42 protein-coding genes, 2 tRNA genes and 2 pseudogenes (1 of these 46 only partly in view) are annotated in these 51,125 nt (G+C 72.3%); 24 read left to right on the top strand and 22 right to left on the bottom strand.

Features of this window, described 5'->3' with window-relative positions:
* Positions 1-147, bottom strand: a pseudogene (locus ACZ5WK_RS28940) (DUF4097 family beta strand repeat-containing protein); the annotation flags it as partial.
* 574 nt (positions 148-721) lie between these two features.
* Here ACZ5WK_RS28940 and ACZ5WK_RS28935 point away from each other — a divergent pair.
* A complete protein-coding gene (locus ACZ5WK_RS28935; RefSeq protein WP_465551577.1) occupies positions 722-1,300 on the top strand; it encodes an LppU/SCO3897 family protein in 579 nt (192 codons plus the stop codon).
* 102 nt (positions 1,301-1,402) lie between these two features.
* On the opposite strand, the gene ACZ5WK_RS28930 is transcribed toward ACZ5WK_RS28935, so the two are convergent.
* The 3 genes from ACZ5WK_RS28930 to ACZ5WK_RS28920 all read right to left on the bottom strand — a co-directional run bounded on the left by ACZ5WK_RS28930 (position 1,403) and on the right by ACZ5WK_RS28920 (position 3,542).
* Complete coding sequence (locus tag ACZ5WK_RS28930; protein ID WP_465551575.1) at positions 1,403-2,173, bottom strand: CDP-alcohol phosphatidyltransferase family protein; 771 nt, start codon at positions 2,171-2,173, stop codon at positions 1,403-1,405.
* 264 nt (positions 2,174-2,437) lie between these two features.
* Positions 2,438-3,130: a YidC/Oxa1 family membrane protein insertase gene (locus ACZ5WK_RS28925; protein WP_465551573.1), complete on the bottom strand. Its 693-nt coding sequence runs from the start codon at positions 3,128-3,130 to the stop codon at positions 2,438-2,440.
* Between the two features lie 118 nt (positions 3,131-3,248).
* Positions 3,249-3,542 (bottom strand): DUF6412 domain-containing protein, encoded by a 294-nt coding sequence (locus ACZ5WK_RS28920; protein ID WP_396322685.1) that lies wholly within the window; start codon positions 3,540-3,542, stop codon positions 3,249-3,251.
* Between the two features lie 191 nt (positions 3,543-3,733).
* Here ACZ5WK_RS28920 and ACZ5WK_RS28915 point away from each other — a divergent pair, with 191 nt between their 5' ends.
* Both ACZ5WK_RS28915 and ACZ5WK_RS28910 read left to right on the top strand, forming a co-directional pair.
* Positions 3,734-4,018 carry a type II toxin-antitoxin system Phd/YefM family antitoxin gene (locus ACZ5WK_RS28915; protein WP_396322684.1) on the top strand — a complete coding sequence of 95 codons (285 nt, stop codon included), beginning with the start codon at positions 3,734-3,736 and terminating at the stop codon, positions 4,016-4,018.
* Positions 4,011-4,433: a PIN domain-containing protein gene (locus ACZ5WK_RS28910; protein WP_465551570.1), complete on the top strand. Its 423-nt coding sequence runs from the start codon at positions 4,011-4,013 to the stop codon at positions 4,431-4,433. Before ACZ5WK_RS28915 ends, ACZ5WK_RS28910 begins: the two co-directional genes overlap by 8 nt.
* A gap of 37 nt (positions 4,434-4,470) precedes the next feature.
* On the opposite strand, the gene ACZ5WK_RS28905 is transcribed toward ACZ5WK_RS28910, so the two are convergent.
* Positions 4,471-5,574: a Gfo/Idh/MocA family protein gene (locus ACZ5WK_RS28905; protein ID WP_465551568.1), complete on the bottom strand. Its 1,104-nt coding sequence runs from the start codon at positions 5,572-5,574 to the stop codon at positions 4,471-4,473.
* A 548-nt stretch (positions 5,575-6,122) separates the two neighbouring features.
* Between ACZ5WK_RS28905 and ACZ5WK_RS28900 the strand changes: the two genes are divergently transcribed.
* The 4 genes from ACZ5WK_RS28900 to ACZ5WK_RS28885 all read left to right on the top strand — a co-directional run bounded on the left by ACZ5WK_RS28900 (position 6,123) and on the right by ACZ5WK_RS28885 (position 10,431).
* Positions 6,123-6,902, top strand: coding sequence for an HAD-IIA family hydrolase (locus tag ACZ5WK_RS28900; RefSeq protein ID WP_465551566.1), 780 nt, complete (start codon positions 6,123-6,125; stop codon positions 6,900-6,902).
* Between the two features lie 97 nt (positions 6,903-6,999).
* Positions 7,000-8,295 (top strand): low temperature requirement protein A, encoded by a 1,296-nt coding sequence (locus ACZ5WK_RS28895; RefSeq protein ID WP_465551564.1) that lies wholly within the window; start codon positions 7,000-7,002, stop codon positions 8,293-8,295.
* Between the two features lie 186 nt (positions 8,296-8,481).
* Complete coding sequence (locus tag ACZ5WK_RS28890; RefSeq protein WP_465551589.1) at positions 8,482-9,159, top strand: uracil-DNA glycosylase; 678 nt, start codon at positions 8,482-8,484, stop codon at positions 9,157-9,159.
* A 201-nt stretch (positions 9,160-9,360) separates the two neighbouring features.
* A complete protein-coding gene (locus ACZ5WK_RS28885) occupies positions 9,361-10,431 on the top strand; it encodes a glycoside hydrolase family 6 protein (RefSeq protein WP_465551563.1) in 1,071 nt (356 codons plus the stop codon).
* Between the two features lie 39 nt (positions 10,432-10,470).
* On the opposite strand, the gene glxA is transcribed toward ACZ5WK_RS28885, so the two are convergent.
* The 4 genes from glxA to ACZ5WK_RS28865 form a co-directional block, all read right to left on the bottom strand.
* On the bottom strand, positions 10,471-12,402 hold the full coding sequence (gene glxA, locus ACZ5WK_RS28880) for a radical copper oxidase GlxA (RefSeq protein ID WP_465551561.1): 1,932 nt from the start codon (positions 12,400-12,402) through the stop codon (positions 10,471-10,473).
* A gap of 32 nt (positions 12,403-12,434) precedes the next feature.
* On the bottom strand, positions 12,435-14,558 hold the full coding sequence (locus ACZ5WK_RS28875; protein ID WP_465551559.1) for a glycosyltransferase family 2 protein: 2,124 nt from the start codon (positions 14,556-14,558) through the stop codon (positions 12,435-12,437).
* A gap of 648 nt (positions 14,559-15,206) precedes the next feature.
* On the bottom strand, positions 15,207-15,797 hold the full coding sequence (locus ACZ5WK_RS28870) for a 3-oxoacid CoA-transferase subunit B (RefSeq protein ID WP_465551587.1): 591 nt from the start codon (positions 15,795-15,797) through the stop codon (positions 15,207-15,209).
* A 227-nt stretch (positions 15,798-16,024) separates the two neighbouring features.
* Positions 16,025-16,786 carry a CoA transferase subunit A gene (locus tag ACZ5WK_RS28865; RefSeq protein WP_465551557.1) on the bottom strand — a complete coding sequence of 254 codons (762 nt, stop codon included), beginning with the start codon at positions 16,784-16,786 and terminating at the stop codon, positions 16,025-16,027.
* Between the two features lie 304 nt (positions 16,787-17,090).
* Here ACZ5WK_RS28865 and ACZ5WK_RS28860 point away from each other — a divergent pair, with 304 nt between their 5' ends.
* The 6 genes from ACZ5WK_RS28860 (at position 17,091) to ACZ5WK_RS28835 (ending at position 23,253) form a co-directional block, all read left to right on the top strand.
* On the top strand, positions 17,091-18,389 hold the full coding sequence (locus ACZ5WK_RS28860; RefSeq protein ID WP_465551555.1) for a substrate-binding domain-containing protein: 1,299 nt from the start codon (positions 17,091-17,093) through the stop codon (positions 18,387-18,389).
* A gap of 152 nt (positions 18,390-18,541) precedes the next feature.
* A complete protein-coding gene (locus ACZ5WK_RS28855) occupies positions 18,542-19,294 on the top strand; it encodes an ABC transporter ATP-binding protein (RefSeq protein WP_465551553.1) in 753 nt (250 codons plus the stop codon).
* A 125-nt stretch (positions 19,295-19,419) separates the two neighbouring features.
* Positions 19,420-20,223: an ABC transporter ATP-binding protein gene (locus tag ACZ5WK_RS28850; protein ID WP_465551551.1), complete on the top strand. Its 804-nt coding sequence runs from the start codon at positions 19,420-19,422 to the stop codon at positions 20,221-20,223.
* Positions 20,223-21,089: a branched-chain amino acid ABC transporter permease gene (locus tag ACZ5WK_RS28845; protein WP_465551549.1), complete on the top strand. Its 867-nt coding sequence runs from the start codon at positions 20,223-20,225 to the stop codon at positions 21,087-21,089. Before ACZ5WK_RS28850 ends, ACZ5WK_RS28845 begins: the two co-directional genes overlap by 1 nt.
* Before the next feature lie 167 nt (positions 21,090-21,256).
* A complete protein-coding gene (locus ACZ5WK_RS28840) occupies positions 21,257-22,348 on the top strand; it encodes a branched-chain amino acid ABC transporter permease (RefSeq protein ID WP_465551547.1) in 1,092 nt (363 codons plus the stop codon).
* Positions 22,345-23,253: an alpha/beta fold hydrolase gene (locus ACZ5WK_RS28835; RefSeq protein ID WP_465551545.1), complete on the top strand. Its 909-nt coding sequence runs from the start codon at positions 22,345-22,347 to the stop codon at positions 23,251-23,253. The genes ACZ5WK_RS28840 and ACZ5WK_RS28835 overlap by 4 nt, the downstream gene beginning before the upstream one ends.
* Positions 23,254-23,388: 135 nt before the next feature.
* On the opposite strand, the gene ACZ5WK_RS28830 is transcribed toward ACZ5WK_RS28835, so the two are convergent.
* Both ACZ5WK_RS28830 and ACZ5WK_RS28825 read right to left on the bottom strand, forming a co-directional pair.
* Positions 23,389-24,678: a polysaccharide deacetylase family protein gene (locus tag ACZ5WK_RS28830; RefSeq protein WP_465551543.1), complete on the bottom strand. Its 1,290-nt coding sequence runs from the start codon at positions 24,676-24,678 to the stop codon at positions 23,389-23,391.
* Positions 24,679-24,975: 297 nt separating this feature from the next.
* Complete coding sequence (locus tag ACZ5WK_RS28825; RefSeq protein ID WP_465551541.1) at positions 24,976-25,572, bottom strand: DedA family protein; 597 nt, start codon at positions 25,570-25,572, stop codon at positions 24,976-24,978.
* Between the two features lie 643 nt (positions 25,573-26,215).
* Between ACZ5WK_RS28825 and ACZ5WK_RS28820 the strand changes: the two genes are divergently transcribed.
* On the top strand, positions 26,216-27,304 hold the full coding sequence (locus ACZ5WK_RS28820; protein WP_465551539.1) for an LLM class flavin-dependent oxidoreductase: 1,089 nt from the start codon (positions 26,216-26,218) through the stop codon (positions 27,302-27,304).
* 143 nt (positions 27,305-27,447) lie between these two features.
* Here the strand turns inward: ACZ5WK_RS28820 and ACZ5WK_RS28815 are convergent, their stop codons facing one another.
* Together ACZ5WK_RS28815 and ACZ5WK_RS28810 are read right to left on the bottom strand one after the other, a co-directional pair.
* A complete protein-coding gene (locus ACZ5WK_RS28815) occupies positions 27,448-29,757 on the bottom strand; it encodes a putative bifunctional diguanylate cyclase/phosphodiesterase (protein ID WP_465551537.1) in 2,310 nt (769 codons plus the stop codon).
* 546 nt (positions 29,758-30,303) lie between these two features.
* Positions 30,304-30,729, bottom strand: a complete 426-nt coding sequence (locus ACZ5WK_RS28810; RefSeq protein ID WP_465551535.1) for an OsmC family protein — start codon at positions 30,727-30,729, stop codon at positions 30,304-30,306.
* A gap of 292 nt (positions 30,730-31,021) precedes the next feature.
* Between ACZ5WK_RS28810 and ACZ5WK_RS28805 the strand changes: the two genes are divergently transcribed.
* Both ACZ5WK_RS28805 and lepB read left to right on the top strand, forming a co-directional pair.
* Positions 31,022-31,384, top strand: a complete 363-nt coding sequence (locus ACZ5WK_RS28805; protein WP_465551533.1) for a chorismate mutase — start codon at positions 31,022-31,024, stop codon at positions 31,382-31,384.
* Between the two features lie 586 nt (positions 31,385-31,970).
* Complete coding sequence (lepB, locus tag ACZ5WK_RS28800) at positions 31,971-32,579, top strand: signal peptidase I (RefSeq protein ID WP_396322658.1); 609 nt, start codon at positions 31,971-31,973, stop codon at positions 32,577-32,579.
* Here lepB and ACZ5WK_RS28795 read toward each other — a convergent pair.
* The 3 genes from ACZ5WK_RS28795 to ACZ5WK_RS28785 form a co-directional block, all read right to left on the bottom strand.
* Entirely contained in the window at positions 32,542-33,714 is a 1,173-nt protein-coding gene (locus ACZ5WK_RS28795) for an EamA family transporter (protein WP_465551585.1), read from the bottom strand. The two genes, lepB and ACZ5WK_RS28795, sit on opposite strands and share 38 nt — an antisense overlap.
* Positions 33,715-33,921: 207 nt before the next feature.
* Positions 33,922-36,411, bottom strand: a complete 2,490-nt coding sequence (locus ACZ5WK_RS28790; protein ID WP_465551531.1) for a transglycosylase domain-containing protein — start codon at positions 36,409-36,411, stop codon at positions 33,922-33,924.
* A 254-nt stretch (positions 36,412-36,665) separates the two neighbouring features.
* A tRNA-Lys gene (locus ACZ5WK_RS28785) sits at positions 36,666-36,739 on the bottom strand.
* A 136-nt stretch (positions 36,740-36,875) separates the two neighbouring features.
* Between ACZ5WK_RS28785 and ACZ5WK_RS28780 the strand changes: the two genes are divergently transcribed.
* Positions 36,876-37,115, top strand: a complete 240-nt coding sequence (locus ACZ5WK_RS28780; RefSeq protein WP_465551529.1) for a hypothetical protein — start codon at positions 36,876-36,878, stop codon at positions 37,113-37,115.
* Positions 37,112-38,035 carry an alpha/beta fold hydrolase gene (locus tag ACZ5WK_RS28775; protein ID WP_465551527.1) on the top strand — a complete coding sequence of 308 codons (924 nt, stop codon included), beginning with the start codon at positions 37,112-37,114 and terminating at the stop codon, positions 38,033-38,035. Before ACZ5WK_RS28780 ends, ACZ5WK_RS28775 begins: the two co-directional genes overlap by 4 nt.
* Positions 38,036-38,205: 170 nt before the next feature.
* On the opposite strand, the gene ACZ5WK_RS28770 is transcribed toward ACZ5WK_RS28775, so the two are convergent.
* The 5 genes from ACZ5WK_RS28770 to ACZ5WK_RS28750 all read right to left on the bottom strand — a co-directional run bounded on the left by ACZ5WK_RS28770 (position 38,206) and on the right by ACZ5WK_RS28750 (position 43,443).
* Complete coding sequence (locus ACZ5WK_RS28770) at positions 38,206-38,862, bottom strand: GOLPH3/VPS74 family protein (protein ID WP_465551525.1); 657 nt, start codon at positions 38,860-38,862, stop codon at positions 38,206-38,208.
* Positions 38,863-38,976: 114 nt separating this feature from the next.
* Positions 38,977-39,050 (bottom strand) — tRNA-Lys (locus tag ACZ5WK_RS28765).
* Between the two features lie 247 nt (positions 39,051-39,297).
* Positions 39,298-41,478: a dipeptide ABC transporter ATP-binding protein gene (locus tag ACZ5WK_RS28760; protein ID WP_465551523.1), complete on the bottom strand. Its 2,181-nt coding sequence runs from the start codon at positions 41,476-41,478 to the stop codon at positions 39,298-39,300.
* Positions 41,475-42,443, bottom strand: coding sequence for an ABC transporter permease (locus ACZ5WK_RS28755; protein ID WP_465551521.1), 969 nt, complete (start codon positions 42,441-42,443; stop codon positions 41,475-41,477). The genes ACZ5WK_RS28760 and ACZ5WK_RS28755 overlap by 4 nt, the downstream gene beginning before the upstream one ends.
* 16 nt (positions 42,444-42,459) lie before the next feature.
* Positions 42,460-43,443, bottom strand: coding sequence for an ABC transporter permease (locus ACZ5WK_RS28750; protein ID WP_465551519.1), 984 nt, complete (start codon positions 43,441-43,443; stop codon positions 42,460-42,462).
* 314 nt (positions 43,444-43,757) lie between these two features.
* Here ACZ5WK_RS28750 and ACZ5WK_RS28745 point away from each other — a divergent pair, with 314 nt between their 5' ends.
* Together ACZ5WK_RS28745 and ACZ5WK_RS28740 are read left to right on the top strand one after the other, a co-directional pair.
* Positions 43,758-45,464: an ABC transporter family substrate-binding protein gene (locus ACZ5WK_RS28745; RefSeq protein ID WP_465551517.1), complete on the top strand. Its 1,707-nt coding sequence runs from the start codon at positions 43,758-43,760 to the stop codon at positions 45,462-45,464.
* A 528-nt stretch (positions 45,465-45,992) separates the two neighbouring features.
* The gene (locus ACZ5WK_RS28740) at positions 45,993-47,201 is read left to right on the top strand and encodes a low temperature requirement protein A (RefSeq protein WP_465551515.1); all 1,209 of its coding nucleotides are present in this window, start codon (positions 45,993-45,995) and stop codon (positions 47,199-47,201) included.
* Between the two features lie 239 nt (positions 47,202-47,440).
* Here the strand turns inward: ACZ5WK_RS28740 and ACZ5WK_RS28735 are convergent.
* A pseudogene (locus ACZ5WK_RS28735) lies at positions 47,441-48,313 on the bottom strand (LysR family transcriptional regulator); the annotation flags it as partial.
* A 189-nt stretch (positions 48,314-48,502) separates the two neighbouring features.
* Here ACZ5WK_RS28735 and snpA (ACZ5WK_RS28730) point away from each other — a divergent pair.
* From snpA (ACZ5WK_RS28730) to ACZ5WK_RS28715, 4 genes are all read left to right on the top strand, one after another.
* Complete coding sequence (gene snpA, locus ACZ5WK_RS28730) at positions 48,503-49,156, top strand: snapalysin (protein WP_465551513.1); 654 nt, start codon at positions 48,503-48,505, stop codon at positions 49,154-49,156.
* 235 nt (positions 49,157-49,391) lie between these two features.
* Positions 49,392-50,024: a snapalysin gene (gene snpA, locus ACZ5WK_RS28725; protein ID WP_465551583.1), complete on the top strand. Its 633-nt coding sequence runs from the start codon at positions 49,392-49,394 to the stop codon at positions 50,022-50,024.
* 116 nt (positions 50,025-50,140) lie between these two features.
* Positions 50,141-50,797: a pentapeptide repeat-containing protein gene (locus tag ACZ5WK_RS28720; RefSeq protein WP_396322644.1), complete on the top strand. Its 657-nt coding sequence runs from the start codon at positions 50,141-50,143 to the stop codon at positions 50,795-50,797.
* Positions 50,798-50,962: 165 nt separating this feature from the next.
* Positions 50,963-51,125: the beginning of a phosphocholine-specific phospholipase C gene (locus tag ACZ5WK_RS28715; RefSeq protein ID WP_465551510.1), read on the top strand. Its footprint extends 1,913 nt past the window's final position; the window shows 163 of its 2,076 coding nt (coding positions 1-163); the start codon lies at positions 50,963-50,965; the stop codon falls past the right edge of the window.

Raw genomic sequence — 51,125 nt, 5'->3', positions numbered from 1 at the left:
GGCGGCGTTGACGTCGCGGCTCTTGGCGGCGTTGGCGGGCAGGACCTCGATGGTGGTGTCGGCCCGGTCGGCGGCGATGAGGCGGATGTGTCCGGAGGGGATGTCCAGGACGGCGGCGATCGGGGCGGTGGTGGCGAACTTCTGCATGGTGTGCTCTCCTGCACTCGTTGTTTCTAACGAGGGAAAAGCTACGTTGCGTTCGCGAAGCTCGCAAGAGACTCGTTGCACGCAAACACCATAGGCGCAGGTGAAAGGCCTAATATCGTTGCAACGGTCCTGAATCTAACGCAATGACAGGCGCCGATTGCGTTGCATTGGACTGGAGGTGAATGCTATGCGGCGCCGGGCGGCGGGTCCGGCCCTTCGGCAGATTGCACTCGGGCTGACCGGCGGCCTCGCCTGTACGGAGATCGCCCGACGCCTCGGCTTGCCCCGTCCAGGCGGGCCGGGGTCATGGCCGCAGAGGGCGCGATGAACGCCACCGCGGGCGCTGCTCCTGTGCCGGTGCGAGTGTCAGGGAGATCCCGCGGGTGCGGAGTGAGAGATGCGTGTCTCTCGCAATGTCCTTACGTTGCAAGCGATATGACGCAGGTGTTGCCGTCGGCGGGTGTGACGCCACCACGGCCGGGCTGATGATCGTCGGGCTCCGGCAGGACGGTAGCCTGCATCGGTCAACAGCGTGTTGACCGTCCATCATGCAGTCGTCACGGGGATATCAGTCATGTCCGCACCGCCGCCCTACCAGAACCAGCCGCCTCAGCAGGGCTACGGTTACGCACCGCCGCCGCAGATGCCGTACGGGCAGCAACCTCCGTACGGCCAGCAGCCGCAGTACGGCCAGCCGTCCCAGTACGGTCAGCAGCCGTACGTCGCTCAGCAGCCGTATGCCGGCCAACAGCCGCCGGCGCCCCGGCCTCCCCAGGAGCCGCGGCGCAGGAGTCCGTTGCATTCACTGCTCTCGATCGCGATCGTCCTGGCGGTCTTCGGCGGCGGCGCCTGGTACGTGTGGAAGTACAACACGGATCCCAATGGCGGCAAGGCCAAGGCGGAGGCCACGCGCTCCGCGCAGGCGGAGGAGAACAAGAAGTACGAGCCGAAGGTCGGTGACTGCGTCAGGATCCAGGACCCCCAGGGCTCGCCTCTGCCGGTGATCGTGGACTGCAAGTCCGCCGAGGCCCAGTACAAGATGGCCGACACCCTCTACGGCCCCGACCGGAGTTGCGGGTCGGCGTACGACTACGGGATCAAGTACTCCAGCAGGCGGGCCGCCGACTACACCTTGTGCTTCAAGAAGGTCTGATCTTCGCCTCGCGCTCCGGCTGGGTTCGGGCCGCGCTCCGGCCGTGCGCCGGCTGGGTTCCGGCCGTGGTCCGCGGGCGCGGGCCTCGGCCGGAACCGGTGCTCAGCGCAGCCGGGACGAGGACAGGATCGACGCGAGGTGCGCGACCACCATGCCCCAGGTGATCACCGCGATCGCGGCGAGTGCCACCCGGGTCGGGCCGATGTCGCCGACCGCCGCGTCGGCCACCGCCGTCGCCAGCAGCACCAGCGAGGCCTCGATGCCGTTGGTCACCCGGTGGATCTTGAACACGGACGCCAGCCGGCGCGCGGCGGCGATGCCCTGGGAGCGCGGCTGGGTCGACTCCTCGTCGGCCGGCGCCAGCCCGCTCCGGGCCCGCGCCACGTCCACCAGGTCGGTCGAGGCCTTCAGCAGGACGACGCCCAGCGCCGTCGCCAGCCCGACCGACACCCACAGCTCCGACCCGCCCCGCGCGGCCCGCACACCGGCGCCGATCATCAGCGCCGCGTCGGCCAGGTACGCGCCGAGCCGGTCCACGTAGACGCCCGCCGTGCTGAACTGGCGCTTCCAGCGGGCCACCTCGCCGTCGACGCAGTCGAAGAGCAGGAAGCCCTGGAACAGCACCGCCGCCAGCACCGCGCCCGTCAGCCCCGGAATCAGCAGGGCCGCCCCGGCTCCGATGCCGCAGACCACCATCACCCAGGTCAGGGTGTTCGGCGAGACGGACGTGCGCACCAGCTGCCGCGTTGTCCGCAGCGAGATCGCCCGCATGTACAGGCGGCCCGCCCAGTGCTCGCCATTGCGGCTCTGCAGCTTGGCCTGCGGCTGGCAGACCTCCCGCAACTCGGCCAACGACGGGGCCGCGACCACCATGACTTCCTCCACCTGTCCCGCCGGACTTCGCAACGATCAGCACAGGCTACGACCTGCCTCGACCGGGACCCCGGCCGGGTCTTGGACGCGGGGACGGAGATCCGCCGCATCACGCGGGCCGCCGAGGTCATGGCCGCCGGGCACCTCTCCTGGCCCTGACGGCCGCACTCGCGGAACGGGCCCGCGAGCGCGGCTGGGCTCGGACCCATGGCTCGGACCCATGGCTCGGACCCATGGCTCGGACCCGTGCCTCGGGCCGGCGGCTCAGACCAGGGCCGGAACCGCCTCCGGCACCGGCGCGCCCCGGTGCAGCCAGGCGCGTTCGGCGGCGGACCAGGCGGTCGTCGTCACCAGGTAGATCCCGGCGGCCAACGGCACCAGCGCGGCGAAGAGCACCGTGCCGAACGACAGGTACGGCAGGAACGCCGTCCCCGGCTGCGGGGTCGCCTGGAGCGCCTGCGCCCGGCGGGCCCGCCGGAAGCCGACGTACGCGACCGCCGCCAGCGCGGCGTACAGCACCCCGAACACCGCCCACTGGGCCGGGCCCTGCGCACTGCCCACGTGCAGGCCGAGCGGGACGCCGAACAGGGTGTGGCCGAGCAGGTCGTTCGGGGTGGTGAAGAGCCGGTACATCACCGAGAAGAACGGGATCTGCACCAGCATCGGCAGGCACCCCGCGAACGGCGAGGCCTTCTCCTCCTTGTACAGCTCGGCCAGCGCGGCCTGGAGCTTCTCCGGCTTGCCCTTGTGCTTGCGGTTCAGCTCGGCGACCCTCGGCGCGAGCCGCGCCCGCGCCTTCTCCCCGCGCGCCGCGGCCCGCGCCAGCGGGTGCAGGGCGAGCCGGACGCAGACGGTGAACAGGACGATCGCCAGCGCGGTCGGCAGGACCTGGGCCAGGGCGGCGACGACATCGTGAGCCAGGCCGACGGCCGGGTCGAGGAGTGCGAAGACGGACATGGTGATGCGAGCCCTCCGGGGTCTCAACGTCTCAGGACATGAGTGATCTACGGAGGACGGCCGCGTTCGACGGCTCTCGGAAAGAGCTCTCGGAAGGAGCTCTCGTCATGAGGGAGGGTTACGCGGCCGCCGGGGCCGCACCCGGTGCCCTGGGGCGTCGCCTGCCCCGGGCGTCCGGATCGCGCTGCGGAAGAAAGGCGGTCCGGAACGCACGCCTGCGCAGTGTCCCGTCCCGTACGGTGGCCGGCGCCCGCGCGCCGAGCAGCCGTGCGGCGGCCAGCGTTCCCGCCACCGCACCGGCCACCAGGACCACGGCTGCGGCGGCCGCCACCGAGGTGAGCGTCCCACCCTCGGTGAGCACCTCCCCGGTCAGCACCCGGAGCATCCCGAGCAGCATCGCGACGAATCCCACGGCGTGCTCCTCTCTCGCGCTCCGGTCACCGGCTTCGGACGTTGACGACGATCGTACGGCCTGCGGAGTTCCCGTGCGTCGGGATCGTCAGGAACGATCATCGTCCGCGCTCGTACCACCCGTGCAGGAGGGGCGCTTTCGCGGGTCCGTGCGCCGTAGCCAGAGGGGCTACGCGGGGCTACCTTGGAGGGATGAAGACGATTTCCCAGCGGGAGTTCCGTAACAACTCCGCCGCGGTGATGGATGCCGTGGAGGCGGGGGAGACCTTCCACATCACCAGGAACGGGGTCGAGGTGGCGGAGCTGCGGCCGGTGGCGGGGCGGCGGCGGCTCACGGCGGAGGAGCTGGTGGCCCGCCACGTGAAACTGCCGCGGGTCGACTACCAGCAGATGCGCAAGGAGGCCGAGGAGTACTTCGGCCCCGAGGAGCTGGTGGGGGACGAGGGCGACGACCCGTTCGAGCGGCGGCGTGGCTGAGCGGCGCAGGGCGTCCCGGCGGCGGCCGGCCGGGGTGCTGGACACCTGCGTCTACATCGACCTGGCACTGCTCAACCCGGCCGAGCTGCCGGCCGTGCCCGAGCTGACCGCGATCACCTTCGCCGAGTTGCAGCAGGGCGTCTCGATGGCGCGCGACCCGGCCAGCCGGGCGGCGCGGCTGGAGGTGCTGGGGGCGGCGATGGCGGACTTCGACCCGCTGCCGTTCGACGCGGCGGCCGCCGCCCGGTACGGGACGCTGGTCACCCTCACCATCGCCGCCGGGCGCCAGCCGCGTCCGCGCCGGATCGATCTGATGATCGCCGCGGTCGCCTCCGCGCACGGGCTCCCGCTGTACACGCGCAACGTCGCGGACTTCCGGGGGCTGGGCTCGGCGGTGGAGATCATCGGGATCTGACCGGCCGGGCCCGGGCGCGGCCGCCGCGAAGGACGGGTCAGTCGAGCCGGACGGTCGTACCCGTGGCGGCCGAGGTGCGGGCGGCCTCCAGGACGGTGAGGGTGGCGGCGGCGTCGCGCGGGTCGACCGGGGGCGGGGTGCCGGGGGTGGCCAGGGCGGCGGCGATTCCCGCGTAGTAGGCGGGGTAGTCGCCCGGGTCGGTGGGGACGGGGGCGGCGGCCTCGTCGGTGCCCAGGGTGCCGTAGTGGGAGGGCTGGTCGGCTCCCCAGGGGACCCCGGCGCGGCCGGTGCCGTCCGGGCGGTGGCCGGCGCGCAGGTCGGCCTCCTGCGGGTCCATGCCCGACTTCACGTAGCCGGCGGTGTCGCCGAGCACCCGCAGCCGCGGGCCGCCCAGCGGGGTGATGGCACTGGTCCACAGGTGGGAGCGGGTGCCGGAGACGTGGGTGAGGGCGAGGAAGGAGTCGTCGTCCACGACCGCGCCGTCCCGGCGGACGTCGACCTCCGCGTACACCGTCTCGACCGGCCCGAACAGGGTGAGCGCCTGGTCGACCAGGTGGCTGCCCAGGTCGTACAGGGTGCCGCCGACCTCGGCCGGGTCGGCCAGCTCGCGCCAGCCCGCCTTGGGCTTGGGCCGGAACCGCTCGAACCGGGACTCGAAGCGGTGCACCCGGCCCAGCGCGCCCTCGCGGACCAGCCGGGCGGCGGTGAGGAAGTCGCCGTCCCACCGGCGGTTCTGGAAGACGGAGAGCAGGACGCCCTGGGATTCCGCCAGTTCGCAGAGCGCCAGCGCGTCGGCGGCGGTGGCGGCCAGCGGCTTGTCGACGACGGTGGCCAGCCCGGCGTTCAGCGCGGCCCGGGCGAGCGGGACGTGGGTGCGGTTGGGAGAGGCGATGACGACCAGGTCGAGCGCGTCCGGGGCGGCGAGCAGCTGCTCGGGGGTGTCGACGGCACGGGCGCCGGGGTGCTCCCGGTGCAGCTGGTCTCGGCGGTCGGGGTTGGCGGTGACCACCGCGTCCAGCCGGAGCCCGGGGGTGGTGGCGATCAGTGGGGCGTGGAAGGCGGAGCCGGCCAGGCCGTAGCCGATCAGGCCGACGCGGAAGGGGCCGTCGTGGTGAGGGGTGGGGCGCGAGGAGGGGCTCATGCGGCTTACTCAATCACGGTGCGCCCGGTTGGCCCTGGTTTCGGTGCGTTGCGCCCCGCGCTCGCCGGGAGGGCCCGAGGGCGCGGTCTCAGCATGCGCGCGTGCCGGGGGTGCGGCGGAGTCGGCGGCGGGGAGACGTCGGCGAACGGGCGGGGCGGGGGGACTCCTGCGAGGGAGCGCGGTGAGGGTGGTGTCGTTCACGCCGGCCGGGGGTGCGGGCGTGCTGAGGGGCGATCAGCGCGGTTGGGGGCGGCTCAAGGAGCCGCCGGGACGGGCGCGGGCCGGTCGGGTGCGAAGGGCCGCCGTCTCGGTGGGCGGCCGTTTCGAAGGGAGCCGTTTCGGTGGGCGGGACATGATGCCGTCGACCTGGTGTGCGGATTAGGCTGTGGCCCGTTGGGGCAGCCAGCAGGACCCCCGGCGGTCCGGCGTCCCGAGGAGGGCCCGGCTGGTGGGAGGCGCAACGGTGACGGCGGTGCGCCGCGGATTCGTACGACCATCGCTAGACGTTGCAAGAGCACGACCCTTGCAAGACTTCGGGAGACACGCACGTGGCAGACCGCAAGCCCATCGAGTCCTGGCTGACCGACATGGACGGGGTCCTCATCCACGAGGGCACGCCGATCCCCGGCGCGGAGGAGTTCCTGCGCCGGCTGCGGGAGTCCGGCAAGCCGTTCCTGGTGCTGACCAACAACTCCATCTACACCCCGCGCGACCTCAGCGCCCGTCTGGCCGGCATGGGCCTGGAGGTGCCCGAGGAGTGCATCTGGACCTCGGCCCTGGCCACCGCCAAGTTCCTCGAGGGCCAGCGCCCGGGCGGCACCGCGTACGTGATCGGCGAGGCGGGCCTCACCACCGCGCTCTACCAGGCCGGCTACGTGCTGACCGACAACAACCCGGACTACGTCGTCCTCGGTGAGACCCGCACCTACAGCTTCGAGGCGCTCACCAAGGCGATCCGCCTCATCAACCAGGGTGCCCGGTTCATCTGCACCAACCCGGACGAGACCGGCCCGTCGACCGAGGGCGTGCTGCCGGCCACCGGTTCGGTCGCGGCGCTGATCACCAAGGCGACCGGCGTGGAGCCGTACTTCGTCGGCAAGCCCAACCCGCTGATGATGCGCGAGGCGCTGAACACGGCGGGCGCCCACTCGGAGACCGCCGTCATGATCGGCGACCGGATGGACACCGACATCGTGGCGGGCATGGAGGCGGGCATGGAGACCATCCTGGTGCTCACCGGTCTGACCGCCGCCGCCGACGTGGAGCGCTTCCCGTACCGGCCGACCCGGGTGGTCAACTCGATCGCGGACCTGGTCGGCCTGGTCTAGCCTCACCACTGTTCGTTTCCGGGCCCTGCCCTGGCCGTCCGGCCGGGGTGGGGCCCGCGTGTTGTGCCCAGCTGTTGCGTGTGCGGAGGAGGGGCGGATGAGCACGACGAGGGAGTCCGGCGGGGGCTCCACGGGGGAGTTCGGCAGGCGGTCCACGGGGGAGTCCGGCGGTGACGTCGCCGGGCAGCGCACGAAGCCGGTGACCGGACCGGTGACCGAGCCGTTAACGGAGCCGGTCACCGAACCGAGGGCCGAGCCGAGGGCCGAAGCGAGGGCCGAGCAGTTCGCCGAGCCGTTCACCGATGAGAAGCGGGTGACCTGGGCGGAGCTCTACTTCGACCTGGTCTTCGTCTTCGCGATCACCCAGGTGTCCGGCCTGCTGCACCACCACCACGACTGGGCGGGCGTCGCGCAGGCCCTGGTGGTGTTCGTGCCGGTCTACTGGTGCTGGGTCGGCACCACGGTGCAGGCCAACATCCGGGACGTCGACACCCCGCGGGACCGGATCGGCATCCTCGGCGTCGGGCTGGCCGGCCTCTTCATGGCGCTGGCCGTGCCCGGCGCGTACGAGGGCCGGGGTGTGCTGTTGGGCGCCGGGTACTGGGCGGCCCGGGTGGTGCTGTTGGTGATGCTGATCCGCGTCCCGGGCGTCTGGCGTGGGCCGTACGGGGTGGGCGTGCTGGTCAGCGGACCGCTGCTGGTGGTGGGCGGGCTGCTGCCGGAGGGGCCGCGGATGGTGCTCTGGTCGCTGGCGGCGCTCTGCGACCTGTCGGGGCCGGTGCTGTTCCGCAACCGCCTGGCCAAGGTGGCCTACCACCCGTCGCACATGCCGGAGCGGTTCGCGCTGTTCCTGCTGGTCGCTCTCGGCGAGTCGATCGTCGGAATCGGCGCCACGGCCGCCGGCGCCCGGCTCGACGCGGCCGAACTGGGGGCGGTGGCGGCGGCGTTCACCATCTCCTGCGGGCTCTGGTGGCAGTACTTCGTCTATGCGGCGGACGCCATGCGGCATGCCGTCACCGTGGCGGACTCGCGCCGGGACGTGATCCGCCGGGTGTTCCAGTACGGGCACCTGGCGCTGGTGGCCGGGGTGATCGCGGTGGCGGTCGGCTTCGGCGAGACGGTGGCCGACCCGCGACAGGTGCTCGGCGCGGGCTCGGTGGCGCTGCTGTACGGGGGCTGCGGGCTGTACCTGCTGACCTTCGGGTACACCCGGTGGATGATGTTCCGCGCGGTGTCGACGACGCGGATCGTGGCGGCGGTGGTGGTGCTGGGGCTGGTCCCGGTGATGGTGCGGCTGCCGGCGCTCGTGGTGCTGGTGACGCTCGCGGTGCTGCTGGTGGCGCTGAACGTGGTCGAGCACGTGCGGGTGGGGCGGGCGGCTCCGGCGGAGTGAAGTGTCAGTCGGGCTGTGTAGCGTTCGGGGTGGAAAGTGGGCGTGCGGCGCGAGACCGCGGTGCGTCCGAGGGTCGGGGCGGTGCGGCGGTGAGCGGCCGTCCGGTGGGAGGTTGATGTCGTGACGGACACGGTTGAGGCGGAAGCGGTCGAGACGGGCGTGGGCGAGGCTGGAGCGGGTGCCGGGCTGGAGCTGCCCGAGGCCTGGCGAGAGGTGCTGGGCGCCGAGACGGAGAAGCCGTATTTCGCCGAGCTGGCGGCCTTCGTGGCGGCCGAGCGCGCGGAGCACCAGGTCTTCCCGCCGAGCGGGCAGGAGTTCTCCGCGCTGGAGGCCACCCCGTACGAGAAGGTCCGCGTGCTGGTCCTCGGCCAGGACCCGTACCACGACGACGGCCAGGCCCACGGCATGAGCTTCTCCGTGCTGCCGGGCACCAAGACGCCGCCGTCGCTGCGCAACATCTTCAAGGAGCTGGATGCCGACCTCGGCATTCCGGCGCCGGACAACGGCTACCTGAAGCACTGGGCCGAGCAGGGCGTGCTGCTGCTCAACGCGGTGCTCACCGTGCGCGCGCACGAGGCCAACTCGCACAAGGCCAAGGGCTGGGAGAAGTTCACCGACGCGGTGATCAAGGCGGTGAGCGCGCGCGAGGAGCCGGTGGTCTTCGTGCTCTGGGGCAACTACGCGAAGAAGAAGCTGCCGCTGATCGACACCACCAAGCACGTCGTGGTCCAGGGCGCCCACCCGTCGCCGCTCTCGGCCAAGCTGTTCTTCGGCAGCCGGCCGTTCTCGCAGATCAACGAGGCGCTGGACGGTTTCGGCGTCGACCCGATCGACTGGCAGGTGCCGAACCTCAAGCAGGGCTGACGGCCTCGCGATGAGCTGATGCCTCGTCTACTCGTCGCCGCTGCCCGCTGTTCACCGGCCTCGGCCGCCGGGCGGTACCCGGTGTGCGAAGCTGGGTGCCGACCGGGTCGCCGGACCGGGTCTGGGGAGGGGCGGTACGTGCGCCGGGTAGGGCGAGGAGCGGGGTTCCGGCTGGCTGCGGGGGCGGCTTTGCTGGGGCTGGTGGCAGGCATTGCGGGGTGCAACGGCGGTGGCGCGTCCGGGGGTTCGGGCGGCCGTTCGGGCACGGGGGCGGCGCCTGCGCCGACCGGGGCCGGTGCGGCGGGGGGAACGGCGGGTTCGGCCGGTTCGGGGGAGACGACCGGTTCGGCCGGCGGTGCCGCCGGAGGGGCGTCTGCCGCCGGGCTCGCCCAGCTGCCGGGCCAGACCTTCTACGTCTCCGACCAGACCTCGGCCGCCCAGCAGCTCGTCACCCTGCGCGGCCAGGGCCGGGCGGCCGAGGCCGACACCCTGCTGAAGATCGCCGCCCAGCCCTCCTCGCAGTGGCTCGGCGACCAGGCGGCCAAGGGCATCGTCGAGCAGGTGAGCCGCCGGGCCGCCGCCGTGGACCGTACACCGGTCTTCGTCGCGTACAACATTCCGCACCGCGACTGTGGCCAGTACTCGGCCGGCGGTGCGTCGGACGCCGCGGCCTACCGCTCCTGGATCACCGGCCTGGCGGAGGCGCTGGGCGACCGCAAGGCGTGGGTGGTCCTGGAGCCGGACGCCGTCGCACACACCCTGGACGCCTGCGGGGTGAAGGGGGCGGCCGCTGTCGAGAGGTACGGCCTGCTGGCCTTCGCCGTACAGGAGTTGAAGAAGCGCCCGCAGGTGCGCGTCTACCTGGACGCGGGCAACCCGGGCTGGGCACAGGACCCGTCGGCGATGTCCGACGCCCTGCGCAAGTCCGGTGTCGCGGTGGCGGACGGCTTCGCGGTCAACGTCTCCAACTTCTACGGCACCGACCGGAACGCGGCGTACGGCACCGAGCTCTCCGCCGCGTTGGGCGGGAAACACTTCGTCATCGACACCAGCCGCAACGGCAACGGCCCGCTGAGCGGCGACGCCTGGTGCAACCCGCCCGGCCGTGCGCTGGGCGAACCGCCCACCACCGAGACCGGCCGCTCCGGCGTCGACGCCTACCTCTGGATCAAGAACCCCGGCGAGTCCGACGGCGAGTGCGGCCGCGGCGAGCCCCGGGCGGGCGAGTTCTGGCTGCCGTACGCCCTGGGGCTGGCGCGCGGGGGCGCATAGCCGCTCTGCGGACGCCGGCTGTGCGGTCACCCTGATCGGTCAGGCCGTCACCTTGATCCACCGGGCCACCGAGGGGGTGCCGGAGCCGTCCGTCACGAACAGCATGTACCAGCCCGGCGGGAGCAGGTCCGGGTTGGCGGGAAGGGTGAGCGCGACGCCGCCGTCCGAGCGCGCGCCGACGTCCAGGGCCACCGACCGCTGTTCGACGTCGGTCGCGTGGGTGACCGAACTCGGCCGGACCAGCTTGGCGGTCACCACGCCGTCCGGTTTGGGGGACTTGACCGTGATGCCGGTGCCGAGCCGCGCGGTGGCCGGCGCGTCGGTCAACTGCGGCCGCTCACCGTGGAACAGGTACGGCGGTGTGTAGATCTCGATCCGCTGCTCGAAGGTGCCCGGCTCGGCGTCGGCCTTGTCGGCGAAGAGCGGGTTGGAGCCGAGGACCACCACCCGGCCGTCGGGGAGCAGCAGCGCCTCGGAGTGGTAGTTCCGCCCGACGGTCGGCTCGGCCGCGGTGGTGAAGGTGTTGGTGTCCGGGTGGTACATCTGCGCCTTGAGCAGGTCGCTCTTGTGCTTGCCCCGGTAGTCGCTGGAGCCGCCGGTGGTGAACACGGTGTCGTCCGGCAGGATCACGCTGTTGAGGTAGCGGGTGCCGCCGGCCGGCAGGTCCGGGCCGGGGGTGAAGACGGGCTTGGCGGCGGAGAGGTCGGCGATGTCGGTGCGGGCGGTGGAGAGCGGGGACTCGCCGACGCCCCCGCCGCCGAGCACCATCACCTTCTGTGCCTGGGCGGGCGGCAGCAGTACGGAGGACGAGGTCTCGGTGAGAGCGGGGTCGCGCAGCCCCGGCACCGGCTGGAAGCTGTTGTCCCCGAGGTCCCAGAGCCCCGGCTCGCGGCCCTTGTCCGCCGGGCCGTAGCCGGCGTTGGAACCGGAGTAGAAGAGCTTGCCGGAGGCGGTCAGGAAGATCGACGGGTAGGTGGGGAAGTAGCGGTCGGGCGCCTTGGACCAGGTCTTGTTCGCCGGGTCGTAGATCTCGTTGTCGTTGCCGCTGAGGATCTGTCCGGTGTCGTCCAGCCCGGAGACGGTGACCACCCGCCCGTCGCCCAGCCCGGTGAGCGTCGGGTACCAACGGGCGTACGCCATGTCGGTGACCTGCTCGTACATCTCGGTGTCCGGGTTGAACTCGAAGGCGGAGCGGATGCCCTGGAAGTCCTGTTTCTCCAGCGTCATGCGGTCGGCCATGCCGTAGATGTTCCGGGCCTCGGCGCCGCTCAGGCCCTTGATCGAGTACTGGGCGGGGGAGTTGTTGACGTAGTCGGCGCCCTGCGCGACCGCCTCCACGAAGACGTGCTGCTCGCTGGCCTTGACGACGGTGCGGTCGCCGGCGCCGGTCTTGACCGCGGCCGGGACGGTCACCTCGGCGGTCGACACGTACTCGCGGCCGTTCGGGGCCGTGAACACGGTGCCCTTGGGGAACGTCCGGGCCGCGTCCGGGTTCTCGTTGCGCACCCGCATGGTGCCCGCCGCCTTCTTCACCGCGCCGTCCAGCGCCTCGTACCGCTGGGTGCCGCCGGCCACCAGCAACCGCCCGTCGGGCAGGGCGGTGTGGCCGCCGCAGAACATGTCGGCCGGGGTCGGGACCACCTTGTACGTGTTCCTGGCCGGATCCCAGAGCACGCTCTTGAAGCTGCCCGCGTCGAAGCTGCGCTGGTCATTGCCGGAACCGGCGATGATCAGGACCTTGCCGGTGCGCAGCAGGCTGGCATGGACGGCGTTGATCCGGAACGCGGCGGGGAGGACGACGGTCTGCCAGTGGCCGTACTCGGCCTTGTACTCGGGGCGGTTGATCACGTAGTCGTGGTACTGCGCGTCGGCGAAGCCGAGCACGGCCGGCGCGTTCATCCCGGCGACGGTCAGCGCGACCGTGCTGCCGAGGGCGAAGCGCCTGGTGCGGCCGGCGTTGCGGATCTTCACGGTGGTTGGTCCCCTCGTGCTGCGGGTGCGGTTCAGCGTGTGGTGGTGGGCGCCGGGGCGGGTTCGGTACGGCTCTGCGCGGGGACGACGGGGGCGGGGGCGGCGCCCTTTGCCGGGGCCGTTGCTGTTGAGGTCGTCGCGGCGCCGGTGACCGAGAGGGTGGACGTCGGCCGGGCCCGGCGGCGCCGGACGGCGTCGGCGGCCAGCACGAGCATCGGCAGCACGCTGAGGAAGAACGCCAGGCAGGCCCAGGTGCGCATGGCGACGTGATCGTGTCCGGTGAAGAAGGACGCGGTGACCGCGCCGCCGAACACCAGCGCCCAGAACAGGTGGATCCGGAACGTCGTCACCCGGTCCGGGCTGGCCGAGTCCCCCTTCGGTGTCACCACGAAGCGACTGCGGAGGCGAAGTGCCGCCTGCAGAAACGATGCTGCGTAGATCGGCCCGCAGAGCGCCGACATCACCATCCCGGCGACTCCGGACGACCCGGCCGGCTCGTGCGGGCTCACGTTGTGCTTCCGGTTCCAGGTGTAGAGCAGCACCTGGAGGGCGGCCGCGTCGCTGTACAGCATCATCCAGATCTCGGACGACACATGGACGCCCGATGCCCCGAACCCCAGGTAGAGCACGCTCGACACGCCGCCGAGCAGCCAGGTCAAGGCCGCCATCGGGTAGAAGCAGACCATCAGCGTGTAGTTGAGCAGCCGGCCGGGCGACAGCCGCCAGGCCGCCCGCCAGTACTGGGTGAGCAGGGTCTCGTAGGTGCCCCGGCTCCAGCGCAGTTGCTGGGAGAAGAAGTCGGTCCAGGACGACGGCCCCTCGCCGACCGCCAGCACGTCAGGCGTGTAGACCGACGTCCAGCGCGCGCCGGTGGCCGGGTTCCGGCGGCGGTGGAACTCCAGCCCGGTCGCCATGTCCTCGGTGATCGAGTCGTACAGGCCGCCGATCGACTGCAGCGCGCTGATCCGAACGGCGTTGTTGGTGCCGACGAACATCGGTGCGCCGTAACGGTTCCCGGCCCGTTGGATCAGCGCGTGGAACAGGAACTGCTGGCTTTCCGAGAACTTGGTGACCGCCGACCCCGAGCTGCGGTAGTTCCCGTAGACCTGCGGCCCGACCACGAACGCGACGTCCGGGTCGCGGAAGTAGCCGAGCATCCGCTCGCAGAACTCCGGTAGCGGGACGTGGTCGGTGTCCACCGAGACCCAGAAGTCGTAGGCGCCGCCGTGCGCCTGGAGCCAGCTGTTGTAGTTGCCGTGTTTGGTCTTGGCGCGAAACCGGCCCTTGGACTGGTTCCACTGTTCGACCCCGCGCCGGCTGAAGTGCCGTGCACCGAGCTCGGCACAGAGCGCGCGCATAGCAGGATCGTTTCCCTCGTCGAGCAGCCAGACGTCGTACGGACCGTCGTGCCGGACGGCCAACGCGGCGGTGAGCGTGGTGCGCACCATCTCCGGCGGCTCCTTGCCCGGCACGCAGGTGGTGATGAACGCGACCCGGGTGCCCGCCTCGGGTGTGACCGGGACGGGGTCGCGGGCGACCAGGGTGGCGTGGGTGTTGGAGACCACGTTGACCAGCCGGAACACCTCGACCACCGCGATGATCCCGATCATCACCTTGTCGCCGAGCAGCAGCCAGGCGTGCGTCTCGCCCGGCCGGACCGGCCAGTGGCCGGGGAGCAGCAGCCAGACGAGCAGCACCGCCTCGACCAGCGGCGCGGCCAGCAGGAGCAGCGCCGCCCGGATCCGGTGCGGCTCGCGGCGCAGCAGGCTGCGGTACTGGACGCGGTAGGGAGGGGCGGACGCCTCGGCGGGCTCGGACGCTTCGGTGGGCTCGGGGTCGGTGGTGGGATCAGTGGCCTTGGCGGGATCGGTGGCCTTGGCGGGATCGGTGGTCTTCGCGGGATCGATGGTCTTGGCGGGATCGGTGACTTCGGGGGTGGTGGCCGGGCCGGCCAGGCGACTGAAGTGGACGTAGTCGTAAGGGGCTTCGGGGACCGGTATGGAGCGAAGGTCGTCCTCGACCGTGGCTTCCGGAGCGGCGGTCTCCGGAGCGTGCATGGCCGGGGTGGGTGTCGGCGGGGTGGATGTCTGCGGGGTGGGTGCTTCCGGGGCGGTTCTGGCTTCGGCGTCCGTCTGTCGCGAGAACAGCTTGATCATGTGTGGCTCCCCCCGTGGCCGGCCGCTTGCGCCGGCCGTTCGTGCGTGCTCCGACCGGGGGTATGCGACCTGGAGTCCCGCGCTGCGAACTGCGCGCGCTGGGATCGAGCGCTCCCCCCAGAGCCTTGCTTTCGAAGCAGAACACCGCCCGGTGAACTGCGCCGTTTCCAGGCAGTTTCCGGGCCGTCAATCATTAAAACGTATACGATCGATATTGTCGTGTATCTGCGTGGCTACCTCGAATGCGGGACCCCCGCTCGTTCTCCGGACTCCCCTCCGGGGGTGCGGGACCCTTGGCTTCCCCAACTCTCCCGGAGCGCAGACGTGATCGCAACCGATCTGAGAAACGATCATTGCGCAAGCATGAAGATATGACGATTCCCGGCCATTCGGGTCGCCGACGGTGCTATGGGGGTGGATTCACATCCGGGCATTCCGGGTCGGTCGAATAAATGCGCGAAGGCCGGACCGCCGCGCGGGCAGTCCGGCCTTCGTGTCTCCGCATGTCGCCGCCGGGGTCGCCGTCGCGTGCCTCTCCCGCGCGTCCGTGGTTCGCGTCTCCGTAGTCGGCGTGTCCGTACGTGGCGTGTCCCTACACGCGTGTCCGTCTTTCTCGTCTTCGCGTGCGTGCTGCTGGGGCGGTCGTTCTCAGCCGATCGGCAGAAGGCGCGGCCCGGTCGCCGTCCGGACCTCCTCGAATCCCACCCCCGGGGCCGTCTCCACCAGGCGCAGCCCGGCCGGTGTGACGTCGATGACCGCCAGATCGGTGACGATCCGGTCGACAACCCGTCGGCCGGTCGCCGGGAGTGAGAGCTCGTCGACGATCTTCGGCGAGCCGTCCTTCGCCGTGTGCTCCATGACGACGATCAGCCGGCGGGCGCCGTGCACCAGATCCATGGCGCCGCCCATGCCCTTGACCATCTTGCCCGGGATCATCCAGTTGGCGAGATCCCCGGCGGCCGAGACCTGCATCGCCCCCAGGACGGAGACGTCGATCCGGCCCGCCCGGATCATGCCGAAGGAGAACGCGGAGTCGAAGTACGAGGCCCCGGCGGCGACCGTCACGGTCTCCTTGCCCGCGTTGATCAGATCGGGGTGCTCGGCCCCGTCCTCCGGGTACGGGCCGACGCCCAGGATGCCGTTCTCCGAGTGCAGCACCACGTGGACGCCGGGCGGAAGGTGATTGGGGATCAGGGTCGGCAGGCCGATGCCCAGGTTGACGTACTGGCCGTCCCTCAGCTCGCGGGCGGCCCGTGCGGCGAGCGCGTTCCGGGGGTCGAGTGGGCCGCGCGGGTCGAGCGGGTCGCAGGGGGCTGGTGGGCTTCCGGGGGCGAGCGGGGTGGGCGCCTCTGCGGGGTGGGTGGGCGCCAGGGCGGACACGGTGGCGGTCGGCTCGGCGGACGTGGCGGAGGTCGGCTCGGTGATCGGCTCGGTGGTCTCGGTGGTCGTCCTGGTGGTCATCGCGGTCAGGCCTCCTGAGGTGCGGTGCGGACGGTCCGACGCTCGACGCGGCGGTCCGCGGGATCGGCGGCGACCACCCGGTCGACGTACACGCCGGGGAGGTGGACGACGTCGGGCCCGAGCTCGCCCGGCTCGACGATCCGGTCCGCCTCGACCAGGGTGATCCGGCCGGCCGCCGCGCAGAGCGGGTTGAAGTTCCGGGCGGCCGCGTGGAAGACGCAGTTGCCGTGCCGGTCCGCCACCTCGGCGCGGACGAGGGCGAAGTCGGCCGTGATGGCCTCCTCCAGCAGGTAGCGGCGGCCTCCGAACTCCCGGACCTCCTTCGGCGGTGAGGCCAGTACCACCGAGCCGTCCGCCCCGTACCGCCAGGGCAGCCCGCCTTCCTCGACCTGGGTGCCGACCCCGGCGGGGGTGAAGAACGCCGGGATGCCGGCGCCCCCGGCCCGCAGCCGCTCGGCGAGGGTGCCCTGCGGCGTCAGCTCCACCTCCAGCTCGCCGGAGAGGTACTGCCGGGCGAACTCCTTGTTCTCGCCGACGTAGGAGGAGGTCATCCGGGCGATCCGCCCGGCCCGTAGCAGCAGGCCGAGCCCCCAGTCGTCCACCCCGCAGTTGTTGGACACCACCCGCAGGCCGGTGGTGTCCGTGGCGGCCAGGGCGCCGATCAGGGTGCTGGGGATGCCGCAGAGGCCGAAGCCGCCGACGGCCAGCACCGCTCCGTCGGGAATGTCCCCGACCGCTGCGGCGGCGGAGTCCAGGACCTTGTCCAAAGGGTCACCTCGTGAGGGGGTGTGGGTGAACGGGGGTGGGTGGAGGGAGGGGAGTGCCCTCGCCCGCCACCACCGTCACCGTGCGCGCCCTGCCCGTGCCATGGCGGGCGACGCCACGCACGTACGCCGACCCGTGGCGGCCGCCCACACCGGGTGATCGCCGGTGGGCCGCAGGTGCGGTGGTATGGCGGGCGCAGCCATATCCAGGCGGGCTGATACGTCGACCGGGCACATGTTGCAGCTTTCGCGCCACACCTACGGTTCCGGCATCCACCCCCGCAGCACCCCCCAGGAGTCGGTCATCATGCGCAGCTCGACAGCCCTCACCAGGACCGCCTCCGGTGCCTCCGCAGGCACAGCCGGAGCTGCCGGCACGGCCCGCAAGGCAGCTGCCGGCCCCGGCCGCAGACTTGCCGCGATCGCGGCCTGCGCCCTCCTCGCGGCCGGCTGCGCCGAGGCCGGTACGGCGGGCACCACCGCGGCGGACGGCGGCGGCTCCAAGGGACCGGTCAAGGTCGGGCTGGTGTACTCCAGGACCGGGCCGCTGGCCGCGTACGGCAAGCAGTACCTGGAGGGCTTCAAGGCCGGTCTGAACTACGCGACCAAGGGCACCGGCGCGGTCGACGGGCACAAGATCGAGTTCGAGGAGCAGGACGACGCGGGTGACCCGGCCAAGGCGGTGTCGGCCGCCAAGGACCTGATCGGCAAGGGGCACAAGATCCTGGCCGGCTCCACCGCTTCGGGTGTCGCCCTCCAGGTCGGCCCGATCGCCGCCCAGAACAAGGTGCTCTTCATCAGCGGCCCGGCCGCCGCCGACAAGGTCACCGGGTTGAACAAGTACACCTTCCGTTCCGGCCGCCAGTCCTACCAGGACATCAGGACCGCGGCCTCGTTCATCGGTGATGCCAAGGGCAGGAAGGTCACCGTGCTCGCTCAGGACAACGCCTTCGGACAGGCCAACGTGGCAGCCGTCAAGGCCGTGCTCGGCACCCAGGGCGCCACGGTCGACGCCGTGCTCGCCCCGCCGAGCGCGACCGACCTGACCCCCTTCGCCACCCAGGCCAAGACCGCCAAGCCCGACCTGCTGTTCGTCGCCTGGGCCGGCGACACCTCATCGGCCCTGTGGACGGCGCTGAACCAGCAGGACGTCTTCGCCGAGACCAAGGTCGTCACCGGCCTGGACCTCGCCGCCTCCTACCCGCTCTTCGGCCCGGCGGGCGAGAAGATCTCCTTCCTGGACCACTACTTCGGGGGTGCCGCCGGCACCCCCGTGGAGAAGGCCATGGACGAGGCCGTCACCGCCGGGGGCGGCAAGTCCGACATCTTCACCCCGGACGGCTTCACCGCCGCCCAGATGATCGTGCACGCGATCGAGGCCAACCACGGCTCGACCGATGACACTTCGGCGCTGGTCAAGTCGCTGGAGGGCTGGAGCTTCGACGGAGTGAAGGGGCGGGCCACGGTTCGTGCCGAGGACCACGCCCTGCTCCAGCCGATGTTCCAGGTCCGGTTGACCGGTACCGGCGCTGCCGCCAAGCCGGCCGTGGAGAAGACGCTGACCGCGGACGAGGCGGCGCCGCCGGTCACCCCGATGGCGGGCTGATCCCGATGCCCGGTCCTGCTTCGTCCGCCATGGGCACGCCCTCGCCCGCTGGGCCCTCGCCCGCGTCGGCCGGGGCCACGCCCACGTCCGCCGGGGTCATGGCCCCGCCCACCGCGGCTACGGCGTCATTCACCAAGGTCGCATCCTCCGCCATGGGCACGCCGGTGCTGCGGCTCACCGGTCTCGGCTGGTCCGTCCGCGGTGTGCCGATCGTCGAAGACGTCTCCTTCTCGGTCGGGGAAGGCGAGTTCATCGCCTTCATCGGGCCCAACGGTGCCGGCAAGACCTCCCTCTTCAACCTGATCTCCGGTATCTACCCGGCGAGCCACGGCACCCTCGAACTCGACGGCACCGACATCACCTCCGAGGCCGTTCACGCCAGGGCACGCCGCGGGCTCGGTCGTACGTTCCAGACCTCCTCTCTCTGGCCGGGCATGACGGTGGCCGACCACGTCCGGCTGGCCGCCCAGGCCGCGGCCGGGCCGCGGGCCTCGTACCGGATCTGGCGCCGCGCCGACCGCTACGCGGAGCAGGTGTCCGAGACCCTGGAGCGCACCGAACTCCGGCACCGGGCAGGCACCTTGGCGAGTGCGCTCTCCCACGGCGAGAAGCGCAAGCTCGAACTCGCCGTCCTGCTCGTCTCCGACCCGCGGCTGATCCTGCTGGACGAGCCGATGGCCGGGGTCAGCGCGGAGGAGGTGCCGGCCCTCACCGAGCTGATCCGCTCGGTGCACCGCGACCTCGGCCGCACCGTACTGATGGTGGAGCACCACATGGATGTCCTGCTCGGCCTGGCCGACCGCCTGGCCGTGATGCACCACGGAACCCTGCTCGCACTGGACACCCCTGAGGCAGTGATGGCGGACGCCACGGTGCAACAGGCCTACCTGGGCGAGGCGCTGTGACCGACTCTGCCTTCCCCACTACCTCCTCCGGTGTTATTGCCGGCGTCGCCCACACCGCCGGGCCCGGTGCCCCATCCGGAGCACCGGCTGTCGACGGGGCCCTCCTCTCCGTTCGCGATCTGCGGGTGGTCATCAACGGACTGCACATCCTGCACGGGGTCGACTTCGACGTGGCGCCGACCGGCGTCACCGCGCTGCTCGGACGCAACGGCGCGGGCAAGACCACCACGGTCAAGGCCGTGATGGGCCTGGTACCGCGCACCGGCGGCGTGCTGTTCGCGGGTGCCGAACTCTCCGGTCTGCCTACACACCTCGTGGTCCGTCAGGGCATCGGGTACGCCCCCGAGGACCGCGGTATCTTCGCGGGCCTCACGGTCGCCGAGAACCTGCGTCTGGCCGAGCGGGACCACGACGCCGAACCGGCCTACCACCTCGTCCATGACCTGTTTCCCGAACTCAAGCAGCGGGCCCACCAGTTGGCCGGAACCCTCTCGGGCGGCCAGCAGCAGATGGTGGCGATCGGCCGGACCCTGCTCAACCGCAACCGGCTGATCATCGCCGACGAGCCCACCAAGGGCCTGGCGCCGAAGATCGTGGCGGAGGTGGCCGACGTGCTGGCACGCGCGGCCGAGGCCGTGCCCGTTCTCCTGGTCGAGCAGAACCTCGCCCTCGTTCGCCGGCTCGCCGGTACCTGCGCCGTGCTGGCCGACGGCCGCACCGCCCACCGGGGCGGCACCGCCGAGCTGTTGGCCGACGAGGCGGCGGCCCGCCGCCTGCTGGGCGTCGGCAGCCGCCGACCCGGAGCCGGTCCCGTGGTGACCGCCGCTCTGACGGCCGGCGCCGCGGTCGACGGCCGTCAGGTGACCGGCTCCCCGGCGGCCGGCCAGGCTCCACCCGGCCCTGCTGTCACCACGGAGGTGAACCCCTGATGGACACGATCGTCCTCCTCACCTGTACCGGACTCGGTCTGGGTGCGCTGTACTTCCTGGTGGCCTCCGGTCTCTCGCTGATCTTCGGTCTGATGGACGTGCTCAACTTCGCGCACGGCGCCCTGCTCTCCATCGGCGCCTATGCCACGTGGTGGGCCGGCACGGAGGCCGGCTTCCCCTTCTGGCTCGCCGTGCCGTTCGGCACGCTGGTCGGGACGGCCGCCGCCGTCCTGCTGGAGCTCTTCCTGATCCGGCCGCTCTACAGCCGGCCGCGCGACCAGATCCTCGCCACCGTCGGCGTCGGGCTGGCCGTGCCCGCTCTCCTCATGGGCATCTGGGGCGCGGACGCCCGGCCCTTCCCGCAGCCGGAGCTGCTCTCCGGCACCTGGCGCCTGTTCGGTGCGACCGTCCCGGTCAACCGCTTCGTGCTGGTGGCCGCGGCGGCCCTGCTGCTGCTCGCTCTTCGGTTGTTCCTCGCCCGTACCCGCTACGGGCTGATCGTCCGCGCCGGCGTCGAGGACCGGGCGATGGTCACGGCGCTCGGCATCGACGTCCGCAAGGCGTTCACCCTCGTCTTCGCCCTCGGTGGCGCCGCCGCCGCTCTCGGCGGTGCCCTCGGCGGCCTCTACTTCGGCTCGGTCAACCCCGGCCAGGGGACCAGCCTGCTCATCTTCGCCTTTGTCGTTGTCGTGATGGGCGGTATGGGTTCCGTCACCGGGGCCGCCGTGGCCTCGGTCTGTGTCGGCCTCGTCCAGCAGTTCGCCAACTACTACACCGCTGCAGGGCTCGGCGACCTGTCGGTCGTCGTCCTACTGGCCGTACTGCTCCTCGTACGACCCCGCGGACTAACCGGGAGGCTCGCGTGAGCACCAACACCTCCACCACGAGCACCGGTGGCACCGCGGCCGACCGCACTGCCGCCACTTCAGCAGGGGGGACTGACACCAGCCCTGCCGAGAGACATTCTGGACGGACGGGCGAGGCCGGCGCCATCCCTCGAACAGGTGAATCAATCACTGAGCGCTCGACAGCGGTGCACCGAGCGCTACGCTGGTGGCCGATCGCTCTGCTGATCCTGCTCCTTGTCGCCCCATACAGTGCGCTTCCCGTCCCGGGACTGCTCGACGGCCCGCTCGGCAGCCCCGGAAGCCTCCAACTCATCGCCCTGTGCCTGCTCTACGGAGCCCTCGCCACCGGCTACGACCTCCTGCTCGGCCGTACCGGACTGCTCTCCTTCGGCCACGCGCTCTACTTCGCGACCGGCCTCTACGCCACCAACCTCGGCATGCTGGAGCTCCGACTGCCGTTCGCCGCGGCGGCACCCTTCGGCGTCGCCTGTGCCGTCGCGCTGGCCCTGCTGCTCGGCTCGGTCAGCCTCCGCGTCACCGGCATCGGGTTCTCCATGGTCACCCTGGCCTTCGCACAGGCCGGTTCGATCCTCGTCCAGCGCAACCCCGGCGGCGTCACCGGTGGCGAGGAGGGCCGGTCGGCGCCGGCCGACCAACTGCCCTCCGCCTTCCTGGGCATCGAGAACACCGCCAACCTCTACTGGATCGCCGTCGCCTACCTGGTGCTCACCCTGGCTGCGGTCCACTGGGCCGTCGGCTCCCCGGCCGGGCGGGTCTGGGAGGGCATCAAGGAGAACGAGCGCCGGGTCGAGGTGCTCGGACTCCGCCCCTACGGCTACAAGTTGATGGCCTTCGTCCTCGCCGGAGCCCTCGCCGCGGTGGGTGGGGTCGTCTACCTCCTGCTGACCGGTGGGGCCACTCCGCAGGCCGCCACCTCCGACGCCACGCTCTCACTGCTGGTGATGGTCGTCCTCGGTGGATCCGGTACCCGCTGGGGGCCGTTGCTCGGCGGCGTCATCTACACCTGGGCCGGTCACCGGCTCGGCGACCTCGCCAACTCCGAGACCATCGCCGGCCTTCCCGCCGTCCTGCGTGTCCCGCTCTCCCAGCCGCTCTTCCTGCTGGGCGGCCTCTTCGTCGCCGTGGTCTACCTGCTGCCCGGCGGCCTGGCCAGACTGCCTGCCCGCATCCGTGTCGCCCGCTCCGGCCGATCGGCCCGGGCCACCGGCCAGGCCGGTGCCCCCGGTGCCCGCCCTACAGGAGGTACCCCCGCGTGAGCCGGTCATTCCCGCAGCCCGAGCAGCTGACGGTCCCCGTTCCCGGGGGCGACTTGGCGGTGCTCCGCTGGCCCGCCACCGTGCCGGGGGCTCCTACCGTCGTGGCGGTGCACGGCATCACCGCCAACGGCATGGCCTGGTTCGAGATCGCCCGCAGGCTCGCCGGCCGGGCCACACTGCTCGCACCCGACCTGCGTGGACGCGGGGCCAGCCGGACCGTGGGCGGGCCGTACGGCCTGGCCCGGCACGCGGACGACATGGCCGCCCTGATCACCGCGCTCGACCTGGGGCCGACGCCGGTCGTAGGGCACTCCATGGGCGCCTGGATCACGGCGCTGACGGCCGTGCGCCACCCCGAGCTGGTCAGCCGCGTAGTGCTGGTCGACGGGGCGGTCAGCTTCCCGCTTCCGGAGGGCGTCCGGGAGGAGGAGGCGCTGGCCGCGGTGCTCGGCCCGGCCCTGGCCCGGTTGTCGATGACCTTCCCGGACCGCGCCGCCTACCGCGCGTTCTGGCAGCAGCACCCCGCCTTCAACGCCGACTGGTCGGAGGAGATCGATGCTTACACCCAGCGCGATCTGATCGGCACCGAGCCCGAACTGCGTTCCGCCTGCGTCCTGGAGGCGGTTCAGACCGACGGCGCACAGGTCCTGCTGGACCAGGACGCGGCCGCCGCGGTGCACCGGCTGCCCTGCCCCGGTGAACTGCTGTGGGCGGAACGCGGCCTGCTCGACGAGCCGCAGGGCCTCTACGACGACAAGCGGATCGCGATGGCAGGCCTGGACAAGGCCCGGGTGGTGGCGTCGTCGCTGGTGCCCGACACCAATCACTACTCGATCCTCTGGGGGCGGGCCGGCAGCGAGGCCGTGGTTCAGTGCCTCCTCGGCACCGGGCCGGCGGCCGGGTAGCAGTCGGGGAACCGGCAGGCAGGGCTGGTTGTTGCGGCCCCGTCGGCCGGTCCGTCACGCTACGCCGGCCGGTACGTCACGGCTGCGCCGGCCGGTGCGTCGCGGGTGTGCCTGACTGGGGGCGGTGCGCGCTGCTCAGCCGGCGGTGCCGAGGAAGGACTCCCACCCGCCGGCCGGCGCCTGCCCCACGTTCAGCGAGCGAAGCTTGCGGATCGTGGACTGGTCCTGCACCTCCAGCCAGTCGACCAGCTGCCGGAAGGACACCAGCCGGACGTCCGGCTTGCCCGCGATGGTCTTCAGGGTCTCCTCGACGGCGTCCATGTAGATGCCGCCGTTCCACTGCTCGAAGTGGTTGCCGATGAAGAACGGCGCGCGGTTGCTGTTGTAGGCCCGGTCGAACCCGGCGAGGTAGGCGTCCCGGGCCTGGGTGCGCCAGTCGTTGTACTTGGCCGGGTCGCCCTTGGTGCTGCCGGCCGACTGGTTGGCCAGGATGTTGTAGTCCATCGACAGGACCTGGAAGGCGTGCCCCGGGAACGGGATGCTCTGCAGCGGGAAGTCCCAGACCTTGCCGTCCTGCACCTTCTGCGGCCATATCTGCTGGCCGCCGGAGGAGCTGGCGTCGTACTTCCAGCCCATCTTGGCCGCGGTCGGAAGCAGGGCCTTCTGCCCTTCGAGGCACGGGGTGCGGCCGCCTATGAGCTCCTTCTTGTAGTCGAAGGGGAGCGGGTCGACGTCGGTGAAGCCGGTGTTGGTCCGCCACTGGGTGACGAACCCGATCGCCTGGTCGATCTCGCTCTGCCAGTCCTCCGGCGTCCACTTGTTGACGCCGTTGCCGTCCGAGCGGGTCGAGCAGAAGTGCCCGTTGAAGTGGGTGCCGATCTCGTGGCCGGCCAGCCAGGCCTGGCTGATCAGCTTGATCGTGTTCTTGACCGCGCCGTCCGACAGGTACGGGATGTCGGACGCGCCGACCGAGTGCTTCGGCGGGTGGTACAGGTCGGACTTGCCCTTCGGGAGGGTGTAGATCCCGGAGAGGAAGAAGGTCATCGACGCCTTGTGCTCCTCGGCCAGCTTGAGGAAGCGGGGGAACTGGCCGTCGTCGGTGGCGCCGGCGCCGTCCCAGGAGAACACCACGAACTGCGGCGGGCGCTCACCGGGCTTGAGCTTCTCCGGCTTGGGCTGGTTCGGCTGGGGGCCGGTGTCGGACGTGGAACCGTCGCCGATCGGAGTCCCCTTGGGTGCACCCTTGCTCGGAGAGCCGCTGCCCGTCGGTCCGTTGTCTGCACTGCTGCTGCCCGGGGTGGGGGCGGTACTCGACCCTGAACCCGACCCCGAACCCGATCCGCCGCTGGAGCACGCCGTCACTGCGCCGAGGGCCACGGTCGCGGCGGTGGCACTGAGCACGGTCCTGCGCGAGATGTTGGTCATGGTCTCCCCTGGGTGCCGCTGGCCGGGTGGTGATGGCGTCCGTGGGCCGTACCGGTCAAATCAGGCAATTGATGATTATTCTGCTTTTAGCATGCCATGTGGACGCAGGGGGCACCAAGGTGCCGAGGTCCATTGACAGTCAATACGCAGAATGCGTGCGCAGGGGCTGCGGAGACAGTCCTTCTGTTGCCGTCCTGTGACGCTCGGCTCCACCCACCCTGGTATTGCTCGGGCGTGTCGCAGGGTGAGTCGACGGTCTGTCGGCGATGAACCGCCGGGAGATGAGCCCTCGGGGCGTCAGATGGTGGCGAGCCGGCGGTGGCGGCGAACGATCCGGGCGATCGTCGTGCTGACCGCGGTGGCGGCAGCGCAGGAGACCGCGAGGCTCAGCCAGGCGGTGTCGAACCAGTGGCTGTTGAGCCAGCCCAGCGTGACGATGTAGGCGGCCCAGATCAGCGCGGCCAGGGCGGACCAGCGGAGGAATCGGTGCGGCTGGGCGGGGGAGTGGCCGATAGCCAGGTCGAGGACGGTGCGCCCGGCCGGCACGAAGCGTGCGACGACCACCATCGCGGCGGCCGCCCCGGTGGTCCGTCCGTCCAACGCTTGCTGGACCCGGGCCACGCTGGCGGCCAGCTTGGGGCGGTGTTCGAGTCGTCGCTGCACCGAAGGGGCGCCACGGCGGGCGAGCTGGAGGAGAAGCAGGTCCCCGAGGAACGAGGCCACCGCCACGCCGAGCCCCAGCAGCAGTGGCGCGCCGTCTATCTGCGCCGTCTTGAGCACGGCCAGGATGACCAGCGTCCCGCTGGGGATGAAGGGGAGGAAGGCGTCGCCGAGTACGGCGAAGAGCGCCAGGGCGCAGATCCATGAGGATCCGATCACCGCTGAGATGTCCAAGGTCCGACTCCCTCCAGGCTGCCCAGGGGGAGCAGATGGCTGCAGGGGACAACGCTAGCGCCTCGACTTTTCATGCCATGAAGCACCCCGGCTGTGCCGGACCTCACAAAGGCGCGAACCCCCGGGGCGGGGTGCCGCTCCGGGGGCTCGTGGGGATCGATCGGCGCTGGTCCAGCCCGATGACCTTGCTGTTGAGGACGGATCCGGTTGGGTGATCCGCTCTGCCCCCTAGCCTGCCGGACGCCGGGCGCCGATCGCGAGCCCTGCGGCTGGCGACTTCCCGCGGTGGCGTGAAGTCGCCACACGTGTCCGTCTGCTGGCTGTGAGTCAGCCGAACGGTCGGTAGGCAGGCTGTCGCTCGCCGGTCGTGCAGCGGCACGGCTCGCGCCGGTCCGTCGCGTGGCGACATGGCCCGCGCCGGGCCGCGGCGACGGAGACCGGGCTCCGGGGGCCGGGAACACCCGGACCGGTGGCGTGGTTGACGTCCGTCGGCAGCAGCGACCGCCGGCCAAGGACGCGGTCGTTCGCAGCCGAAAAGACGGTCATCAAGACGGCCGGAGAGACGGCCGGAGAGATGGCCTCGAGGTCGGCCGTCACGACGGCCACAGGAGCGGCCGCCAGGGCGGCCAGAAGGGCGGACGGCATGACCACCGACGACCAGCAGGAGCGCGGGCCCGAGCCGCAGACCGGCGCGGCGATCCGTGGCACCGTCCGCGGCACGGCCCCCGCGCCGCTCTCCATCCTGGACCTGGCCACCGTCGGCGTCGGCTACACCCCGTCCGAGGCACTGGCTGCGACCACGACCCTGGCCCGCAGTGCGGAGGAATGGGGCTACCACCGCTTCTGGGTCGCCGAGCACCACGGCATGCCCGGCGTCGCCAGCTCCACCCCGGCGGTCCTGCTGGCTCACCTCGGGGCCCACACCACGTCGCTCCGGCTCGGCTCGGGCGGGGTGATGCTGCCCAACCACGCCCCACTGGCGATCGCCGAGCAGTTCGGCCTGCTGGAGGCGCTGCACCCCGGCCGTATCGACCTCGGGCTCGGCCGCGCGCCCGGCACCGACCCGGCCACCGCCCGGGCCCTGCGCCGAGGCCTGGCCGAGGGCGCCGACGACTTCCCCCAGCAGCTGGCCGAGCTGACCCACTTCCTGGACGGTGACTTCCCGGCCGGCCACTCCTATGCACGGCTCACGGCCGTTCCGAAGGGCGACGGGCGTCCGCCCGTCTGGCTGCTCGGTTCGTCCGGCTTCAGTGCCCAGCTGGCCGGGCGGCTCGGCCTTCCGTTCGCCTTCGCGCACCACTTCAGCAGCGCCAACACCATCCCGGCCCTCGACCTCTACCGCTCGTCGTTCTGTGCCTCGGCCGTGCTCGACGAGCCGTACGCGCTGATCGGGGTGAGCGCGGTCGCGGCCGACGACGAGGCCTCCGCCCGCAGGCTGGCCCGCTCGGCGGCGCTCGGGATGCTCCGGCTGCGGCGCGGAAATCCGGGGCCGATCCCCACACCGGAGGAGGCCGAGGCCTACCCGTACAGCCCGGTGGAGGCGGACTTCGTCGACGACTGGCTGGGCAATGTCGTCCTGGGCTCGCCCGGAGAGGTGGCCGACGGCCTGGAGGCGCTGCGCAAGCGGACCGGGGTGGACGAGCTGATGGTCACCTCGCACATCCACGGCCATGAGGCCCGCTACCGCTCGTACGGGCTGATCGCCCAGGCCTACGGGCTGACCGGGGAGTAGCGGCGGCCTGGGCGTAGCGGACCAGGCAGTTCGGTCCGCCCTACGCCCGGTCCTCCCTGCCCCCGCTCCGCCCCTACGCCCGGACCGGCAGCACAGTCGGCGGAGCCCGGCGGGCGATCGCTCCTGCTCGGGCGCCCTACCGCTCAGGCGCCGCCGGGCGCTCCGTCCACCTCCGGGCGGCTCTCCCGCAGTATGGCCGCGACGAGTTCGGCCTCGCCTGGCCTGGCGAAGTACCAGCCCTGGGCGGTGTCGCAGCCGGTCAGCCGCAGCCGTTCGGCCTGGGCCGCGCTCTCGATCCCCTCGGCGGTGACGGTCAGGCCGAGGGTGTGCGCCAGCTGCACCATCGCGCCGACGATCTGCTCGTCGGCGTCGCTCCGGCGGGAGCTGAACGCGGGGAGTTCCGGCCGGCCGGCGGGGGCCGGGTCACGGAATCCCTCGATGAAGGTGCCGTCCAGCTTCAGGACGTGCACCGGCAGCCGGGAGAGGTACGCCAGGTTGGAGTAGCCGGTGCCGAAGTCGTCGATCGCGATCCGGACGCCCATGTCGGCGAGGGCCTGCAGAGCCTGCAGCGGTCGCCCTCCGGGGCCCAGCAACGCGCTCTCGGTGATCTCCAGCTGCAGCAGCCGGGCCGGCAGGCCGGTGCTGTCGAGCGCCTGGGCCACGTCGGCGACCACGTCCGAGTCCCAGATCTGGCGGGCGGCCAGGTTGACGCTCACGAAGGTCTCGGTGTCGGGGAACTCGGTGAGCCAGCGGTGCGCCTGACGGCAGGACTCCTCCAGGACCCACTTGCCGAGCGGCACGATCGCGCCGGACTCCTCGGCGAGCGGGATGAAGCGGTCGGGGGAGAGCGTCCCGTAGCGGGGGTGACGCCAGCGGACCAGGGCCTCCGCGCCGTGCACCGCCCCGTCGGCGAGGCCGACGAGGGGCTGGTACTCGATGGTGAACTCGCCGCGTTCCAGAGCCGGGCGGAGTGCGGTCGTGAGCAGCTGGCGGGTCAGCTGGTGGGCGCCCCGGTCCGGGTCGTAGAGGGTCCAGCGGGCCCGGCCGTCCGCCTTGGACCAGTAGAGGGTGGCGTCGGCGTCCTTGACCAGGTCGGTCGGTGTGGTCTCGTGCACGGAGCGTTCGACGACGCCGACGCTGGCGGTCACCACCAGCCGGTGTCCGGCCACGTCGAAGGGGCGCTCCAGCGCTTCGAGGATCCGGGCGGCCAGCTCGGTCAGCTGGTCGCTGCCCCGGCTGTCGGTCACCAGGACGGCGAACTCGTCGCCGCCCATCCGCGCCACCAGGTGGGCGCTGCGTTCGGAGAACCCGCGGCGCAGCCGGGTGGCGACGGCGATCAGCAACTGGTCGCCGATGTGGTGTCCGAGGGTCTCGTTGATCGCGGCGAAGCCGTCGAGGTCCAGATAGCAGACGCCCACCCGGCGGCCGTCCGCCGCGGTGGTACCCGCTCCGGCTGAACCCGCTCCGGATGCACCCGCCGCCGGAGTACCCGCCCCCGCGTCCGCCGCCCCGGAGTCCCCGCGAGGGTCCGCCCCCGCGCCCGGGCCGTCAATCGCACCCAGGCCGCCCACCGTGCCCCCGCTCTTGGCCACCGGGCCGGCCGTCACCGAGAGGCAGGCGGCGTCGAGCCGTTCGAAGAAGAACGTCCGGTTGGGAAGCCTGGTCAGCGGGTCGTGCAGGGCCTGGTACTCCAGGCGGTCGCCGAGCCGGCGCTGCTCGGTGATGTCCTCGACCATCGCGAGGGTGTAGAGCGGACTGCCCGAGCCGTCCCGGATCAGGGAGATGGTCACCTTGCTCCAGACCGTGCGGCCCTCGCGGTGCCTGAGCTGCTTCTCGACACGGAGCCGTTCGCGTTCGCCGCGGACCAGCGCGGGGAAGAGCCGGTCCGGCATGCCCTCCGGGTCGATGACCTCACGGATGGGGGTGCGGACCAGTTCGCCGACCCCGCAGCCGATCAGGGCGGCGAAGGCGGGGTTGACCTCGATGATCCGGTCCTCGGGGTCGATCAGGGCCATGCCGATGCCGGCGTCGCAGAAGGCGGCGCGGAACCGGGACTCGCTCGCGCTCAGTGCGGCCAGCAGCCGGTCGGGCCCTCCGGGTGGCAGGTCCACCACGTCGGCGGGCCGGTGCGTGCCACTGGCGAGCGGGGCCGAGCAGGTCGGGCAAAGGACGATGTCGGCGCCGTCCGCGCCACCCGCACGCTCCGTGTCCCGGGGGCCGGCGTCGGCGCCGGGCGGAGCCTTCGGCAGTACCGGAGAAGGGCCGCCGTTCGCGGTGTCGACGGCGCTTCCGCGAATGTCGTCCAGAGCAGTGCCGACGGCCGCGCCGTTGGTCGGACTGTCGTTGCCGGAGCCGCCGTTGGTCGGAGTGCCGTTGGTCGGACTGTCGTTGCCGGAGCCGCCGTTGGTCGGAATGTCGTTGACGGAGCCGCCCTTGCCGGAACCGCCGTTCACGGGGCCGAAGTCGGTGGGCCCGCCACTGGTCGCGCTGCCGGCGGCGCTGTCGTCGGCGGGCCGGAGGATCGGAGACCGGAGGCGGCGGTGGTGTTGCGGTTCCTCGTGCCGCACGCCTGGGTGGTGTGCGTCGGCCCCCTCGTTCTGGCCCGGCACGGCATGCTCCCGTCCGCTGCTGACGCTTGACGCTGGTCCGGCCGGTCACCCGGAACTGCGGCGGCCGGCTCCCGCACTCTGTCGAGGTCCTCGCAGTCCGGTGCGGAGCGCTCGCGGAGGAGCGCTCGGGCGGGGATCCGCGTGAAGAACAGGGCGTTGCGGCCGATCATAGGACGCGGCGGCAACGCGCGGTAACCGCCGCCAGGGTGATTCGCCCGCTTTCCGATTATGTGTGGCGGTACATGCGGACGCCCCTGGTGCACATCACATGATGTGCACCAGGGGCGTGTGCTCCACAGTGCGCCCCAGGGCGCTTGTCGAGCGCCGGAACGCGCCGTCCGGCCGGGCCGCAACGCTCCGTGGTCGCGGTCCCGCCGAATCGTCGGAGGGTCAGGCCAGCTTGGCCGTGAGGGTGATGGTCGTTCCGGTGAGGGCCTGGCTGACCGGGCAGTTCGCCTTGGCGTCCTCGGCGGCCTTCACGAAGCCGGCCTCGTCCAGGCCGGGCACCTCGCCGATGACGGTCAGGTGGATGCCGGTGATGCCGGTGCCCGGCTGGAAGGTGACATCGGCCTGGGTGTCGAGCTTGGTGGGCGGGTTGCCCGCGCCGGCCAGGCCGTGCGAGAGGGCCATCGAGAAGCACGCGGAGTGAGCGGCCGCGATGAGCTCCTCCGGGCTGGTCTTGCCGTTCGGCTCCTCGGCCCGGGCCGGCCAGGAGACCGGGTACTCGCCGATGCCGGACGAGGCGAAGGTCACCTGGCCCTTGCCGTCGAGCAGGTTGCCTTCCCAAGCGGTGCGTGCGGTGCGCGTGGTTGCCACGATCGGTACCTCCATCACTGAGGAACTGCTGAGTCGTCACTTCCGGTCATGCCGCGCACCAGACTACGGGCAGGCCGGGGGCGGATCACAGGAAGCGCCCGGAGGTGCCGTGGCGGGAAACCGGCAGGCTCGGGGCCGGAGGCGACCGCTGGTCCAGGCGCTGTCCGGATCGTGGACGGATACGCCAAATGGTGCGGATCCGGACCGGGTGCCCTGTTAGATTTGCCCGGGCCTGATCCCCGGCCTCGGACGGCCGGGTGCCCACCAACCAGAGAGCCGCGGAGCCGCCCCGATGACGGATCACCCCACGACCCCCGATGCCGGACTGCCCAAGGGGATCGACGATGCCGTACGGGCCGAGCTGACCAGCCTGCGCGAGAGCATCGACAACATCGACGCCGCGGTGGTCCACATGCTGGCCGAGCGGTTCAAGGCGACCCAGCGGGTCGGTCGGCTCAAGGCCGAGCACAAGCTGCCCCCGGCCGACCCGGCGCGGGAACGGGACCAGATCAAGCGCCTGCGGGAGCTGGCTGCCGGGGCGCACCTGGACCCGGTGTTCGCGGAGAAGTTCCTCAACTTCATCATCGCCGAGGTCATTCGGCACCACGAGAAGATCGCCAGCGATGCGGTGACCGGCCAGAACGTCGCCGGCTGACGAACCCGCCCCGGCGCCCCCAGGGCGCCTCCAGGCCGCCCGGGGCTTCAGAGCCTTCAGGGTCATTCAGAGGCATTCAGGGCTATTCTCGGGCCTTCCGGGTCGTTCCCGGGCCTTCCCGGCCTTACAGAGGGTTCCCGTGCCTTCGGGGGGATTCCGGGCCTTCCCGGGCATCGGCGGCTACCCTCGAGATCGTCTCCGGACTCGCCGACCGCAGAGGGTACGGCGGAGGCCCGTAGCCGGGGCGTGATGTCTGGCGCGGGTAAATGCCCGATTTCGCGAGGCTTCGCGGTTGGCGTAGCGTGCAGGTTCCCCCAGCCGGAGAGGTGGAGCAGCGACGATGGCGGTGAACCTGCCCGATACGCACGGCGATGCCGGGACCGGCCAGGCCTGGGCCGCCGGCGCCGGCCACGGTGATCCCGGCGATTCCGATGCGCCCGTCGGCGGCCGTGCCGCGGCGCGGCGGGCGCGCAGCCGGAAGGCGCGCAAGGGCGCGAGGTCATCGAACGGCCCGAAGCCGCCGAGAGGATCGAAGGACCGGCGGTCGGGGCGTCGTCAGCGGCCGTGGTGGATAGAGATCCCCGCGATGGCGGCGGTCGGGCTGGTGGTCGCGCTGCTGATCAAGACCTGCCTGTTCCAGGTGTTCACCATCCCCTCCGGGTCGATGGAGAACACGCTGCGGATCGGCGACCGGGTCGGCGTGAACAAGCTCGCCCCGCTCACCGGCTGGGAACCGAAGCAGGGCGAGCCGGTCGTGTTCAAGGACCCGGGGGACTGGCTGCCGCCGCAGCCGACCGACGGCAACCCGATCTCGCGGGCAGTGGGCTCGGCGCTCAGCTTCGTCGGCCTGGTGCCGCCGAAGGACGACAACTACCTGGTCAAGCGGGTCATCGCGACGGGCGGCCAGACCGTGCAGTGTTCGGGCACCACGCTGACCGTCAACGGAACCAAGGTGGACGAGCCGTACCTCCACCCCGGGGACGACTCCTGCGCGGGGCTGGACTTCGGCCCGGTGACGGTGCCCCAGGGCTACGTCTGGGTGGAGGGCGACCACCGGAGCGACTCCGCCGACTCGCGTTACCACCAGCGCGGCCCGGGCGGCGGCGCCGTGCCGGTGGACAACGTGGTCGGGCCGGTCTCGGCCGTGGTGTGGCCGCTCAACCACCTCGACTGGTTCGGCTGGGTCGGCCACTGACCCCGGGCTCGGCAACGGGCCGGTCCTCGACACCCTGCCCTCCGACGCCGTGCTCTCCGATGCTCTGCCCTGCGACGTCCTGCCCTCCGACGCCCCGCTCCGCGGCAGCACGTGCGAGCCGCTCGCCCAGCGCGGTTGCGCCCGCCGCTGCTCCCGCCTCTCCCGCCGCCGCGCCCGCGTCAGGCATCTTCGCGCCCATCGCCGCGTCCACCTCCGCGGATGCCGTGGCGGGCTTGCTCGCCTGGGCCGCGAAGGCGCCGGCCAGGACGAGCAGGCCGCCGGCCATCTGCGGCACGCCCAGGTGCTCGCCGAGCAGGATCCAGGCCAGGACGGTGGCGACGACCGCCTCCAGGTTGGCCACCACCCCGGCGACCGGGGGCGACAGGTGCTGGACGGCGATCACACCGGTCAGATAGGCGAGCACGGTCGCGATGAGGATCATCCAGGCGGCCGGGATCAGTGCGGGCAGCGAGTGCCCGTTCATGACGACGTCCCCGCCGAGCGGGCCCCAGTCGGCGTTCCACGGGCTGGTGAACGCGGTGAGCACGACGGCGCCGATCAGCAGGCCGAACGCGCTGAGGGCGAGCGGGTCGACGGGGCGGTCGCCCCGGCTTCCGGCGTCGGCCAGGACGAAGTAGCCGACCTGGCAGCATGCCGCCCCGAGGGCGAACAGGACGCCCAGGGCGTCGAAGCTCAGGCCGTTCCAGACTTCCACCACGCAGGCGAGTCCGGCCACGGCGACGCCGGCGCCGATGGCCGAGCCCCGGCTGATCGGCTTGCGCTGGACGAACTTCACATAGCCGATGAGCAGCGGCGGCCCGAGGTATTCGATGAGCAGTGCGACGCCGACCGGGATCCGGGAGATGGCCGCGAAGTAGCAGGCCTGGACACCGGCCACGGCGAGCAGGCCGAAGCCGAGCAGCACGCCGGGCCGCCGGAGCACCGCGTCGCGGTGGCGGTAGGCGAGCGGGAGCAGGACCACGGCGGCGCCGGTCACACGGAGCCAGACCACGTGCAGCGGCGAGAGGCCGGCCTCGATCAGCGGTTTGGCGGCTGTGCCGGAGCCTCCGAAGGAGACGGCGGAGACCAGCGCGAGGGTGAGACCGAGGGTTCTGCCCGAGGATCGGCCGAGCAGGGGCTTTGAGCTGTACACCGACGCATTGTGACAGTCATGCCATCGGTTCGGTAAGGCGCCATTCCGGCATTTGGTCCTGCCCCCAACTGTGCGCAACGGCAGATTTATGGACAACTGCCCACCGCCGCGCAACGGCCGCTCGGCACCCCGACCACCAGCCGTCCGGTACCCCCGGCCAGCCAACCAGCCGACCGACCGGCCGCCCCGCTACTGCCCGGTCCCCGCCAGCACGTTCGCCCCGGCGCCCGAACCCGACCCGCCCGACCCGCCCGACCCGCCCGCGCCGCCCGTGCCGCCCGTCGGCTGGGGCGCGGTGGTCGGGCCGGTGGTCGGCGCGGTGGTCGGGCCGGTCGTCGGCGTCGGCGTCCGGGTGGGCCTGCCGGTCGGCTGGGTGGTCGGCTGAGTGGTCGGCTGGGACGTGGGCGGGGCGGTCGGCTGGGTGGGCGCGGTGCTCGCCCCGCCGCCGGGGCGCGAGCCGCCCTGCCCACCGGACGTCCCCGAGGAGCCGGACGTCCCCGAGCCGCTCGGCGAGGCGCCGGAGTCCGCGCCGCCGTCCGGCGAGGCCGGGGCGGAGGGAGCCCCGGACGGGGTGGAGGAGCTGTCCGAACCGCCCGACGGCGTGTCGCTGCCGCCCGACCAGGAGTCGCCCTTGTCCGAGGGCGAGGGGAAGTCCGTGACCGGCTGGCCCTTCAGCGCGGCCTTCATGTAGCTGGTCCAGATCTGCGCGGGGTACTGGCCGCCCGCCGCGCCGTCGATCCCGCCGGTACCGCTGAGGCTGACCTGGGCGCCGCTGGCGGGGTCCTGGCCGAACAGGGCGACCGAGGTCACCAGCTCGGGGGTGTACCCGACGAACCAGACCGACTTCTGGTCGTCGGTCGTGCCGGTCTTGCCGGCCACCGGGCGGCCGAGGGACTTGGCGCGCCAGCCGGTGCCGCCCGGGTCGCTCACCACGCCCTGGAGCATGGCCGTCACCTCGCGCGCGGTCTCCTCGCCGATCGCCTGGGTGGTCTTGTGGGCCGGTAGCTGGAGCGCCTCGCCCTCGCGGTCCACCGACTGCACCAGCCACGGGGTGATCTGCTTGCCGCCGTTGTCCAGCGTGGCGTACACGCCGGCCATGTCGAGCACGCTCGGGGTGGCGGCGCCGAGCGGGATGGACGGTACCGGGTCGAGGCCGGGGGTGCTGCTGGGCAGTCCGAGCGCGATGCCGGTGTCCCGCACCTTCTGCAGTCCGGTGTCCTGGGCGAGCTGGGCGAACGCCGAGTTCACCGACCAGTCGGTGGCCTGCTGGAGGGTGATCTGGCCGTAGCTCTTGTCGCCCTCGTTCGGCGGTGCGTAGGGGGTGCCCTTCCCGCCGCGGACCTTGCGGCCGCTGGTGCCGTCGTAGACGGTTCGCGGGGTGACGGTCTGGCCGGACTGGGTCTTGGCGTCGTTCTCCAGAGCCGCCGCCAGGGCGATCGCCTTGAAGGTGGAGCCGGCCTGGTAGTCCCGCCTCGTCGCGTTGTCGATGTAGTGCTTGGTGTAGTCGGCCCCGCCGTAGAGGGCGGCCACGGCGCCGGTCTTCGGGTCGACGGAGACGGCGCCGGCCTGGGCGGCCGCGTCCTTCTTCCGCTTGTCCGGGTTGAGGGTGTCGTGCAACTGCACCTGGACGGAGTCCTGGAGGGCCTGCTGGCGCGCCGGGTCGATGCTCAGCTTGATGGTGTAGCCGCCCTTGGCCAGCTCGGACTCGCCGATGATCTGGTTGCTGGTGAGGTACTCGGTCGCGGCGTTGACCAGGTAGCCGGCCTGGCCGGAGAGGCCGAGCTGGGCCTGCGGGTCCCTGACCTCGGGGAAGGTGGTGGCGGTCCGCTCCTCGGCGGAGAGCCAGCCCTCCTTCACCATGCCGTCCAGGACGTAGTTCCAGCGGTTCACCGCGTTCTGCTTGCCCGCCGGGGTCGCGGTGGCGACGTCGTACGCGCTCGGTGCGTTCAGCAGGGCGGCCAGGTAGGCGCCCTGGGCAGGGTCGAGCGCGGACGCGTCGACGCCGAAGTACTGCTGGGCGGCGGCCTGGATGCCGTACGCGCCGCGCCCGTAGTAGGAGGTGTTGAGGTAGCCGGAGAGGACGTCGTCCTTGGACTGGGTGGCATCCACCTTGATCGCTATGAAGAGTTCCTTCACCTTGCGAGTGATGGACTGCTTCTGGCTCAGGTAGGTGTTCTTCACGTACTGCTGGGTGATCGTGGAGCCGCCCTGGGTGCCCTCGCCCTGGGCGGTCTTGACGGCGGCGCGGACCAGGCCGGGCACGTTGACGGCGCCCTCGTGGTAGAAGTTGCGGTCCTCGGCGGCGAGCGCGGCGTGCTGGGCGGCGGGGGAGACCTTGTCGAGGGGGACGTTCTGCCGGTTGGTCTGGCCGGTCCGGGCGATCACCGAGCCGTCCCGGTAGAGCCAGGTGTTGCTCTGGGCGGTCGCGGCGGCGTGCGCGTCCGGCACCTTCACCAGGGTGATGCCCAGGGCGAAGAAGCCGACGCCGAGGAGCAGGGCGGCGGTGAAGCCGAGCAGGGTGAGCCGCCAGGTCGGGATCAGCCGGCGCCAGCCGGTGCGCTTCGGACGGCGGGCCTTCCTGCCGCCGGTCCCGCCACCGTTCGTGCCTCCGGCGCCGCCGTCGGGGCGCTCCGACGAACGCTTCAGGCTCTTCACCGGGCGGAGACGGACGGTCGGCACGCGGCGGCCGCTCCGGGCGTTTCTGGACAAAGCGGCGGCCTTTCCTGCGGGCGGACCGTGCCGGCCTGCACGGCGTGGGACATCGAGGGTCGGGAACCTTTGTCCCATTTCCGGTTTACAGCCCAAAACGCGTCGAACGGGTCGGTTGGCTCCACCGGAGCGGCAAGCGAGACCGACATCACACACAAAACGGACGTCGATGGGCAAAAAAATCGGGGAGCCCCTCGCTGCTGCGAGAGGCTCCCCAATGTCTGTGCGCCGCCAGGGACTCGAACCCCGGACCCGCTGATTAAGAGTCAGCTGCTCTAACCAACTGAGCTAGCGGCGCCTGCTGACTCCGAGAACAATACACGGTCCGCAGGGGTGCCTCGCACCGCCGGGGGCGGTCGAGTGTTCATTGCCGAGCCAGGATGCCCGTTTCCGCCTGGTTGGGGTGGACTTTTCTGCCCGGTTAGGGTGGAAACGTGTCCAGCCCCCGCCCCGGTCGCCGGAACGCTCGGCTCGTCGTCGTCGCCGCTCTTCTGCTGCTCAGCGCGGTGGCGTACACGGCCTGGGCGCTGGAGGTGCTCCTGGTCGCGCTCGGGTCGGCCGTGCCGGCCGCGCGCCTGGTCCGGGCCGGCCAGGAGCGGGCCGGCGAGGAACCGGCCGGGGAAGACCGGGGGGCCGGGCGAGAAGCCCGCAGCGAAGAGGTGGAGCCGCGATGACCAGCCCGGGGGCAGGCTCGGGGGCAGGACCGCGACCGGGCACGGGGGTGGCGGCCGGAGCGGCCTCGGCGGCGATGTTCCTGCGCATCGACGGCACGCCCCTGCACGTCCGGACCGAGGGCAGCGGCCCGGTCTGCCTGCTCACCGGCGGGCTCGGCAGCAGCTGGTTCGACTGGGATCTGGTCGTCCCCTTCCTCACCCCTTACCGCACCGTGGTCCGCTTCGACCGCCCCGGCTACGGGCTGAGCGCGCCGGAGGCCGCCGGCCGGTCCGGCCCGACGCTGGTGGGCGAGGCGGAGCGCATCCGGGGCGTCCTGGACGCGCTCGGGCTCCGCGAGCCGTGCACGGTGGCGGGCCATTCACTGGCGGGGTTCCACGTGGAGGCCTTCGCCCGGCTCCACCCCGAGCGGACGGCCGGGCTGGTCCTGCTGGACGGCAGCGTCGAACCGGATCCGCGGCCGCTTCCGGCGCCGGGGCTGCGTGACCTGGCGGCCCGCACGGTCGCGGGCGCGGCCACGGCCGTCGCGGTGCCGTACCTGATCGGGCCCACCGTGCGGCGGCTGGTCGCCCGGGCGTCCACCGTCCGGCGCGAGGACCTCGCGCCGGCACCGCTGGTCCGGCACTGCTACCGGACCGGGCGGGCCCTGCGCGCCCTGCTCCGGGAGAACGCGGCCTACCTGGACCTGGCCGCCGCGCTTGCCGAACTGCGCGTCTCCGCGCCGCTGCCGGACGAACTGCCGGTCACCGTGCTCGCCGCCGACGACGGGTGCCGGATCCGACGCACCCAGGAGTGGCTGGGCAGCCAGCGGGACCTCGCCGCGCTGCTCGGGGCCGACTTCCGCACCACCGCGCCGGCCGGCCACCTGATGATGTTCGACCGCCCGGACGCGGTGGCCTCGGCGATCCTCGACACGTGCTGAGCCGGGCTGCCCGACGAGGCACCCGGCTGCCCGCCGGTGACGCGCCGACTGCCCGCCGGTGACGCGCCGGCCGTCCCGCGCACCGGGGCACGACCGCCCGCCCGCGTCCCTCCCCGGGGCAGTCGGGGCAGCCCGAAAGCCGGGGCAGCCTGACAGCCCGGGAGCCCGGCTCAGCTCGTGCTGCCCGCCGCGGAGTCCGAGGTGATGACCCGCCGGACCGCCCCGGCGATCGGCAGTTCCTTGGTGAGCCGCCGCACGGCCCGCCGGGTCGGGGCACCCGCCGACCCCGGGTAGAGCCGGCGCTCCAGCCGCGCCGCACCGATCAGCCCGGCCAGCTGCCGGTCCCGCTCGGCCGCCGGTGACTCGTCGCCCTCGTGCGCGAGCGTGGCGGCCACCCGCGCGGAGATCTCCTGCCCCATGGCCGGCCGCGTCGCCGCATGGCGCCGGTAGGGCAGGCCGAGGAAGCGGCGTGTCTCCACCACGAGCAGGCCGTCGGAGGTCAGCCGGTCGAGGAAGGGGGCCGGCCCGGGCTTGCGCGGGACCCGGCGGATCACGAGGTCCAGGCCGAGCCGCTGATCGCGCTTGCCCGCCTTCTCCAGCCGCGCGAGCACGCCGGCCCCGACCTCGTCGTGCGCGCCCAGCGGTTGGAACCCGGTGATCCGCCGCCCCTCGACGGTGATCGCGCCGCTCATCAGCAGCTCTGCGACGACGCCGCCCGCGATCACCCGGTGGAGGGTGGAGTACGGGGTGCGCAGTCGGCCGCGCACCGGATCGGCGCAGAGCAGCAACAGCTCCTCGGGGATCGAGCGCGCGTTCGGCGGAGTCACGGACGGGTACCTCCAACGGTCGGGCGGCGAGCGACACCGCGTACCCCTGGTACCTACCCGCCCGGAAACGCCTCAGGCCGCCCACCGGAGTGGACGGCCTGAGATCTTGCCATGTGCGCCGCCAGGGACTCGAACCCCGGACCCGCTGATTAAGAGTCAGCTGCTCTAACCAACTGAGCTAGCGGCGCCTGCTGACCTGGAGAACATTACACGGGGTCGGCGCGATCCGCCGAATCGCCACCGGCCGGACACGCTCCGTGACCAGGCCGGCGGGCGTTGGCACACCAGGCCCCGAGCCGCCGGCACACAGGGCACAGCCACAGCCACAACTGCAGCCGAGACCGCAGCCCTCGGAGCGGGAAGTCGGCCGGTCCGACTTCCCGCTCACGGCGGTGCCTGCTCCTGCTGCTCCCGGAGGGCCGTGCCGGCGGGCCGCTACTCCGGGAAGTGGCAGGCCGCCCGGTGGTCCACGTCCGGTGCGGGGCCGGTCAGCGGTGGGGCCTCGGTCTCACAGCGGGCTCGTGTCCCGGCGTCGAGCCCGGCGTAGACGGGGCAGCGGGTGCGGAACGGGCAGCCGGTGCGGCGCGCGGTGGGCGAGGGCGGGTCGCCGGGCAGCAGGATGCGGGTGCGGGCCCGTTCGGCGGCCGGGTCCGGGAGGGGGACGGCGGAGAGCAGCGCGCGGGTGTAGGGGTGGCGGGGGTGGTCGAAGACGGCGGAGACCTCGCCCTGTTCGACGGTCCGCCCGAGGTACATCACGCTGACCCGGTCCGCGAGGTGCCGGATCACCGAGAGGTCGTGCGAGACGAAGAGGTAGGAGAGGCCCAGCTCCGCCTTGAGGGACTGGAGCAGGTTGAGCACGCCGGCCTGGATGGAGACGTCCAGCGCGGAGACCGGTTCGTCGAGGACCAGCAGTTTGGGCCGGACGGCGAGCGCGCGGGCGATCGATATCCGCTGCCGCTGCCCGCCGGAGAACTGGTGCGGGTAGCGGACGGCGTGCGCCGGGTCGAGGCCGACCTGCCGCAGCAGTTCGGGCACCCGGCGGGCGATCTCCTCGCGGGCGGCGCGCTGGGCGCGCAGCGGTTCGGCGACGATGTCGCCGACGGGCATCCGCGGGTCGAGGCTGGCCATCGGGTCCTGGAAGACGATCTGCAGCTCGGCCCGGAGCCGGTGGGCGTCGGCCCGGGAGAGTGCGGCGGTGTCCTGCCCGAGCAGTTCGATCCGGCCGGACTCGGGGGCGGCGAGCCGCAGCAGCTCGAACAGCGTCGTGGACTTGCCGGAGCCGGACTCGCCGACCAGGCCGAGGGTCTCGCCCTGCCGGATGTCCAGCTCGACGCCGTCCACGGCGTAGACCTCGCCGATCCGGCGCTTGAAGACGGTGCCCTTGAGCAGCGGGAACGTCTTGGTGAGGCCGGTGACGGAGAGCACCGGCAGGCGCTCCTCCCGGGCGGCACCCACACCGGCAGTGCCCCCCGCTGAAGCCGGCGGCACCACCGGCACGGGGTACACCTCGGCCGGCGCCGGCCGCCGCTCGGCCAGCTCCCCGGCCCGGACGCACGCCGCCAGATGATCGCCGGCGCCCGCAACGCCGGAGCCCTCGACCCCGGGGCCCTCAACGCCGGAGCCCCCGTCGAGTCGGCCCCCGCCCCCGCCCCGGCCCCCGTCCGGGCCGCCGAGCCCGGGCTCCGCCGTCCGGCACCGGTCCTCGACCAGCGGGCAGCGGGCGGCGAACGGGCAGCCGGCCGGCAGCTCGGCCATCGGCGCGGGCGTGCCGGGGATCGGCACGAGCGGCCCGCCGCGGGCGTCCAGCCGTGGCACCGCGCCGATCAGCCCGAGCGTGTACGGGTGGCGGGGCGCGGCGAACAGCTCGTCCACGCCGGCCGTCTCCACCACCCGGCCCGCGTACATCACCGCGACCCGGTCGGCCATTCCGGCGATGACGCCGAGGTCGTGGCTGACCAGGACGAGCGCGGCGCCGGTCTCCCGCTGGGCGGTGCGCAGCACGTCGAGCACCTGGGCCTGGATGGTGACGTCCAGCGCGGTGGTGGGCTCGTCGGCGAGCAGGATGTCGGGGTCGTTGGCGATGGCCATGGCGATCATCGCGCGCTGGCGCATGCCGCCGGAGAACTCGTGCGGGAAGCTGTCCAGCGCGCGGTCGGGCGCCGGGATGCCGACGAGGTCGAGGAGTTCGGCGGCCCGCCTGCGCGCGGCCGGCTTGTCGAGGCGCTGGTGGATCCGCAGGGCCTCGACGATCTGGTCGCCGATGCGGTAGACGGGGGTGAAGGCGGAGAGCGGGTCCTGGAAGACCATGGCGACCCGGCGGCCGCGGAGGGCGGCGAGTTCGCGGCCGGGCAGGCCGATCAGCTCCTTGCCGTCCAGCCGGACGGAGCCGTGGACGGTCGCCGTGCCGGGCAGCAGGCCGAGGACGGCCAGCGCGGTGACGGACTTGCCGGAGCCCGACTCGCCGACGATGCCCAGGGTCTCGCCGCGCCGCAGGGTGAGCTCGACGCCGCGGACGGCGGGGACGGCGGTGCCGCGCGGCCCGGCGAAGTCGACCCGCAGGTCGCGGACGTGCAGCAGCGGGGCCGCGGGCAGCGGGGTTTCGACGGTGGTGGTCACGTGCGGTTCCGCTCTTTCCGGAAACGGGGGCGGCGGCGAGGGGCCCGGGCCGCCTCGGCGGTGGGGTCGAGGGCGTCGCGCAGCCCGTCCCCGATCAGGTTGACGGCCAGCACGAAGAGCACCAGCAGCCCGGCGGCGAAGTAGAACAGCCAGGGGAAGGTCGGGGCGTCGAAGGTGCCGGCGGCGAGCAGGGTGCCGAGCGAGACGTCGGGGGCCTTCACACCGAAGCCGAAGTAGGAGAGCGCGGTCTCGCTCATCACGGCGCCGCCGACGGCGATGGTGGCGTCGATGATGAGGAAGGAGGCGACGTTCGGCAGGATGTGCCGGGTGATGATCCGCAGCGGTCGCACGCCCATGAACTGCGCGGCCCGGACGAACTCGCGTTCCCGCAGGGAGATGGTCATCGAGCGGACCACCCGGGCGGTGATCATCCAGTTGAAGAGGGCGAGCAGCAGCACGAAGGCGATCCAGCCGGCGCCTTTGAGCCGGGGCGAGATGATGGTGATGATCAGGAAGCTGGGGAAGACCAGCATGAGGTCCACCACGAACATCAGCACCCGGTCGGTCCAGCCGCCGAAGTAGCCGGCGCAGGCGCCGAACAGGGATGCCAGCACGGTCGAGAAGAGCGCCACCAGCAGGCCGATGACCAGCGACTTCTGCAGGCCGCGGACAGTCTGCGCGAAGACGTCCTGGCCGACCCCGTTGGTGCCGAACCAGTGGGTGCCGGAGGGGGGTTGGCGCAGCGCGTTGTAGTCCGGGGCGGCGTAGTCCCAGGGCGTGAGGTACTGGCCGCCGAAGGCGAGGGCGAACAGCAGCAGGACGATGACGGTGCCGGCCACCGCCCAGCGGGCGGCGAGCAGCCGGGCGAGGACGATCCGGCCCCGGCCGGCCACGGCGGGGGCGGGCCCGGGAGCGGCGGCGGGGTCGGGGGTGGGCGCGGAGGACTCCGCGACGACGGCGGTCACAGCAGGTCTCCTCCGGTCATGACCGCACACGCGGGTCGAGGGCGGCGTGCAGGGTGTCGGCGAGGAAGCCGGAGGCGAGCACCACGACGGCGGCGAACAGGTTGACGGCGACGACCGCGTTGACGTCCTGTTCGTTGATGGACTGGATGAACCACTCGCCCATGCCGTGCCAGCCGAAGATGGTCTCGGTGAAGGCGGCGCCGGTGAAGATGCCGAGGAAGCTGTAGGCGAACATCGTCGACATGGGGATCACCGCCGTCCGCAGCCCGTGTTTGAGCAGGGCGCGGTTGCGGGTGAGGCCCTTGGCCTCGGCGGTGCGCAGGTAGTCGGAGCCGAGCACGTCGAGCATGGTGCCGCGCTGGTAGCGGCTGTAGGTGGCGAGGCCGCCGAGCGCCAGCGAGAGGGTGGGCAGCAGCAGGTGCAGCGCCCAGTCGCCGAGGTGGGTGCCGAGGCCGCCGGTCAGGCCGGGGGTCTCGTAGCCGGTGAACGGGACGACCTCGTGGCCCGCGACGTCCTTGGCGGCGATGGCGCCGTTCTTGAGGAAGAGCGCCACCAGGAAGACCGGGGTGGAGAGCAGGAGGAAGGAGAAGGCGGTGAGCAGCCGGTCCGATATCCGGTACTGGCGCACCGCGCTCCAGGCTCCGGCGGCGACGCCCAGGGCCATGCCGAGCAGGCTGCCGATCAGCAGCAGTCGCAGGGAGACCCAGATCCGGCGGCGGAAGTCGTCCATCACGGGGGTGTCGTGGATGGTGCGGCCGAGGTCGCCGTGGAGCAGCAGGCCGCCCGCCCAGTGGCCGAACCGTTCGACGACCGGTGTGTGGTCGTTCAGGTTGAGGTCGGTGAGCTGCCGCTCGACCGAGGCGGTGGACGGCCGCGGCACCTTGGCCTCGAAGTAGGTGCGCGGCTGGAGGGCGGCGGCGGAGAGCGCGTACGCCAGGAACACGGCGGCGATCAGCAGTACCGCGTAGTAGCTGAGCCGCTTCGCCAGGTAGCGGAGCATCAGCGGCCGCCCGGGGTGGGGGCGGGGCCGACGCGTCTGATGGGCATCGGTGGGTGGCCTTCGGTCGGTGGCCCTGTTCGAGCCGTGAGGGAAAGGTGCAGGTCACGAGTGTGGCACCGGTGCACGGCCGCGGTATTGCGGCAGTGTTGCGGCCTGTTTCGTTTGGATCAGAGGTGAACTCCTCCCCCTGGTACTCGTCCTGATCCGCTGTTACGTTCGGTCCGCCGGCACCGACTTGGCTGCCCACGCTCAAGCCTCGCCACACCTTGCGACGCCCGACTCTCACAACCAGTCATTTCACGGGGGGACCCCTCATGGACGCTTCCAGCACATCCGCCCGCGGCTTCGGCCGGGCCGCCGCGCTCGCTCTCGCCGTGGCGCTCGCGGCCACCGCGTGCACCTCGGGCGGCGGAGGGTCGGCCGACGGCGTGGCCAAGAGCGAGCCCCCCAAGCAGGGTTCGATCGACATCAACGCCAAGTCGCCGGACCAGCTGCGGGACGGCGGCGAGGTCCGGCTCCCGCTGTACCAGTGGATCACCCAGTGGAACCCGTTCCAGGTGGACGGCCGCTACGGCGACGGCGTCGAGATCATGAGAGCGCTGGAGCCGAACCTCTTCACCACCGACGAGTCCGGCACGTTCAAGCCGGTCACCGACTACCTGCTGGAGGCCAAGGTCACCTCGACCTCCCCGCAGGTGATCACCTACAAGCTCAACCCGAAGGCCAAGTGGTCGGACGGCAAGCCGCTCGGCTACCTGGACTTCAAGGCGGACTGGGAGGCCAGCAACGGCAAGAAGGACGGCTACAACATCGCCGACTCCGCCGGCTACGAGCTGATCTCCGGCGTCGAGCAGGGCGCCGACGCGAGCGAGGTCAAGGTGACCTTCTCGGAGCCGTACGCGGACTGGCAGAACCTGTTCCGCCCGCTGGTCCCGGCGGCCGGGATCGGCACCGCGGACGACTTCAACAAGGGCTGGATCGACAAGATCCCGATCACGGCCGGGGCGCTGAAGATCGGCACGATGGACAAGACGGCGCAGACCATCACGCTCGTCCCGGACCAGGCCTGGTGGGGGGCGAAGGCCAAGACCGACAAGATCACCTTCCGGGTGATGTCGCAGTCGGCGACCACGCAGGCGTTCCTCAACAACGAGATCGACCTCGCCACGGCGGGCACCGCGACGGCGTACGGGCAGCTCAAGGACGCCAAGGACACCGTGATCCGGTCCGCCAGCCCGTGGGACGAGGTGCACCTCTCGTTCGGCGGCGGCGGTGCAGTGGCGGACCAGAAGGTGCGCCAGGCGCTCGGCAAGGCGCTGGACCGCTCCGCGCTGATCAAGATCGCCAACAACGGCGTGCCGGTGGAGTTCAAGCCGCTCGGCAACCACATCCTCATGCCCAACCAGGCCGGCTACCAGGACAACTCCGGCGAGTGGGCCAGGTTCGACCTGGCCGCCGCCAAGAAGGCGCTGGACGAGGCGGGTTGGAAGGAGGCCGGCAGCGGCCAGCCGCGCACCAAGGACGGCCAGCCGCTGACCCTGCACTTCGTCATCAACGACGCGACCCCGCAGGCCCAGCTCGACCTCGCCACCGCCGCCCAGGCGATGTGGCTGGCGGCGGGCGTGAAGGTCGAACTCGACAAGGTCCCGTCCAACGACTTCTTCACCAAGTACGTGAACACGGGCAAGTTCGACATCGCGAGCTGGCGCAACACCGACTCGTTCCCGCTCTCCAGCAGTCTGCTCAACTTCCGGCTGCCGCAGGGCGACAACGTCTTCGGCAACTACTCCAAGCTCGGTACGCCCGAGATCGACGAGCTGCTCAAGAAGGCGGCCGGCACGGTCGACCCGGTGGAGGCCGCCAAGCTCTACAACCAGGCGGACGCCAGGATCTGGGAGCTCGGCCACACCGTCGAGCTGTACCAGCGGCCGACCGTGGTGGCGGTCCGCAAGGGGCTGGCCAACTACGGTGCGTTCGGCCTGGCCGGCGCCGACTACGCCAAGGTGGGCTGGGAGAAGTAGCCACCGCGTCCGCCTCGGCGGGCCCCGGGGTGGCGGGGGCGGCACGGCAGGCGCTGGCGAGCAGCGCGGTGATCACGAGGCCGGTGGTGCGGACACGGGGAGGACGGCTCTGCCGCCCCGCTCTCCTGCCACCGGCCTTGACCTTCCGCGATGCCCGCAGGCCACCCGTGTCGTGGGGTCCCCTCCGGACCCGCCCGCTTCCAACCGGGGAAGAATCTAGCGGGGTGATCCGGGCCGCCGTGCCGTACACGGCGGGCGCGCCGGAAACCCGTCGAGCTGTCACCCGGTTCGCGCACCCCGGCGTCAACTCTGGCTGACGGCACGGCAAATCGGACCAAACCGGGCATGCGGGCGGCTCCCGGGAGGGGCTCCGCCACGGCCGGGGCGGCACGCCGGCGGCGGCCCCGCAGGCCACCGGCGCGGGCCCCGCCGTACGGGCCGCGCCGGTGCGTGCGCCCGGCCCGGGCCGCTGCCAGGATGCGGCGGGACGGCGCAGCCCGCCCGTCCCGGAGCCCGGAGACCCCGCCCATGACCAGCGAATCCGCCGCAGCCCACCGCCCGCACGCCGTCGACCGGCACCCGCTGCGCCGGATGGTCCCGCGCAGCCGGGACGAGCCGCACCGGGTCGCCACCCCGCTGGAGCTCTTCTTCGACCTCTGCTTCGTCGTCGCGGTCGGCCAGGCGGGCCGGGAGCTCGCCCACGACCTGGCCGACGGCCACTACGGTGACGGCCTGACCGGCTACGTCTTCGCGTTCTTCGCGATCTGGTGGGCCTGGATGAACTTCACCTGGTTCGCCTCCGCGTACGACTGCGACGACGTCCTGTACCGGATCACCACGCTGGTGCAGATCGCCGGCGTCCTGATCCTGGCGGCCGGTGTGCCGAGGATGTTCGCCGACCAGGACCTGGTGCTCTCGGTGGTCGGCTACGTGGTGATGCGCCTCGCCATGGTCACCCAGTGGCTGCGCGCCGCCGCCAGCGAGGAGGGACGGGCGCGCACGGTCGCGTTGCGGTACGCGGCCGGGATCACGGTCTGCCAGATCGCCTGGGTGGTGGTGCTGCTGCTGCCGCACGGCGTCCGGTCGTACGTCATCCCGCTGGGCATCCTGGCCGAGCTGTCCGTGCCGGTGATCGCCGAGCTGCGCACCCAGACCCCCTGGCACCCGCACCACATCGCCGAGCGGTACGGCCTGTTCACGCTGATCGTGCTCGGCGAGACGGTGGCGGCGGCGACCGTCGCCGTGCAGTCGGCCGTGGACGAGCACGAGGGGCTGGGCCGGCTGCTTCCGGTCGCCGCCGGCGGCCTGCTGATCTGTTTCTCGGCCTGGTGGATCTACTTCGCCCGGCCGGTCCACGACCACCTGCGCTCCAACCGGCAGGCGTTCCTCTGGGGGTACGGCCACTACCTGGTGTTCGGCTCGGCGGCGGCGATCGGCGCCGGGCTGGAGGTGGCGGTGGAGTCGGCCGTGCACAAGGCCCACATCTCCCAGGCGGCGGCCACCGCGACGGTGACCGTGCCGACCGCGCTCTACCTGTTCACCGTCTGGCTGCTGCACGCCCGGCACGTCAAGACCGGGGCGGAGCAGGCGCTGCTGCCGGCCGCCTCGGTGGCGGTGCTGGCGTGCACGGCGGCCGGCGACTCCGGTGTCCTGGCGGCGGGTCTGGTGAGCGCGGCCGCGGTGGCGCTGGGCGTGACGCTGCACGCCCGCGCGGCCTCACCGGACCGGGCCGCGTGACCGTCCCGGGCCGGGGTGCCCGAGCGACCGTCCCGGCCGAGCGAGGGCCGGGACCCAGGCGGCTGCCCGTCGCGAGGGTCCCCCTCGGGGGAGTGGCCGAGCAGGTGGTGCAGCGCCTGGTCCTGCCGGGAGAGCCAGGCCCGGTAGGCCGGGTTGACCTGTGCGAGGTCCAGGTAGGCCGCGCGCAGCTCCCCGTACAGCGCGTCCAGTGCGGGCGGGCTGAGCGCGCGGGGCCGCCAGGCGAGCAGTAACCGGACGGCCAGCGGGTCGCCGTGCACCGGCCGGACGACCGTGCCCGGTCCGGCCGCGGAGGTCGGCTGGCAGGGGCGGACGGCCTCGCCGGAGGCGACCAGCTCGGCGGCGGTCGTGTTGTCGCGCACCTGTACCACCCGGGGGTTGAGCCCGGCCTCGGTGAACACCCGGCGCATCGCCGCGTACTCGTGGTCGGCGGTCGGGTCGACCATCCAGGTGTCCTCGGCGAGGTCGGCCAGGTGCACCACCGGACGGGCGGCGGCGGGGTGGCCCGCGGCGAGTGCGACGAACTGCGGCTCCCGGGCCATCAGGACGCGGTGCTCGGCGTCCGGCGGCACCCGCAGCGGGAAGCCCTCGCTCTCGTGCACGAAGGCGACGTCCAGCTGGTCGGCGGCGACCATCCGCAGCAGGGCGTTGGCCGAGATGTCGATGTGGATGGTGGTGTCCGTCTCCGGCAGCCGCTCGTGCACCCGGCGCAGCCAGGCCGCCACCGCCCGGCTGCCGACGCTGCCGATCCGCAGCCGTCGGGCGCGTTCGCTGCCGGCGGCCTCCCGGGCCTCCTGCCGGGCGGCGGCGACCAGGGCGGCCATCTCGGCGATCACCGGCCGGGCCCGGGACAGTACCGAGTGGCCGAGCGCGGTGGGCCGGCTGCCGGTCTGCTCGCGGGTGAACAGCGCACCGCCGACGGTCCGTTCGATGCGGTGCAGCTGGGTGGTGAGGGAGGGCTGGGTCATGCCGAGGTGCAGCGCAGCCTTGCGGAGGCTGCCGGTGTCGGCGATCGCGCACAGCACCCGGAGGTGTCTCACGTCGAGCTCCACATCGGGAGCATAACGGGCGAATGGGTGTGACGCCAGGGACATGACAGGAAGCTGCCCCGTGCCCCGGACCGCCTCGACCCCCGCCTCCCGGGGGAGATTGGCCCGCGCTATCGCCGGTTGACATCATCCGCCGGGCCGCCGCCCTGACCGAAGCTCTGGGGCAGGAAATCATCCGGTGCCCCGCGGCAGGCCCCCACCGGCCGCGGCATTCGCATAATCGGAGCCCCCCACATGAACCGCATCCCGCGGACCCTTTCCGCTGCCCTCGGCCTCGCCCTGGCCGCCGGCCTCGCCGCCCTGCCCACCGCCGCGACGGCCGCACCGGTCACCGGCGCCCCCGCCGCGCAGCACTACACGGCCCCCGCGTCGGGGCAGAAGAGCGCCGGAAAGGCCGACAACCAGGCCTTCTTCGAGGCCGTGATGAAGTCGGCACGCGCCAAGCAGGCCGCCACGCCGTTCCTCAAGGCCGTCGTGGTCACCTACGACGCCGGCAACGCGCCGTCCTTCGCGTCCGAGATAGCCCGGTCCGCCCAGATCTGGAACGGCTCGGTCAGCAACGTCCGGCTGCAGGCCGGTTCCAACGCCGACTTCTCCTACTACGAGGGCGACGACCCGAGCAATGGCTCGTACGCCAGCACCGACGGCCACGGCTCCGGCTACATCTTCCTCGACTACTCCCAGAACCGGGAGTACGACTCCACCCGGGTCACCGCCCACGAGACCGGGCACGTGCTCGGCCTGCCGGACCACTACTCCGGCCCGTGCAGCGAGCTGATGTCCGGCGGCGGCCCCGGCCCCTCCTGCACCAACCCGTACCCGAACTCGGCCGAGCGGCGCCGGGTCAACTCCCTCTGGCAGAACGGGCTGGCCGCCACCGCGCGCTGACCACCGCCCCGTTCGGGACGGTTCCCGGCCGCCCCGACCGTCCGGAACGCCCTGAGGACCGTCCGGAACACCCGAGGCCGGGTCGTCCGGCACACCCGAGGCCGGTCCGGGAACACCCGAGAACCGTCCGGGCCTGTCCCACCACCGTTCCACCGTTCACCCGTTCACCCGTTCACCGCGGCCCACCCCCAGAGCGGCCGCGGTACCCGCGAACAGGAGCCCCCACGTGAACCGCATGTCCCGCACGCTCTCCGCCGCCGTCGGCCTGGTGCTCGCGGCCGGTCTGGCCGCCCTGCCCACCACGGCCGTTGCCGCGCCCGCGCCCGCGCCGGCCGCCGCGTCCGTCCAGGGCTACACCGCCGCCGCCGGCTACGCGGGTTCGGCCGCCGAGGACGCGGACAACCAGGCGTTCTACGAGGCCGTGATGAAGTCGGCGCTCGCCAAGCAGGCGGCCACGCCGTACCTCAAGGCCGTCGTGGTCACCTACGACGCCGGCAGCGCGCCGACCTTCCGCAACCAGATAGCCCAGAGCGCCCAGATCTGGAACGGCTCGGTCAGCAACGTCCGGCTGCAGGCCGGCACCAACGCCGACTTCCGCTACTACGAGGGCAACGACTCGCGCGGCTCCTACGCCAGCACCGACGGGCACGGCCGCGGCTACATCTTCCTGGACTACCAGCAGAACCGGCAGTACAACTCCACCCGGGTCACCGCCCACGAGACCGGTCACGTGCTCGGCCTGCCGGACCACTACTCGGGCCCGTGCAGCGAGCTGATGTCCGGTGGCGGCCCGGGCACCTCCTGCACCAACCCGTACCCGAACTCGGCCGAGCGCAGCCGGGTCAACTCCCTCTGGGCCCGCGGCTGACCGACCGCTCCGGAGCCGGAACGGCCCGGCCGCCCGCCCGGGCGGCCGGGCCCTGTCGGTGGCGCGTGCGAGCATGCGGGCAAGACCCGTCCACCGATCGCGAGGTGCCACCCGCCATGCCGCTCTCCGTCCCCGACCGCCTGGCCGACCTGCCCTACGCCCACCTGCTGACCCCGCACACCGGGGTGCTGCGCAGCGACGAGCGCTACGACACCGTGCACTTCGACGGTGGCGAGTACACGGACCAGTCGGCCGGCGGCGCGACCTTCCTGGAGTGCGCGTTCACCGGCGTCGCACTGAGCGGGGTCAGGCTCCGCCAGGCCCGCTTCAACGAGGTCTGGGCGCAGGCCGGCCGCTGGGTGGGCTGTGATCTCAGCGAGTCCGAGTGGCAGGACAGTGCGATCACCGGCGGTGTGCTGGCCGGTGTCGCCGTGCACGGCTCGGCGCTGCGCCGCACGGTCTTCCGCGGCTGCAAGCTGGAGGCGGTCAACCTGCGGGCCGCCGTGCTGCGCGACGTCGTCTTCGAGGACTGCCTGCTGCGCGACGTGGACTTCGGCGAGGCCAAGCTGACCGACGTCTCCTTCCCCGGCTGCACCCTGGAGGAGGTCCGCCTGCGCGGCGCCGGGCTCAGCAGGGTCGACCTGCGGGGCGCCGTCCGCCTCGGCCTGCCCGACGGCCACCAGGGGCTGAAGGGGGCCGTCATCAGCTCCACCCAACTCCTCGAACTGGCACCGCAGTTCGCCCATGCTCTGGGCATCACCGTGAAGGACTGAGCCCGGGCGTTCAGCCGTACGTCGCTCGGTGACGGCGGGGCGAACAGTCCGCCAACCCTGACGAGGCCCTCTGGTGGGGAGGTTCGGCCGGGGTGGAGGATGCTGCGCGATCGGGGGTCCCGACTTGTCTGCACAACATCGCCAGTGAAGGGGCGGGCTGGGCTGATGGCCGAGCTGAGTCGTAGGAAGTTCGTCGCACTGTCCGGGGCGGCCGCGGCCGGTCTGGCCGTGGCCGGGACCACCGGTGCGGGCGCGGCGCCGGGTGCTCCCGCCGCCGCGCCGTCGGCGGCGCTGTCGCAGACCGGCACCATCGCGGACGCGCAGCACA

The organism is Kitasatospora sp. NPDC032757, from assembly GCF_055579305.1.
The sequence above is the reverse complement of the archived record's forward strand: the minus strand, read 5'-3'. Positions and strand labels throughout refer to the sequence as shown.

Coding starts and splice junctions, on each gene's coding strand:
- ACZ5WK_RS28930 (WP_465551575.1), bottom strand. CDS start 2,173: ATGGTGGTCGCGGCCCCGTCGTTGGCCGAGTTGCGGGAGGTCTGCCAG.
- ACZ5WK_RS28925 (WP_465551573.1), bottom strand. CDS start 3,130: ATGTCCGTCTTCGCACTCCTCGACCCGGCCGTCGGCCTGGCTCACGAT.
- ACZ5WK_RS28775 (WP_465551527.1), top strand. CDS start 37,112: ATGACCAGCCCGGGGGCAGGCTCGGGGGCAGGACCGCGACCGGGCACG.
- snpA (WP_465551583.1), top strand. CDS start 49,392: ATGTCCCGCACGCTCTCCGCCGCCGTCGGCCTGGTGCTCGCGGCCGGT.
- ACZ5WK_RS28855 (WP_465551553.1), top strand. CDS start 18,542: ATGGGCACGCCGGTGCTGCGGCTCACCGGTCTCGGCTGGTCCGTCCGC.
- ACZ5WK_RS28905 (WP_465551568.1), bottom strand. CDS start 5,574: ATGAGCCCCTCCTCGCGCCCCACCCCTCACCACGACGGCCCCTTCCGC.
- ACZ5WK_RS28740 (WP_465551515.1), top strand. CDS start 45,993: ATGACCAGCGAATCCGCCGCAGCCCACCGCCCGCACGCCGTCGACCGG.
- ACZ5WK_RS28915 (WP_396322684.1), top strand. CDS start 3,734: ATGAAGACGATTTCCCAGCGGGAGTTCCGTAACAACTCCGCCGCGGTG.
- snpA (WP_465551513.1), top strand. CDS start 48,503: ATGAACCGCATCCCGCGGACCCTTTCCGCTGCCCTCGGCCTCGCCCTG.
- ACZ5WK_RS28720 (WP_396322644.1), top strand. CDS start 50,141: ATGCCGCTCTCCGTCCCCGACCGCCTGGCCGACCTGCCCTACGCCCAC.
- ACZ5WK_RS28820 (WP_465551539.1), top strand. CDS start 26,216: ATGACCACCGACGACCAGCAGGAGCGCGGGCCCGAGCCGCAGACCGGC.
- ACZ5WK_RS28745 (WP_465551517.1), top strand. CDS start 43,758: ATGGACGCTTCCAGCACATCCGCCCGCGGCTTCGGCCGGGCCGCCGCG.
- ACZ5WK_RS28935 (WP_465551577.1), top strand. CDS start 722: ATGTCCGCACCGCCGCCCTACCAGAACCAGCCGCCTCAGCAGGGCTAC.
- ACZ5WK_RS28875 (WP_465551559.1), bottom strand. CDS start 14,558: ATGATCAAGCTGTTCTCGCGACAGACGGACGCCGAAGCCAGAACCGCC.
- ACZ5WK_RS28895 (WP_465551564.1), top strand. CDS start 7,000: ATGAGCACGACGAGGGAGTCCGGCGGGGGCTCCACGGGGGAGTTCGGC.
- lepB (WP_396322658.1), top strand. CDS start 31,971: ATGGCGGCGGTCGGGCTGGTGGTCGCGCTGCTGATCAAGACCTGCCTG.
- ACZ5WK_RS28860 (WP_465551555.1), top strand. CDS start 17,091: ATGCGCAGCTCGACAGCCCTCACCAGGACCGCCTCCGGTGCCTCCGCA.
- ACZ5WK_RS28845 (WP_465551549.1), top strand. CDS start 20,223: ATGGACACGATCGTCCTCCTCACCTGTACCGGACTCGGTCTGGGTGCG.
- ACZ5WK_RS28830 (WP_465551543.1), bottom strand. CDS start 24,678: ATGACCAACATCTCGCGCAGGACCGTGCTCAGTGCCACCGCCGCGACC.
- ACZ5WK_RS28750 (WP_465551519.1), bottom strand. CDS start 43,443: ATGCTCCGCTACCTGGCGAAGCGGCTCAGCTACTACGCGGTACTGCTG.
- ACZ5WK_RS28805 (WP_465551533.1), top strand. CDS start 31,022: ATGACGGATCACCCCACGACCCCCGATGCCGGACTGCCCAAGGGGATC.